Source organism: Paenibacillus sp. FSL L8-0436 (assembly GCF_038593025.1).
GTDB lineage: Bacteria > Bacillota > Bacilli > Paenibacillales > Paenibacillaceae > Paenibacillus_AQ.
Genome location: NZ_CP151955.1, coordinates 6,160,937 through 6,218,607 on the forward strand (window position 1 = coordinate 6,160,937; position 57,671 = coordinate 6,218,607).

General features: G+C 50.7%; 51 protein-coding genes (2 of these 51 running past the window's edge). 16 read left to right on the forward strand and 35 right to left on the reverse strand.

What is annotated here, in order from left to right; translation table 11 throughout:
* Positions 1 to 104: the 5' end (the start) of an AraC family transcriptional regulator gene (locus NSS79_RS28450; RefSeq protein ID WP_038596047.1), read on the reverse strand. The gene continues 682 nt to the left of window position 1, outside the view; the window shows 104 of its 786 coding nt (coding positions 1–104); it begins with the start codon at positions 102 to 104; its stop codon lies off the left edge, out of view.
* A gap of 123 nt (positions 105 to 227) precedes the next feature.
* Positions 228 to 1,787 carry a PLP-dependent aminotransferase family protein gene (locus NSS79_RS28455; protein ID WP_342437084.1) on the reverse strand — a complete coding sequence of 520 codons (1,560 nt, stop codon included), beginning with the start codon at positions 1,785 to 1,787 and terminating at the stop codon, positions 228 to 230.
* A gap of 139 nt (positions 1,788 to 1,926) precedes the next feature.
* On the opposite strand from NSS79_RS28455, the gene NSS79_RS28460 reads away from it, so the two are divergent.
* The 3 genes from NSS79_RS28460 (at position 1,927) to NSS79_RS28470 (ending at position 4,275) form a co-directional block, all read left to right on the forward strand.
* Entirely contained in the window at positions 1,927 to 2,541 is a 615-nt protein-coding gene (locus NSS79_RS28460; protein ID WP_342437085.1) for a pyridoxamine 5'-phosphate oxidase family protein, read from the forward strand.
* A gap of 169 nt (positions 2,542 to 2,710) precedes the next feature.
* Entirely contained in the window at positions 2,711 to 4,012 is a 1,302-nt protein-coding gene (locus NSS79_RS28465) for an aminotransferase class I/II-fold pyridoxal phosphate-dependent enzyme (RefSeq protein ID WP_342437086.1), read from the forward strand.
* 152 nt (positions 4,013 to 4,164) lie between these two features.
* On the forward strand, positions 4,165 to 4,275 hold the full coding sequence (locus tag NSS79_RS28470; protein ID WP_020429695.1) for a hypothetical protein: 111 nt from the start codon (positions 4,165 to 4,167) through the stop codon (positions 4,273 to 4,275).
* 181 nt (positions 4,276 to 4,456) lie between these two features.
* On the opposite strand, the gene NSS79_RS28475 is transcribed toward NSS79_RS28470, so the two are convergent.
* From NSS79_RS28475 to NSS79_RS28495, 5 genes are all read right to left on the reverse strand, one after another.
* Positions 4,457 to 5,674, reverse strand: coding sequence for an ABC transporter permease (locus NSS79_RS28475; protein ID WP_342437087.1), 1,218 nt, complete (start codon positions 5,672 to 5,674; stop codon positions 4,457 to 4,459).
* A gap of 1 nt (position 5,675) precedes the next feature.
* Positions 5,676 to 6,422: an ABC transporter ATP-binding protein gene (locus tag NSS79_RS28480; protein ID WP_342437088.1), complete on the reverse strand. Its 747-nt coding sequence runs from the start codon at positions 6,420 to 6,422 to the stop codon at positions 5,676 to 5,678.
* Positions 6,419 to 7,927, reverse strand: coding sequence for a DEAD/DEAH box helicase (locus tag NSS79_RS28485; RefSeq protein WP_342437089.1), 1,509 nt, complete (start codon positions 7,925 to 7,927; stop codon positions 6,419 to 6,421). The genes NSS79_RS28480 and NSS79_RS28485 overlap by 4 nt, the downstream gene beginning before the upstream one ends.
* A gap of 172 nt (positions 7,928 to 8,099) precedes the next feature.
* Positions 8,100 to 8,876 carry an SDR family oxidoreductase gene (locus tag NSS79_RS28490; protein ID WP_342437090.1) on the reverse strand — a complete coding sequence of 259 codons (777 nt, stop codon included), beginning with the start codon at positions 8,874 to 8,876 and terminating at the stop codon, positions 8,100 to 8,102.
* Between the two features lie 27 nt (positions 8,877 to 8,903).
* Positions 8,904 to 9,359: a chemotaxis protein CheX gene (locus tag NSS79_RS28495; RefSeq protein ID WP_340896739.1), complete on the reverse strand. Its 456-nt coding sequence runs from the start codon at positions 9,357 to 9,359 to the stop codon at positions 8,904 to 8,906.
* Positions 9,360 to 9,757: 398 nt separating this feature from the next.
* Between NSS79_RS28495 and NSS79_RS28500 the strand changes: the two genes are divergently transcribed.
* Both NSS79_RS28500 and NSS79_RS28505 read left to right on the forward strand, forming a co-directional pair.
* Positions 9,758 to 10,660, forward strand: a complete 903-nt coding sequence (locus NSS79_RS28500; protein ID WP_340896738.1) for a LysR family transcriptional regulator — start codon at positions 9,758 to 9,760, stop codon at positions 10,658 to 10,660.
* 98 nt (positions 10,661 to 10,758) lie between these two features.
* Complete coding sequence (locus NSS79_RS28505; protein ID WP_342437091.1) at positions 10,759 to 11,571, forward strand: histidinol-phosphatase; 813 nt, start codon at positions 10,759 to 10,761, stop codon at positions 11,569 to 11,571.
* Positions 11,572 to 11,662: 91 nt separating this feature from the next.
* Here NSS79_RS28505 and NSS79_RS28510 read toward each other — a convergent pair whose 3' ends face one another.
* The 8 genes from NSS79_RS28510 to NSS79_RS28545 all read right to left on the reverse strand — a co-directional run bounded on the left by NSS79_RS28510 (position 11,663) and on the right by NSS79_RS28545 (position 19,775).
* Positions 11,663 to 12,409, reverse strand: coding sequence for an NADPH-dependent oxidoreductase (locus NSS79_RS28510; protein ID WP_342440459.1), 747 nt, complete (start codon positions 12,407 to 12,409; stop codon positions 11,663 to 11,665).
* Between the two features lie 231 nt (positions 12,410 to 12,640).
* Positions 12,641 to 13,183, reverse strand: coding sequence for a GNAT family N-acetyltransferase (locus NSS79_RS28515; protein WP_342437092.1), 543 nt, complete (start codon positions 13,181 to 13,183; stop codon positions 12,641 to 12,643).
* Between the two features lie 53 nt (positions 13,184 to 13,236).
* The gene (locus tag NSS79_RS28520; protein ID WP_038596068.1) at positions 13,237 to 14,172 is read right to left on the reverse strand and encodes a metallophosphoesterase; all 936 of its coding nucleotides are present in this window, start codon (positions 14,170 to 14,172) and stop codon (positions 13,237 to 13,239) included.
* 60 nt (positions 14,173 to 14,232) lie between these two features.
* On the reverse strand, positions 14,233 to 14,928 hold the full coding sequence (locus NSS79_RS28525) for an ion channel (protein WP_342437093.1): 696 nt from the start codon (positions 14,926 to 14,928) through the stop codon (positions 14,233 to 14,235).
* A gap of 99 nt (positions 14,929 to 15,027) precedes the next feature.
* On the reverse strand, positions 15,028 to 15,822 hold the full coding sequence (locus tag NSS79_RS28530) for a DUF3891 family protein (protein ID WP_342437094.1): 795 nt from the start codon (positions 15,820 to 15,822) through the stop codon (positions 15,028 to 15,030).
* Between the two features lie 363 nt (positions 15,823 to 16,185).
* On the reverse strand, positions 16,186 to 16,950 hold the full coding sequence (gene sdhB, locus NSS79_RS28535; RefSeq protein WP_342437095.1) for a succinate dehydrogenase iron-sulfur subunit: 765 nt from the start codon (positions 16,948 to 16,950) through the stop codon (positions 16,186 to 16,188).
* A gap of 174 nt (positions 16,951 to 17,124) precedes the next feature.
* Entirely contained in the window at positions 17,125 to 18,867 is a 1,743-nt protein-coding gene (sdhA, locus tag NSS79_RS28540) for a succinate dehydrogenase flavoprotein subunit (RefSeq protein WP_342437096.1), read from the reverse strand.
* Positions 18,868 to 19,109: 242 nt separating this feature from the next.
* A complete protein-coding gene (locus NSS79_RS28545) occupies positions 19,110 to 19,775 on the reverse strand; it encodes a succinate dehydrogenase cytochrome b558 subunit (protein WP_038596077.1) in 666 nt (221 codons plus the stop codon).
* 438 nt (positions 19,776 to 20,213) lie between these two features.
* Between NSS79_RS28545 and NSS79_RS28550 the strand changes: the two genes are divergently transcribed.
* A complete protein-coding gene (locus NSS79_RS28550; RefSeq protein WP_038596078.1) occupies positions 20,214 to 21,113 on the forward strand; it encodes a LysR family transcriptional regulator in 900 nt (299 codons plus the stop codon).
* A 135-nt stretch (positions 21,114 to 21,248) separates the two neighbouring features.
* Here NSS79_RS28550 and NSS79_RS28555 read toward each other — a convergent pair whose 3' ends face one another.
* The 4 genes from NSS79_RS28555 to NSS79_RS28570 all read right to left on the reverse strand — a co-directional run bounded on the left by NSS79_RS28555 (position 21,249) and on the right by NSS79_RS28570 (position 27,331).
* On the reverse strand, positions 21,249 to 22,895 hold the full coding sequence (locus tag NSS79_RS28555) for an ABC transporter substrate-binding protein (RefSeq protein ID WP_342437097.1): 1,647 nt from the start codon (positions 22,893 to 22,895) through the stop codon (positions 21,249 to 21,251).
* A gap of 57 nt (positions 22,896 to 22,952) precedes the next feature.
* Positions 22,953 to 23,852 (reverse strand): carbohydrate ABC transporter permease, encoded by a 900-nt coding sequence (locus tag NSS79_RS28560; RefSeq protein WP_076112504.1) that lies wholly within the window; start codon positions 23,850 to 23,852, stop codon positions 22,953 to 22,955.
* A 14-nt stretch (positions 23,853 to 23,866) separates the two neighbouring features.
* Positions 23,867 to 24,823, reverse strand: coding sequence for an ABC transporter permease subunit (locus NSS79_RS28565; protein WP_342437098.1), 957 nt, complete (start codon positions 24,821 to 24,823; stop codon positions 23,867 to 23,869).
* Positions 24,824 to 25,063: 240 nt separating this feature from the next.
* Entirely contained in the window at positions 25,064 to 27,331 is a 2,268-nt protein-coding gene (locus NSS79_RS28570) for an AraC family transcriptional regulator (protein ID WP_342437099.1), read from the reverse strand.
* Positions 27,332 to 27,651: 320 nt separating this feature from the next.
* On the opposite strand from NSS79_RS28570, the gene NSS79_RS28575 reads away from it, so the two are divergent.
* The 3 genes from NSS79_RS28575 to NSS79_RS28585 are packed head-to-tail and all read left to right on the forward strand — an operon-like array spanning position 27,652 to position 29,650.
* Positions 27,652 to 28,023 (forward strand): GntR family transcriptional regulator, encoded by a 372-nt coding sequence (locus NSS79_RS28575; RefSeq protein ID WP_342437100.1) that lies wholly within the window; start codon positions 27,652 to 27,654, stop codon positions 28,021 to 28,023.
* Positions 28,020 to 28,961, forward strand: coding sequence for an ABC transporter ATP-binding protein (locus NSS79_RS28580; RefSeq protein WP_342437101.1), 942 nt, complete (start codon positions 28,020 to 28,022; stop codon positions 28,959 to 28,961). Before NSS79_RS28575 ends, NSS79_RS28580 begins: the two co-directional genes overlap by 4 nt.
* Positions 28,958 to 29,650, forward strand: coding sequence for a hypothetical protein (locus tag NSS79_RS28585; RefSeq protein ID WP_342437102.1), 693 nt, complete (start codon positions 28,958 to 28,960; stop codon positions 29,648 to 29,650). Before NSS79_RS28580 ends, NSS79_RS28585 begins: the two co-directional genes overlap by 4 nt.
* A 134-nt stretch (positions 29,651 to 29,784) precedes the next feature.
* Here the strand turns inward: NSS79_RS28585 and NSS79_RS28590 are convergent, their stop codons facing one another.
* Both NSS79_RS28590 and NSS79_RS28595 read right to left on the reverse strand, forming a co-directional pair.
* Entirely contained in the window at positions 29,785 to 30,453 is a 669-nt protein-coding gene (locus NSS79_RS28590) for a TrkA family potassium uptake protein (protein ID WP_341096059.1), read from the reverse strand.
* A gap of 15 nt (positions 30,454 to 30,468) precedes the next feature.
* The gene (locus NSS79_RS28595) at positions 30,469 to 31,827 is read right to left on the reverse strand and encodes a TrkH family potassium uptake protein (protein ID WP_342437103.1); all 1,359 of its coding nucleotides are present in this window, start codon (positions 31,825 to 31,827) and stop codon (positions 30,469 to 30,471) included.
* 210 nt (positions 31,828 to 32,037) lie between these two features.
* Here NSS79_RS28595 and NSS79_RS28600 point away from each other — a divergent pair, with 210 nt between their 5' ends.
* The 3 genes from NSS79_RS28600 to NSS79_RS28610 are packed head-to-tail and all read left to right on the forward strand — an operon-like array spanning position 32,038 to position 34,707.
* Positions 32,038 to 32,436 carry a GntR family transcriptional regulator gene (locus tag NSS79_RS28600; protein ID WP_038596091.1) on the forward strand — a complete coding sequence of 133 codons (399 nt, stop codon included), beginning with the start codon at positions 32,038 to 32,040 and terminating at the stop codon, positions 32,434 to 32,436.
* Complete coding sequence (locus NSS79_RS28605) at positions 32,420 to 33,154, forward strand: ABC transporter ATP-binding protein (RefSeq protein WP_342437104.1); 735 nt, start codon at positions 32,420 to 32,422, stop codon at positions 33,152 to 33,154. The genes NSS79_RS28600 and NSS79_RS28605 overlap by 17 nt, the downstream gene beginning before the upstream one ends.
* Entirely contained in the window at positions 33,151 to 34,707 is a 1,557-nt protein-coding gene (locus NSS79_RS28610; RefSeq protein ID WP_342437105.1) for a hypothetical protein, read from the forward strand. The genes NSS79_RS28605 and NSS79_RS28610 overlap by 4 nt, the downstream gene beginning before the upstream one ends.
* Before the next feature lie 663 nt (positions 34,708 to 35,370).
* Here NSS79_RS28610 and NSS79_RS28615 read toward each other — a convergent pair.
* The 6 genes from NSS79_RS28615 to NSS79_RS28640 form a co-directional block, all read right to left on the reverse strand.
* Positions 35,371 to 35,562: a PspC domain-containing protein gene (locus tag NSS79_RS28615; protein WP_342437106.1), complete on the reverse strand. Its 192-nt coding sequence runs from the start codon at positions 35,560 to 35,562 to the stop codon at positions 35,371 to 35,373.
* A gap of 42 nt (positions 35,563 to 35,604) precedes the next feature.
* Positions 35,605 to 36,339, reverse strand: a complete 735-nt coding sequence (locus NSS79_RS28620) for an ABC transporter permease (RefSeq protein ID WP_342437107.1) — start codon at positions 36,337 to 36,339, stop codon at positions 35,605 to 35,607.
* Positions 36,340 to 36,348: 9 nt separating this feature from the next.
* Complete coding sequence (locus tag NSS79_RS28625; protein ID WP_342437108.1) at positions 36,349 to 37,086, reverse strand: ABC transporter permease; 738 nt, start codon at positions 37,084 to 37,086, stop codon at positions 36,349 to 36,351.
* Positions 37,079 to 38,002, reverse strand: a complete 924-nt coding sequence (locus tag NSS79_RS28630) for an ABC transporter ATP-binding protein (protein ID WP_342437109.1) — start codon at positions 38,000 to 38,002, stop codon at positions 37,079 to 37,081. Before NSS79_RS28630 ends, NSS79_RS28625 begins: the two co-directional genes overlap by 8 nt.
* 614 nt (positions 38,003 to 38,616) lie before the next feature.
* Positions 38,617 to 39,582: a HAMP domain-containing sensor histidine kinase gene (locus NSS79_RS28635; protein WP_342437110.1), complete on the reverse strand. Its 966-nt coding sequence runs from the start codon at positions 39,580 to 39,582 to the stop codon at positions 38,617 to 38,619.
* Between the two features lie 7 nt (positions 39,583 to 39,589).
* Positions 39,590 to 40,300 carry a response regulator transcription factor gene (locus NSS79_RS28640; RefSeq protein ID WP_342440460.1) on the reverse strand — a complete coding sequence of 237 codons (711 nt, stop codon included), beginning with the start codon at positions 40,298 to 40,300 and terminating at the stop codon, positions 39,590 to 39,592.
* A 595-nt stretch (positions 40,301 to 40,895) separates the two neighbouring features.
* Here NSS79_RS28640 and NSS79_RS28645 point away from each other — a divergent pair.
* Both NSS79_RS28645 and NSS79_RS28650 read left to right on the forward strand, forming a co-directional pair.
* On the forward strand, positions 40,896 to 41,060 hold the full coding sequence (locus tag NSS79_RS28645) for a hypothetical protein (RefSeq protein ID WP_342437111.1): 165 nt from the start codon (positions 40,896 to 40,898) through the stop codon (positions 41,058 to 41,060).
* A gap of 352 nt (positions 41,061 to 41,412) precedes the next feature.
* A complete protein-coding gene (locus NSS79_RS28650) occupies positions 41,413 to 43,113 on the forward strand; it encodes a CPBP family intramembrane glutamic endopeptidase (RefSeq protein WP_342437112.1) in 1,701 nt (566 codons plus the stop codon).
* 87 nt (positions 43,114 to 43,200) lie between these two features.
* On the opposite strand, the gene uvrC is transcribed toward NSS79_RS28650, so the two are convergent.
* Together uvrC and trxA are read right to left on the reverse strand one after the other, a co-directional pair.
* Positions 43,201 to 45,213, reverse strand: coding sequence for an excinuclease ABC subunit UvrC (uvrC, locus tag NSS79_RS28655; RefSeq protein ID WP_342437113.1), 2,013 nt, complete (start codon positions 45,211 to 45,213; stop codon positions 43,201 to 43,203).
* Positions 45,214 to 45,343: 130 nt separating this feature from the next.
* A complete protein-coding gene (gene trxA / locus NSS79_RS28660) occupies positions 45,344 to 45,661 on the reverse strand; it encodes a thioredoxin (protein WP_038596102.1) in 318 nt (105 codons plus the stop codon).
* A gap of 350 nt (positions 45,662 to 46,011) precedes the next feature.
* Between trxA and NSS79_RS28665 the strand changes: the two genes are divergently transcribed.
* Positions 46,012 to 46,170, forward strand: a complete 159-nt coding sequence (locus tag NSS79_RS28665; protein WP_144024388.1) for a YqzM family protein — start codon at positions 46,012 to 46,014, stop codon at positions 46,168 to 46,170.
* A gap of 203 nt (positions 46,171 to 46,373) precedes the next feature.
* Here NSS79_RS28665 and dnaI read toward each other — a convergent pair whose 3' ends face one another.
* From dnaI to NSS79_RS28680, 3 genes are all read right to left on the reverse strand, one after another.
* Entirely contained in the window at positions 46,374 to 47,330 is a 957-nt protein-coding gene (dnaI, locus tag NSS79_RS28670) for a primosomal protein DnaI (protein ID WP_038600668.1), read from the reverse strand.
* A 24-nt stretch (positions 47,331 to 47,354) separates the two neighbouring features.
* On the reverse strand, positions 47,355 to 48,896 hold the full coding sequence (locus NSS79_RS28675) for a helicase DnaB (protein ID WP_342437114.1): 1,542 nt from the start codon (positions 48,894 to 48,896) through the stop codon (positions 47,355 to 47,357).
* Between the two features lie 203 nt (positions 48,897 to 49,099).
* On the reverse strand, positions 49,100 to 49,396 hold the full coding sequence (locus NSS79_RS28680; RefSeq protein WP_038596106.1) for a YuiB family protein: 297 nt from the start codon (positions 49,394 to 49,396) through the stop codon (positions 49,100 to 49,102).
* Between the two features lie 257 nt (positions 49,397 to 49,653).
* On the opposite strand from NSS79_RS28680, the gene hemQ reads away from it, so the two are divergent.
* Complete coding sequence (hemQ, locus tag NSS79_RS28685; protein WP_038596109.1) at positions 49,654 to 50,412, forward strand: hydrogen peroxide-dependent heme synthase; 759 nt, start codon at positions 49,654 to 49,656, stop codon at positions 50,410 to 50,412.
* Positions 50,413 to 50,533: 121 nt separating this feature from the next.
* Here the strand turns inward: hemQ and NSS79_RS28690 are convergent, their stop codons facing one another.
* The 3 genes from NSS79_RS28690 to NSS79_RS28700 all read right to left on the reverse strand — a co-directional run.
* The gene (locus tag NSS79_RS28690) at positions 50,534 to 56,965 is read right to left on the reverse strand and encodes a phosphodiester glycosidase family protein (RefSeq protein ID WP_342437115.1); all 6,432 of its coding nucleotides are present in this window, start codon (positions 56,963 to 56,965) and stop codon (positions 50,534 to 50,536) included.
* Positions 56,966 to 57,168: 203 nt separating this feature from the next.
* Positions 57,169 to 57,417, reverse strand: coding sequence for a hypothetical protein (locus NSS79_RS28695; RefSeq protein ID WP_342437116.1), 249 nt, complete (start codon positions 57,415 to 57,417; stop codon positions 57,169 to 57,171).
* Between the two features lies 1 nt (position 57,418).
* A protein-coding gene (locus tag NSS79_RS28700; protein ID WP_038596116.1) for an NAD(P)/FAD-dependent oxidoreductase crosses the window boundary here: on the reverse strand, positions 57,419 to 57,671 show its 3' portion. The gene runs 941 nt beyond the window's last position; the window shows 253 of its 1,194 coding nt (coding positions 942–1,194); the start codon falls outside the window, past its right edge — the gene reads right to left on this strand; it ends in the stop codon at positions 57,419 to 57,421.

The window sequence follows — 57,671 nt, forward strand, 5'->3', positions numbered from 1 at the left end:
TTTTGCAGCGGCTTCTCTCTTTTTTGCCACTTCCAGCCCGGTTCGCAGACAATTTTCGCCAGGGCAGGCAGGATCACAAAAGAGGACGGCGATGCATGCAGCATAATATTTCCTCCTAAATTTTTTGTGAGCGTTACCTCACTGAATTAGCTTCGACAAATAATCGCTTTGAAAGCATATGCTTAAGTTTTGTAAGCATACATTCTCCCTACTCTTATAATACCTTGTCACGTGTATTTTTGCACATCCTTCCAGGCCAGAAGCAGGCGGTTCACCCCTTCTTCCAGTGCCTCAGCATCGAGAAGGGAAAAAGAAAAGCAAGCGGCCGGACTACCCGGGCCTATCCGGTACAGTGCTGCGTCGCGGAAGTCTGTGCCTCGCTGCAAAGCCGCTTCCCGGAAGGCGGAATACTCCTGTTCCGAGCGCAGCCACCGGGCATAAATATGCAGGCCGGAATCGCCGGGCAACGGCTGAAAGAGCATGCCGAGCCGCTCATTCAGAAGCGCACGGAAAATGCGGGCACGCTCCCCGTATATGCGCGTCATCCGCCGCAGATGGCGGCTGTATCCGCCAGTGCTCATGAACCGGGCCAACGCCCGCTGCTCAAGCTGTGCGCCTGGAAGCGGCTCATAAAGCGCCTTGGCCGCTGTCACAGGACCCACCAGCGAAGGCGGCAGCACGGCGAACCCGAGCCGCAGCCCGGAGAACATGCTGTTGGAGAAGGAGCCGATATACACCACCCGGTCCTCCCGGTCGAGCGCTTTCAGCGGTTCAATCGGCCGGCCGCCCCAGCGGAACTCGCTGTCATAATCATCCTCGACAATGACTGCCTCCTGCCGCCGGGCCCATTCCAGTAAGCTGCGCCGCCGGTCGAGCGGCAGTACCGCTCCCGTGGGGAATTGGCGGCTTGGCGTCACAAACAGCAGCCGGGCTGCCCAATCCTCGGGCACAAGCCCGCTCTCGTCAACCCGTCCCGGCAGCAGCTTACCGCCGCCAATCTCCACTGCCCGGCGGATGCCATGAAATCCGGGATCTTCCACAACGGCAGGTTCCCCCGGTTCCAGCAGCAGCTGCACCAGAAGGACAATGCCCTGCATCGAGCCGCTGAACAGCACGATCTGCTCCGCATCGGCTCTGATTCCCCGGGTAATCCGCAAATGGGCGGCTATTGCCCGCCGCAGGCTCTCCTCCCCTTGCGGCGGACAATAGCCCTCCAGCATCCCGCCTCCCTTGCCTCCGGCATAATTCAGTGCGCTCCGCCACTCGCCGTAAGGAAAATGTTCAATCCGCATGCCACTGCTGCGAAAGCTGATGGCATCTTCACCAGCCTGCCCGTAGATGGAAACCTGGCGCTCCATCAGGCGCTCTCCCCAAGAGGTAAGCGGGATCGCTCCAGGTTCAAGGAATTCCCGATCAGGTGTGCGAATTTCCTCACCTGCCGGATTGAGTCCAGCGCCGACCCTTGGTAAGTCAACCACCTGATGATCGGTTGAATCCTCCCTGTATACCGGCTCTCCCCCGGCAGCAGAAAAAAAGCTGTCATCTGAAACAAAGGTGCCCCGGCCCTTCTCAGTCTTGATGTAACCGTCAGCCAGCAGCATGTCATATACCTGTGATGCTGAACCGCGCGACACAAGATACAGCCCGGCAAGCCGTCTTGTTGACGGCAGCCTTGTCCCCCCGGGAAGTGTCCCCTCCAGGATCGCTGCCCGGAGCGCATGATATAACGCCAGATATTTATAACGGTGGATGGCCAGATACTGGTCATATGGCAGTGTGAAATTCATCTCCCCACCCTTTCCTCAAAAGTGGACTATTAAAATAACTCTAAACCGGTCCTTTTTCATTGTCAATTTATCAACTATTCTAAGTAAAACAATTACTCAAGGTGAGTACTCCGCCACTATGATGAAAAGGACGTGTATTATGCGCAGAAAAGAATTTAAGATAGAGCAGGAAGAAGAAGTGGCCCAATTTTTGCAAGGAATGAGCTTTGGTTTTCTCGGTACAAGCGATGAACAGGGACAGCCGCGGGTCACTCCGCTGAATTTCGTCTATATGGAGGGCTGCTTCTATTTCCACGGCAGTCATGCCGGAGGCAAAATGAAGAGCATCCGCCAGCAGGCGCGGGTCTGCTTTACCGTTGCCGACGAATACGCGCTAATCCCCTCTTATTTCAGCGATCCCCATCTGGCTTGCCCTGCCACGGCCTATTTTAAAAGCGTAACTGCTTATGGAGTGGCCGAACTTGTGGAGGCGTCCGCAGAGAAGGCTGCTGTATTGTCCCGGTTTATGAACAAGCTGCAGCCCGAAGGCGGCTTTGATCCTATTGATGCCGAAGATCCAAAATACCGCTCGCGGCTAAAGGGTGTTGCGGTCGTACGAATTGTTCCGGATGAGCTGACAGCCAAATTTAAGTTCGGCCAGAATCTGAAAGATGAGGAGCGGGCCGGTATCACCCGGGGTCTGGAGGAGAGAAACGGAGAACGCGATGCCGAAACGATAGAAATGATGAAAAAATACTGCCCCCACCATAGCTGACTTAAGTAGAGCACCGAAACGAATTACAGATTGGCTAACGCCGCTGAAAATATTCTAAAAGTATTTATAAAATGGCTGCTTTCATCAGTGACGGCTGGGAATCACGGTGATATAATGTTAGGCAATGTTAACGTATATATCCCAGAAGAATACCGGAAGGATGAAACTGATGAATCCACTGGCTGGACAATTAAACGAAAGCATCAAGGCAGGCAATGAACATGTGTACGATATGCTCTCCGATCTTGGCAAGGCGCTCTATTTTCCTAAAGAGGGCATCCTGAGCCAATCCGCAGAAGCAACAGCTCACGCCAAGAAATACAATGCAACCATCGGTATTGCTACCGAGAATGGCATGCCTATGCACCTTGGAGTCATTCAGGATAAGCTCTCGGCTTACAGTCCCAAAGACTTGTACGGCTATGCTCCTCCTGCAGGCAAACCAGAGCTGCGCACTGTATGGCGGGAAAAAATGCTCCGTGAAAATCCATCGCTCGAAGGCAAATCCTTCGGCAACCCTATCGTTACCAATGCCCTGACGCACGGGCTCAGCATAGTTGCCGATCTGTTCGCAGAACAAGGCGATGCCATCATCTATCCGGACAAGAACTGGGAGAATTACGAGCTGACCTTCGGCATCCGCCGGCTCAGCGAAATCGTCAACTATCCGCTTTTCACTGAAGATATGAAATTTAATAGTGAAGGACTGCTGGAAGCGCTGCTCGCCCAGAAGGGACGCGGCAAAGCCATTGTCCTGCTCAACTTCCCTAATAACCCTACAGGCTATACTCCCGGCCTAAAAGAAGGAGAAGCCATCGTTGCCGCGATTCTGCGCGCTGCCGAGGAAGGCATCAATGTCGTAGTCGTCAGCGATGACGCGTATTTCGGACTTTTCTTCGAGGATTCTCTCAAGGAATCGTTGTTCGGCCGTCTGGCCAATCTCCATCCGCGCGTGCTGGCCGTCAAGATTGACGGGGCCACCAAAGAGGAATTCGTCTGGGGCTTCCGCGTCGGCTTCATCACCTACGCTTCGGAGAACAAGGAGCTGCTTGCGGCACTGGAACAGAAAACGCTCGGCATTATCCGCGCCACTATTTCCAGCGGTGCACACCCGTCTCAGACGTTTGTGCTGGACGCACTGAAGGCCCCTCAGTTTGCTGAACAGAAGGAAGAAAAGTTCCAGATCATGAAAGGCCGTGCCAACAAAGTGAAGGCACTGCTCGACAGCGGGAAATACGGCGATGACGTATGGACCTATTATCCTTTCAACTCCGGCTACTTTATGTGCCTGAAGCTGCACACTGTATCCGCTGAAGACCTGCGGCTGCATCTGATCCACAATTATGGCCTGGGCACAATCGCCCTGGGCGAAACCGATCTGCGCATCGCCTTCTCCTGTATTGAAGAGGAGCAGCTTGAAGATTTGTTCGACCTGGTTTATGCGGGAATCCGCGATTTGGAAAAAGCCTGATCCCAAAACCATTGATCTCGAAATCAGCTCCGGGTACCCGGAGCTGATTTTTTTTGACTTTCCCTGCGACATTGGCCTATACACGTTAATCTATCCGCACATACAATACGATGTACTCAAGTACAGCAAACACATTCGAAAGGGGAATGAACATGAGCGAAGAAGTAAGAGGCGGATACGGATACCCTGGATTTACAAGCACAGGTGCAATTTTGGTTCTCTTTATCCTGCTGGTTATCATCAGCCGTTCCCTCTTTGTCTAACCGGGAATGACTCTCCTTGGGAGGGAGCCTCGGGCTCTCTCCCGTTCCCGCGTGACAGCATTCCCTGTTCTGCTAATCAGCACAAAGACGCCTTGACGGGAGCATCCGCTCTTATCAAGGCGTCTTTGTGCTTGGAGCGGAATACAGGCCTGCCGGCATTCCACTCCGGTCTCACCAAAAGTTAGAAATCCTCATCCACCGCGGCTTCTTTGCGCTTCAAGTATTCCTTGAACACGTAGGCCAGTAGCGCTCCGGCAAGGAAGGTGCCGAGAACAGGCAGCGGACGTTCACCCGCTGTGGCCAGAAATGGCAGGCCGGTCAGCAAGGCCAGCAGCAAAAGGGCGCGGAAGATGAACTGGTTCGTGCTTTCACCCTTGCTGCCCTCTGGCAGAGGATACACCGACAGCCAGAACGACTCGCTATGCAGCTTGCGCAAAGCCGACAGCTGAATGCCCATGATGAACAGGAAGAACAAGTAAATGCCGCTTCCCACATAGCTGCCGCGATTCCACCAGACCAGCAGCAACGCCAGGACAGCGATCCGCATCACAATAGCGAAGACATCTCCCCGGGCAAAGCTTTTGGTCAGCAGGAAGCGGTAAGCAGCGTTACTCCGCCATGCGATACCGCTCCCCCAGCGTGACAGGTAACGCCGGGCGTATACCCGCTGCTCACGTCCCGGCACATCCACGAACCAGCCAAGAATCATCAAGGCCCTCGACCCCTGGTTTTTCTCCATGGCAATCAGACGCTCCCAGGGAACGGAATGCCGTCCGGGAACAGAACATGCAGCCAAATATGCCGCCGCCAGGATCAATATGAAGATCAGGGCCCGGAGAGACGGCTGCCATAGCCATGCCGCAATCATTAATCCGCCTACTGCCCAGCGCAGCAGATTGTAGGCCACTGCGGCCGGGCGGGATATCATTGCGGTTTCCCGCCATAGCCCGTAGCTGGACAGCAATTTCACCAGAATCAGAATGAGAACGGTAGCGAACAGACTCCTAGGGGATTCATCCGTACGTATGTACAAGGGCCAGACAGTGATCAGTACAAACAGCAGCCGCACAATTTTCCACACATTTCCGCTTACCCAGCTACGGGCAAAATATTCCTTCATCCGGTGTCCCTGCGGAAGCAGAAATATAGTATCCGGACTCTGCAGATACGTCCGGAAGCTGCTGTGCACTGCCGCAGGCAGCAGCAGGACCAGCATAACCCAGCGGATCGGAATACCTGACGGAGTGTCCCGAAGCAGCGAAGTATACCAGGCCGAGAAGACAATCAGCAGCAGAAGCAAGAGCATCGCTACACCGCTCTTAATGACATACCCCACATAAGGCAGCATGCTTCCCATGAACCGGCTGCGCCGCTGCCGGCGCAGCTCCTTTAAATCCATATCATTTCCCTCCCTGAACCAATTCGTAGAACAGCTGCTCCAAGTTCAAGCCCTGCAGCCCTGCAGCTGCGGTCATCTCTGCAAGCGTGCCTTGGGCAATAACCTTGCCGCGGTGCAGCACGATAAAGCGGTCGCAGTAGTTCTCGATTGTGGAAAGGATATGGGAGCTCAACAGGATCGACGCCCCCGTTTTTTTCAAATCCAGCATGAAGTCGAGCAGAGAGCGGATGCCCAGCGGATCCAGGCCAAGAAAGGGCTCATCAATGACATACAGTGCCGGACGCGCCACGAAAGCGCACATAATCATCACTTTCTGCTTCATCCCTTTGGATAAATGGGAGGACAATGTATCCATCTTGTCCTCCATATTAAAGAGTGCGGCCAGCTGCCCGCTGCGGGATTCATAGTCGCTGCGCTCCACGCTGTAAGCTCTGGCAGTGAATTCGACATGCTCGCGGACCGTCATTTCCTCGTAGAGCAGAGGAGATTCCGGCACAAATGACAATGCGCTGTGATACCCCTCCGGGTCAGCACTGCGGGTTTTGCCCTTTACGGTAATTTCACCTTTATGGGGCGACATCAGGCCAAGGATATGTTTCATTGTCGTGCTTTTTCCGGCTCCGTTCAAACCGATCAGTCCAACCATTTCACCGGGCTGCACCTGAAGGCCGATATCATGAAGCACCGGCTTGTTCAGGCTATACCCACCACTTAAGCCCGTAATCTCGAGTACGGGGGCTGTATTCATTGACCGTCACCTCTCGGGGTTTTGTTCTTGAGCCATTTTGGGGCTCCCTTGTTCTTGCGGTTCTTCTCACGTTCCGCACTGCTGCCGCGCGGTTTACCCGCAGGAGCGGCACCGCCGCGCCCGCCTGCAGCCGGGCCCGTACCGTGGTGCCCTTCGCGCCGCACTTCTCCGCCTGCGGCAGTTCCCGCCTGGCCTTGCCGCGGCAAGGCCGGTTTGATGGCCGCATCGGCCTGCACAGCCGATGTCCTTACAGGCGGCTTGCCGCTGCGCGGTGCGGCGCCTTCCTTGCGCTGGGTGGCACTTTCCTTGCGCGGGGTGGCACTTTCCCCGCGCCCGCGTTCGCCGCCGCCCAGCGGGCTGCGGGCTTCATCAGCCGCCATAACCTTGCCGGCGACCATTTCCTTCTCCTCAAGCGTGATATTCAGCTCCCGGGCGAATTTGCGCATAATGAACGTCTGCTGCTCCGTTATAATGGAGACCGAAAGTCCGCGGCGTCCCATACGTCCCGTACGCCCTGCCCGGTGCACATAATGCTCCGAGTCAAACGCCGGATCAAAGCTCACTACCAGCGTCAGATTCTCGATATCCAGGCCCCGGGCCGCTACATCGCTCGCCACCAGTACGCGGAACTTGCCGTCACGGAACCGGGTAAGCACATTGCTGCGTGTCACCTTGTCCGCATCCCCATAGATCGCCGCTGCCGTAAGCCCAAGATGGTTCAGCTTTGCTTCCACCTCGGCAATGTCCTCGGTAGCATTCACGAACACTATCGCCCGCTGCGGGTTGTAATGGCGGATGACCCGGCGCAGCATATCAATCTTGTTCCGTTCCTCTGCCACCACATAGTGATGCTCAAGAGTCTGTGCCGTCATCACTCCGGGATCAATGCCGACCTCAGCCGGGTTCTTCATCTCCCGTGCGGCCAGCGCCTGGGTCTCCGGTCCGATGGTCGCAGACAGCATGACCAATTGGCGCGTGCGCAGCGCGCTGCTGACGATCTTCGCCACTTCACCGGCTCCGCTGAGCTGGAACATCTGGTCCGCCTCATCGATGATGATCGTGCTGACCTCATGCATTTTCAGCTTGCGGAGGCCGATCAGCTCCCGCACGCGTCCAGGGGTGCCCACTACGAGCTGGGGATGCTCGCGCAGCTTGTCAATCTGGCGTTTGATCGCCGCTCCGCCGATCAGGCCCATCGCCTTGATCCCCCGGTGGGCCCCATAGCGCTCGGCCTCACGGAGGATTTGCATCGCCAGCTCCTGGGTTGGTGCCAGCACCACCTTTTGGACCACCCGGTGCTCCGGGTTAATCCCTTGAATCAGCGGCAGCAGGTATGCCAAGGTTTTGCCGGTACCTGTCTGGGAAGCGGCCAGCACATCTCTCCCCTCCAGCAGAAGCGGGATCGTCTGCTCCTGTACCGGAGATGGATCAGTAATGCCGAATTCCGACAATCGGGCAACAAGGTCGTCCTGGATGCCGATGGCCGCAAAAGAAGCTTTATTCATAAGTGTAATTCATCCTTTTCGCTTAAGTTAATACCTTCATTATATGCCAAAAAGGCCTCTCCACCAAATGGAAGGCCGTTTATGCAAGGATAAGCTGTCATTAGCACAGGCTAGACCTGCAAAAATGACTGCCGCCCTGCAGAATGACGACAGACACCCGCTGATGAAACCATTATTTTCTGTTCATAACGTTATAGGTCAGCTTATCCGCCAGCCGTGGAAACAAAGCATACAACCGGATGCCGAAACCCGCCAGACCGGGCAGGTCTACTTCCTCTTTGCCTTTCTCCATCAGCTTGACGATCTTGGAGGACACATGCTGCGGAGTCATCATCATCCGGGCTACACTTTTCTCGTATTTGCCTGATGGATCAGCCGTTTTGAAAAAGTCGGTGGCAATCGGCCCCGGGTTCACCGCCGAAACGGTAATCCCGCTCTTCCGGAGTTCCTGGCGAAGCGCATTCGTGAAACCGAGAACCGCATGTTTGGTTGCTGTGTAAGCTACAGCACGGGCTGTACCAATCTTGCCGGCCATGGAAGCCACATTGACAATCTGCCCGCTTCCCCGCTGCAGCATATGCGGAACTACAGCCTTCGTACAACGTACAATGCCCATATAGTTTACATCCATCATATCATCGAATTCATGGGATTCCATCTCGGTAAAACCGGCGAATTTGCCGTATCCGGCGTTGTTGAGCAGAATATCGATCCTGCCGTACACCGCCAGAATTTCGCCAAAGGTCCGCTCCACTTCCGCCTCATCTCTGACATCGCAGGTGTACAGTCCAAAAACGCCCGGAATACCGGCCGCTGTTTCTTTCAGTTTATCTTCCGAACGGGCCAGAAGAATTGGGACAGCCCCGCGCTTGCTGAGCATTCGCGCTGTCAGCGCCCCGATCCCGCTTGAAGCCCCTGTTATGACAACAATCTTGTCTTTAAGTTGCATGAAAATCTTCAGCTCCCAATTGTCCGCCTAAGAGATCATCACTTGAATATCAAGTTCGCCGATGCCTTCCATCAAGAGCGGGATGCTCAGTGCTCTGCGCGGCAGTACGGACATGCTCTCACTCTTCATAAGCTTCGGCGGAGTAATATCCACAGTTACACCTTGGTTGGAAAGAATCGTACTGGCATTGCCGCTGATCATGTTGCCCAGTTCCGAAATCGCGCTCTGCCCCATCTCGTCCATCTCTGTAATCACGTAACCGCCCATCATGGCCGATACCATTTTCAGGGCAACCTGCTCTGCAATCCCAAAGATAATATTTCCGCTTAATTGACCCGTCATCCCCACTTGAATCCATATATGATTATCGATCAGTTCAATATCCTTAATGCCCAGATTACCGGTGGATGGCGAGACTTGTATAACCTGCTCAATTACAATGCGTGCAGACTCTAAAAACGGATTAATTACTTCTGCTTTCATTAAGATGTGTCCCCCCTCTACCAGTCTTTAGTCATATACCGAAAGTCCTATTCAATGATTTTTAATTATACTTCATATATCGGCATTATTCATCAAAAATTAATGGGGGTGTCGAAGGAAATCACAAGATAGTTTGCCTGGCAACATTGCTCTGCCGGAAGGAATCTCCTATAATTTAATCAAATGCCAACAACCGGTGTAAGATATAACTGCATATCCACATTCAATCCGGCTATGGACCGAAATGAATTCCTGCATTATTGCGGAGACCCGAGCAACTATAAAAGTCTTATTGATCAGGCAACAACCAGCTATGCCGTCCCGGGAAAATCGTCCGTTGTTCCCATTACAGGGCGAAGCGGCAGCATTATTCGGTAGTCAAAAAGGGGGGCAAGTCTATGAACATCAGCCAGCTCGAAACGCTGATTACGATCTCCAAAACGATGAGCTTCCGCAAGGCAGGTGAGTTGCTTAACCTGACCCAGCCGGCAGTTTCGGCACAAATCAAAAGTCTGGAAGAAGAGTTCAAAACTCAGCTCGTTGACCGTAACCAGCCCGTTACCTTGACGGACAGAGGCAAAGTGTTCCTTACGCATGCAGAACAGATCGTGAGTATTGTCGAAGAGCTTAAGCAGCGCCTTGCGGATCTTGATGAGAATCCCCAAGGGCATATTATTCTCGGAACGACCACCTCCATTGCCATTCAAATCCTGCCGCGTATCCTGTCCTATTTTCAAGACCAGTTTCCGCATATCAAAACTTCGATTTCCTCGATGTCTTCATCACAAATCTATCAGCATGTCGAAAACGGCCTGGTTGATGTCGGCATCGGTTATCTGATTGGACGGAGTCCTGCGATGACTACTTCTGTGCTGTATTATGATACTTTTGAACTGGTTGTTTCTCCAAGGCATCCTTTAGCCCAGGTCAAATCGGCCGGGATTGAAGCCCTGGGTAAAACACCGCTCATCCTCCTGTCGCCTGACACGGTCGGCCGCAAATTCGCCGATGAGGTGTTCGCAAAACACGGCATCCAGCCGCAGGTCATCATGGAGCTGACCAGCAGCGAGGAGGTTAAGCGGATGGTCGAGCTTGATCTCGGCGCAGCCATTATCTCCAAACAGTCAGTTACGGCAGAGGTCCGCAGCGGCACCCTCAAAATCGTGCCGATTATCGAACTAGAGGTCACGCATCCCGTAGGTGTCATTACCAAGTCCGGCAAATATGTCAATTCGGCCATGAGGCAATTCTTAAGCGATCTAAAGGGCATGCCCGAAACCCAATTTATCGGCTCGGAGTAGAGCCGCGCAGAGCTTTGAATCCATCTGTCGAAGCTGATCCCAAAGTCTGAAACTTCATGAACTGTTTTCGTAAAATTTGGCCTAAAGGAGATATATCCATGAAATTCGACCTACACACCCACCATTTCCGCTGTGGCCATGCCGACGGAAGCATCAGGGACTATATTGAAGCCGGCATCAACGCCGGTCTGGACGTCATCGGCATATCTGATCACACTCCTTATTTCGGCAGTCCATCCGAACAGGCCTTTCCCAAAATCGCCATGGCCAAATCGGAGCTTGTCCATTACGTAGAAGAAGTGCTCTCCCTGCAGAAAGAATACGAAGGCAAAATTGATGTGCTGCTCGGTATTGAATCCGATTATTTCCCGGAACATGCCGAACTCTACCGCCAAACCCTTTCTGCTTATCCCTTTGATTACATCATTGGCTCGGTACATAGTGTCAAGGGTGTCAGCATCTTTAATAAGGGACGCTGGAAAGGGCTTGACCGCCGGGAGAAAGCCGCGGCAAAAGCCGAATACTACCGGCTGATCTCCGAATCCGCGCGCACCGGCATGTTTCAGATTCTTGGGCATATCGATGCCATGAAAGGAAACTATCCGCAATTTTCGGAAATCTCTACACCTGCAGAAATCGACGAATGCCTGCGCGTAATCGGCGAATGCGGCGTCGCCATTGAGATCAATACCTCCGGATGCACCAAGCTGTGCGGCGGCTGGTATCCCTCGGATGATATTCTGGCACGTGCACTGCATTACGGCGTGGAAGTCACCTTTGGCTCTGATGCGCATCTGCCGTCCCGGGTTGCAGACCAGCGGGAGGCTGTGGTTGCACGCCTTAAAGAAATCGGGTTCACTCACTGGGTATACTACAAACGGCGCGGGAAAATTACAGTTCCGCTGCAGTGACACCCTGTGACTTTACAAAAAAATGCACCGCAGTGCTCAACGGTCGATGGACAGTATGACATCCATTACGTTAACGCTGCGGTGCATTTTGTTATTCTCCCGGTTTCTGCAGATTATCACAGGTAAACCCCTGCTTCTTCAGCGTATACTGCGCATCTCCATACTGCGGATTAAGAGCGTAGAAATGTGCGATCGTAGCGCTCCAATCCCGCTCCGTCATTTCGAGCGCTTTTAGATACCCGCGGTACGCCTGATTGTACTCCTGTATAAATCCCTTCTGATCAGGGTTATAACGCTCCTCGTGAAAAACCGCCCCCAGCGGAAGACGCGGCTTCTTTGGCAGCTCCTCGGCAGGATACCCCACGCATAAGCCGACCACCGGGAATACATACTCCGGCAAGTCCAGCAATTCAATTACGCCTGCAGTATTGCGGCGGACTCCACCGATAGGAATGATACCCAGCCCCAGAGATTCCGCAGCGGCAACCGCACTCTCCAAAGCGATTCCCACATCCACCGCACCGACCAGCAGCGCATCCACATCGTGCACAGCCTCAAATGGCTGCCCTTCCAGCTCGGCGGCCAGCTTGGCCCGGTAAAAATCCATGCAGAAGATCAAAAATAACGGTGCGTCGGCCACATGCTTCTGATTCCCGCTCAAGACCGATAGCTGAGCCTTCCGCTGTTGATTCTGCACAGCAATAATGCTGACCTGCTGCCCGTTCACCCAGGATGGGGCTGATTGAGCGGCCTCAATAATCATCTGCAGCTTATCCGGCTCAACAGGCTGCGGCCCGTATTTCCGGAAAGACCGGTGATTGTTTAATGTCTTCAGCACTTCATTCAAGATTACATCCTCCTAAAATCCAGATATATAATTGTACAACCATCATATACTAACAGCTGCGGGAGCTTCCAGTCCCTGACCGCTTCCGGTTCCCCAATGGATTGGCAACAGAACAAAAAAAATGGACCCGAATCATCGGGTCCCAACAGCAGTTATATTTTCAAAAGGGGGTCATGTATTTAGTTTAACCGGACACTGTTAGAGTTTGATAACGGCATTATTTCATTTGTGTGACAATGTGAATACTTTCATTACATCGCCCGAGCCATCGGCCATCGGCATGATCCGATCCAGCGTCAGACCGTTTTTGAGCATGACCCGTTCGGACCTGAGGTTATCGCCGCGGCAGCGCCCCTCCACATGGGTCAATCGAAGCTCCCGCATGCCGTAGCCGAGCAACAATCCAATGGCCTCTGTAGCAAGGCCCTGCCCCCACCATACAGGATCGAGCATGTAGCCTAGTACGGCTTTGCCTTCATGACGGTTCCAGTTCTGCAGGGAGGCAGTGCCGATCAGCTCCGGTGCATCTTTGCGATAGATCCCCACATGCAGCGCGCAAGGATCGTAGGGATACAGCATACGGTTCACCAGTTGATCCAGATGGGCTGGCTGTGAACCCGCTGTACTGCGATGCAAAATGTGGCGCTGCACATCCGGGTGAGAGAGCAGCATCTTGAGCCTGTCACCTTCGGCAGGCAACATCGTCCGGAGTCCCACTGCGGCTCCTTGCTGAGCCATGAATCCTGCAGTCTCGTAAGTGATCATACGCGCTCCTCTTCCCTTGCAGCTTAATTTGGGAATTTCAGTTCTATTGCTCCTTACGCCCGGCGCAGCGTAATCACAGTAAGCTCCGGCCGGCATAACAGGCGGAACGGCATATAAGTCTCGCCGAAGCCTCTGTTAACATAAACCGGCATGGCTTTATTCTCTGTATGATACAGTCCGCTTATGTATTTAACTGCCCCGTATGGGGTGTAGGCTGCGCCCACAAAAGGAAGACGGATCTGTCCTCCATGGCTGTGCCCCGACAACTGAAGGTCGAAGGGATAATTTTCCGCCGTGTCAGCATAATCCGGCTCATGCATCATCAGTACCGTACATGTCCCCTCTGGGATACCTTTGAGTGCAGCTTCCGGATCGGGACGGCCATGCAGCATGTCTTCCAGGCCAGCAACAGCCATTACTGCACCGCCTTGCTTAATAAGATATGACTGATTCCTCAGCAATGTGAATCCGGCAGACTGCAGCAGCTGCGCAAGCAATTCCGTGTTCTTATAATCATGGTTGCCGAATATCGCATATTTCCCCAGGGGGGCATGAAGTTCCGCGAGCAGCGCTACGGATTCTTTCAGGTCCTCTGCGTAGCTGTCTACAATATCCCCGGTAAAGCAAATGATATCCGGCTCTGCGGCCTCAATGTGCTTAACCAGCCGGGCCAAATCATGGGCATCCTTGTTGAAGCCCAAATGCACATCACTGAAATGAACCAGCCGGGTGCCGGCAAACGCGGAAGGGAGATTCTTCAGCGGAATGTCCAGCCGGGTGATATCAAGCCAGTTGGGTTCTCCCTGCCACACATATCCGCCGCCGAGCAGCGCGGCACCAAACATAGTAGCCGCTCCGCGGGTCAGGAACTGGCGGCGGGTAATTTTGCGGCCGCTGCCCTTCCCGGGTGGTAGCGGAGTATTGTAACCTCCGCCGGCAACAAGAGGTGGACCTTCATTGGGAGAACCCCCGGACGCTTTTTTATTCATAGGGAGACCCTCCTTCCTTGCAGGAGCTTGAAATACATTCCACTCCGCTAACTGTTAAAATCACTTGATCTCATCTTTTACATCTTCTACCGCTTCGTCCACTTCCTCATCAATATCTACCTCGATGGACGCCTCAATCTCTGCTTCCGTACCAGGGCCGAGAATCTTGCGGAACAAGCCCAGCATGGACAGGGCATAGGCTACAGTAATGAAGCTGAAGCTGATCTGCATGATGACCACGAGCCGCGAAGTATTGTCCACCGGAGCCACATCTCCATAGCCGACAGTCGTAAAGGTAGCCACACTGAAATATAGAAAGGTAATCAGCTGGCTGAGCAGATCATCCCCTATTCCTTTGCCCTGAAAAGAGGACTGTCCAAATAGCTTATATATGGATGTATATACGACTGTAAAAAAAATAATGCAGGTAAAAGCAGCAATACTGATACGGACCAGTGTCTGCTGCATCCTGACCTCCTTGCTGTTCGATTCCTTGATTTCATGAAAAATGAACAGAATGTAGAAAAGCACCGAGGCCAGGGCAAAGAGTAAAATCAGTCCCCTTAATCCCCGGTTGCCCGGTACGATGGAGCCCAGGTCAATCCAGTTCAGCAAATCCTCAACCGAAATGAGCGCATAAATTAGAATGGGGGCCAGCAGCACCCCTTTTCCCATCCAGCTCAGCTTCATCCGGAAAAACCAAAACGACAGCAGTATAATCACTGTTATATTGAGGGTCCATACCCACCAAGCCATTGCCATTACACTCCTGTTCTAAGGTACGGGCAATGGGTAGCGGTAAGATAAGCAGCCGCTAATTCATTCCTGAGTGTGCCCGCTTTCCGTGCCTTTTCATTAATCCGCCTTCGGCCTGCTGGTGACGGTAATCTTGCATTCTTCTTCCGGTGCGGAGCTGTATGCAGAAGCAATTCCCTTACTGGCGATTTCTTTCTTGCGGACCTTACGCAGTACCATTGCTACCTCGACATCCCTTGTGAACGGGAAAGGGTCGAGCATTAGCGTGGACGCATCCTGCCATTCCGCCGAGATCAGACGTCCTGACGTAAAGCTGAAATCCTCACTTCCGGAGAAGCCGTCCTTCCACCACGGATGTTCTTCCGATTTGGGGCTTCCCGGCTCATTCAGAGCCAGATACAAGGAGAGATCGTCAGAAAACTGCAGCAGCCTGGCATCGTAATACAGCTCGCCTTCTCCGATAGGCTGGTTTTTCTCGAGGTCGCGGTGAATGCGGGCCCTACGCTCCTCCTCATCCTTAAGATAGGCGGTCAGCTCCGGACAATCCTCCCCGGACACCTCAATCAGCCGTTCAAAATGCAGACTGCACAGCAGCGCACCGTACGGTGTGTCCGCTTCAATCTCATTAAGTCCACGTTTGTAGAACGTAAGCTTCGGCACTACGGGAAAATCTATGAAGCTGTAAGGCGCTCCTGCCGCATCATTCCAGAAAGGCGTTTCATCGAGATCAATCCAGCCCCTGTCATGGTTGCTGACCGCACGCAGCACCTCTGCCCGCCGGTTTCCCTCAGGTACATGTTCTTCCTTGAACCATTGCGCAAATTCTCCGGCCAGCCGCCCGTGCTCATGCTGTTTAACCATTACAAATGCTCCGTCCTGTTCCCTACAAATCAACGTAATTCCTCCCCGATTCTCCACTGCCTGATGTTGGCTCAACTAAGGAGATTATAACATATCCATCTATATTTGTTTGAGTTTGGCTATTCATACACCTTCTGCTCGTTAAGAAGGGACTGTCTAAAAATGTACCCATTTATGCCGCCAAAAGAAACAGGCAAACCTTAAGCGCTTGTGCCCCTGAATGCGGGAGCAGTAACACTCACCAGTTCTCCCAATTCCTTCTGGAGCTTCAGCAGGATATGTAGCCACTGAATGTGAAAAGCCACTCCCTGTGGCAAAATAGCACCGTGAGAGTGGCTCAGGAAAGATAGATAGCAGTAAATCAAAAATGGAGGGTGAAAAGAGTGACTTTACAATTTACACACCCAGCCAACGCTTGAACATATGCTTCGTAGTCTGCTTGTTGATCTCCGCGATGGAGGTTGTAAGCGGGATGCCTTTCGGGCAGGCCCGCACACAGTTCTGCGAGTTGCCGCAGCCGTCAATGCCGCCGTCTTCCATCAACGCATCCAGACGGTCATCTGCGTTCATCTCGCCCGTAGGATGGGCGTTGAACAGACGTACCTGGGAAATAGCTGCCGGCCCGATGAAATTGGTCTTCTCATTGACATTGGGGCAAGCCTCCAGGCAGACGCCGCAGGTCATGCATTTGGACAATTCGTAGGCCCACTGGCGTTTCTTCTCCGCCATCCGCGGCCCCGGACCCAAGTCATAGGTTCCGTCAATCGGAATCCAAGCCTTGACGCGTTTGAGTGCATTAAACATCCGGCTGCGGTCGATCACGAGATCACGTACCACAGGGAACGTCTTCATCGGCTCGATGCGCACCGGCTGCTCCAGATTGTCGATCAGCGCCGCACAGGCCTGGCGCGGTTTGCCGTTTATCACCATGGAGCATGCACCGCACACTTCCTCCAGACAGTTGGAATCCCAGCATACCGGAACCGTACCGTCACCCTTGGCGTTAACCGGATTACGCTGGATTTCCATCAAAGCGCTGATCACGTTCATCCCCGGACGGTAGGCCAGCTCAAATTCCTCGACATACGGTGAGCTCTCCGGCTCGTCCTGGCGGGTAATTATAAACTTTACGTTTTTGGGAGCTGTAGCAGTTTCCGCCATATCAGTTACCTCCTAAAAGTTTGATGAGCATTACTTCAACGTATTTCTTCGTGCATAACTGCTATATTTCCGATTACCTCTTGAAGCCTGCTTGGGAGTATTCTGATGTACATTATGCATTCATCCCATATTCCCCAAAGGTTCAGGGCTCAATCAAGTGACACCATTAAGCGGTTAGTCCTTCGAATAATCCCGTACCCGCGGAGGAATCAGCGAGACATCTACCTCTTCATAAGAGATTTGCGGGCCATCCGCGCTCCATGTCGCCTTAGTCGTCTTCAAGAACTCCTCGTCGTTGCGTGTCGGGAATTCCGGCTTGTAGTGCGCGCCGCGGCTTTCGTTCCGCAGCAGCGCCCCGAGGGTCATCGCCTCAGACAGTTCCAGCATGTTCCAAAGCTGGCGGGTGAAGGCCACACCCTGGTTGTTCCAGCGGGAAGTATCATTCATGTTGATGTTGCGGTAACGCTCCTTAAGCTCTTTAATTTTGCCGATGGTCGCTTCCAGCTTGACGTTGTCACGCACAACGGTCATATTTGCGGTCATCCATTCGCCCAGTTCCTTATGAATCACATAGGCGTTCTCCGTGCCGGACATCGCCAGCAGGGACTCGTATTTGTCCGTCTGCTTCTTGTGGAAGCTGTCGAACACGGTGGAGGAAATGTCCTGCACCGATTTCTTCAGGCCTTTAATATATTCAACGGCCTTCGGTCCCGAGACCATGCCGCCATAAATCGCCGAGACCAGCGAGTTCGCGCCGAGCCGGTTCGCACCGTGGTATTGGTATTCGCATTCCCCTGCCGCGAACAGGCCGGGAATATTGGTCATCTGATTGTAATCGACCCACATGCCGCCCATGGAGTAATGCACGGCTGGGAAGATTTTCATCGGTATTTTACGGGGATCATCGCCCATGAATTTCTCATAAATCTCAATAATGCCGCCCAGCTTGACGTCAAGCTCCTTAGGATCCTTATGGGAGAGATCCAGATACACCATGTTCTCGCCGTTGATCCCGAGCCCCTGGTCCACACAGACATTAAAGATTTCGCGGGTTGCGATATCGCGCGGCACCAGATTTCCGTAAGACGGGTATTTCTCTTCCAGGAAGTACCACGGCTTGCCATCCTTATAGGTCCAGATACGTCCGCCTTCGCCGCGTGCCGATTCCGACATCAGCCGCAGCTTGTCGTCACCGGGGATTGCGGTCGGGTGAATCTGGATGAATTCTCCGTTGGCATAATGCACACCCTGTTGATATACAGCACTGGCAGCCGTCCCTGTGTTGATCACGGAGTTGGTCGTTTTGCCGAAAATAATTCCCGGGCCGCCGCTGGCCAGAATGACCGCGTCCGCAGGGAAGGTCTGGATCTCCATCGTCTTCAGGTTCTGGGCGCTGATGCCGCGGCAGACGCGCTCATCATCAAGGACGACGGAAAGGAATTCCCAGTTCTCGCTCTTGGTCACCAGGCCTTCCGCTTCCCAGCGGCGAACCTGTTCATCCAGCGCATACAGCAATTGCTGGCCGGTTGTAGCACCGGCAAAAGCGGTACGGTGCCGTTTCGTTCCGCCAAACCGGCGGAAATCGAGCAGCCCCTCCGGGGTACGGTTGAACATTACGCCCATCCGGTCCATCAGATGGATGATGCCCGGTGCGGCTTCACACATCGCCTTAACCGGCGGCTGGTTCGCCAGGAAGTCACCGCCGTAGACGGTGTCATCAAAATGCTCCCAGGGCGAGTCCCCCTCGCCCTTCGTATTAACAGCACCGTTGATGCCGCCCTGCGCACAGACCGAGTGCGATCTTTTGACTGGAACCAGTGAGAACAAATGCACATGTGCGCCGGATTCTGCCGCCTTGATGGTAGCCATCAGGCCGGCCAGCCCGCCGCCCACGATAATGATATCGGCTGATGCCATGATTGTTCACTCCTAAAGTTTTGTGAGCATAGACTTCCGAGTATCCGCCTCGTACAAAACTGGCTTCGGAAGCATATGCTTTAGTTTTGTGAGCATACACTTCCTAGAATCCGCTTCGTACAAACCGGCCTCGGAAGCATAGGCTGTCAAACATGTAATTATGTCAGCTGTAATTCAGCCTTGTGGATATTTGCATAAATGGCAGCTGCTCCACACTGGAGTATATGCCAACTATTCCTTTTTTAAATAAAAGTCCGCAGGGATTGCAGCGCGGAGGCTGTAGCTTGGAATTCACTGTCACGGAAAGTGACCAGCGACAGCAGGAACATGAAGCTGACAAGGACGAAAAGTCCGAGACAAAGAATAGAGGACACTCTTTGTGAACGCGGCCCCACGGTAATCCCCCAGCTGATCAGGAATGACCATAGCCCATTGGAAAAGTGGAAGCAGGCCGCCAGGATCCCAATTACATATACGGCTAGAAGAAGCGGCTGGGTAACGATGTCATGCATTACACTGCCAAGTTCCTCATGCTCCACATTCCCGAGCGCCACCTGGAACCGGGTTTCGAACACATGCCAGACGATGAACACGAAAGTGATTACTCCGCTTACACGCTGCAGCGTATACCGCCAGTTTCTTTCCAGATTGTACCGGTTCAGGTTCGGCTTGGACTGATAGGCGATGTAGAGCCCATAAACCCCGTGGTACAGCAGCGGCAGCCATATGCCGAATAATTCCAGGAAGAAGACTAGCGGCAGGCTGTTGAGCCATAGCACACTGTCTGTGAAACCGGAAGCGCCACCCTCCACTGCCGCGAAATTCGTCAGCATGTGCTCAAGGAAAAAGCCCCCAAGCGGGATAATGCCGAGCAAGGAATGAATCTTTCTGGAATAAAATCCTCTCATGCAAAGTGTCCCCTTTCCGAATAAAAACAGCGTTTTCATTAATGAGCATACACCGCCGGGAGTACAGTTGAAACAGGGGAACTAAGGTTTAAAACCATCACCTGAATCTCTATTTTCACCACTATCCATTGCTTTCCCGGACTTTGCTTTATTATTCACAATATGTGAATATCTTGTGTCACTTTTCATGTTACTCTTTTTTCTCTTATAAGGGAATTGCAATCTAATTATTAAACGTTATACAATAATTGCATAAGAATATTTTTAATATGATAATAATTCTCATTTAGAGCAGTGATTCCAAAGATTTCGCCGGTCCTTCAACCTTTTTCAAGAAGAGACATCCGTCGCGGCTATGCCTTTTATCACTTTCACTACAGGGACACTGATATAAAGTTATCAGCATTACTACAAGTTGGATGAAAGGAGACCTCTGTTATGTTCGACGATTTGGATATTTTCGCAGCGGTTGTGGAGCACTCCAGCCTTAACCGGGCTTCACGCCAGCTAAATCTGTCCCAGCCCGCTCTCTCCCGCAAAATCTCCAAACTGGAGGAACGGCTGGGCGTCGCCCTGTTCAACCGGTTCGGCAAACGGCTGGAGCTGACCGAGGTGGGCCGTCTCACCTATACTTATGCGCTGGAGCAGCGCCAGCAACGGTCCAAATTTCTGGAGGCATTGTCTAAATTCAGGGAGGGTGAGCCGCAGTTCGTGACACTTGGCGCCAGTCTGACGACACTGCAGACCACACTGCCGCCGCTTGTCAACGCCTACACGGAGAAATACCCGGCAGCCGAGCTGAAGCTGATTACCGGAAAAACACATGAAATCGTCTCTTCGGTCAGCGAGGGTAAATGTGATGTCGGCATTATCGCCTCCTCCATACAGGAGCCGGGGCTGCGCTGCATCCCGCTGTTCGAGGATCAGCTGCGGCTGGTCGTCTCCAGTCATCATCCGCTGACTCTGCCGGCGAAGCTGACAATGGACCATCTCGCGCGGCTGCCGATGATTCTCTTCTCCAAGGGCACCTGGTACCGCCGCATGACCGATGAGCTGTTCCAGCGCTGCGCCGTTGAGCCGGATGTGCGCATGGAGATCGACTCCTTCGAAGCCATCGTCCGGCTGCTGCCGACGATTAAGGCAGCAGCGCTGCTGCCGAAGTCGTACCTTCGTCCGGAGCTGCTGAACGGAGGCGGGCTGGTCTCTCTCCATATTAAGGAACTGGAGCAGACCCAGCGGACTACCTGTCTGATCTATCAGGGAAGCGGCAGCCTGAGCACTGCGGCACGCTGCCTCGTGCAAGTTACGGAGGAAGTATTCCTGCCTGGACACGAATAACGAGCAAATACCCGGCAAGCCCCCATATTGCTATGGATCGGCCTGCCGGGTATTTGTGCGTACACGGGCAGTTATTCTGCTATATTGAGCGCCAGCTTGTAATTCAGTTTGAATACATGCCCGCAGATGCTGGAATTAACGGAACTTGCCTGCGTCGATCGCCTCTTGCTTCTCGTCGAGAATTTCCTGGTAGCCTGCCTTCAGGTAAGTCTCCTTGGCTGCTTCATAGGTCGCATCGAATTCAGCTTCCGGAGCAAGCGCACACTTCACATACAGATCCTGAAAGAGTGAGTTCAGATCGGCTTTATATTCATTTACCTTCTCAAGCACAACGGTGAACATGGCATCCGGTGTGCGGAATTCCGCAACCTCGTTGTAGTATTTCACCATATCATCGGCGAGATTCTCGTAGCCGGCCGGTGCCCAGTTGCGGAGATTCGCTTTGAGGGTCTTGTCAGCTTCCGGATATTGCGCGATTTCTGTAACGAGGCCCCAGTAATCCTTGTTATTGTTCTGTGCCAGGACGGATTCGCCCTTATAATCTGCTTTTTTTACAGCGATACCGTCTGCATCAAGCGTATAGTTTTCGCCTTCAACACCGTTCTGGAACTTGAACAGATTTTCCGGCTGGCTGAGCCATTCCAGATACATCCAGACTGCAGCGCGCTCCTCAGGCGAGGTTTCATAGTTGATACCCATGATGAAGCCAAACGGCCAGTAAGCCCGTCCTTGAGGCTTAAGCCCCTCAGGAACACCTGCAAAAGGCGGCACTACAGCAAATTCGGCATCCGGGTTGTTCGCCAGGGTAGCAGCAAAGACGTCTGTATTGTTCGTGAGATAGAATCCGTAGTTTCCTGTTTTTCCGGCAACGAATTCGGATTTAATCTTATTATCATCGTTACGCAGATAGAATTCCTTATCGATAAGGCCGTTATTGTACTGATAGTTCATATTACGCAAGAAACGCTCAGTGTCGGCGCTGGTCAAATCAGCAACGCTCAGATCTGAATAAAGCGCGCGGTATTTCGGATCGACGGGCCAATCGCGGAAGGCGTAATTGTAGTTGAAATTGTTTTGAAGCAAGCTGCCGCCAGTCACTCCCAGTCCGGCTTCTTTCCATTTCACCAGCATCTCATTGTACTTCTCAAGAGAAGTCAAATCTTCCACCTTCATGCCAACCTTCTCCACCCAGTCTTTGCGGATGATGGATGTGAAATTGTCAGCTTCGGGACGTGCGGCGAAGAAGAAGGTATTTTTATCGTCTACAACACCATATTGCTTGATCGTTTCGCCCATACTTTTCCAATATGTCGGTGCATAATTCTCGATTTCAGCATAGTCCAGCGTCTGCATAACATCCTCGCCGTAATAGGTAAGTGCCTGTGGCATATCATAGTGGAAAATAATATCAGGGGCCTTATGTGACGCCAGAAGCTGTTCGTAATCGGTCACTTCGCTGTTACGGGTAATCGGCACGTAATTGACTTCGATATTGTATTTGTCGCCGAATTCCGCTTGAACCCAGCGGGTATAATAGTTGTCGGTTACATTCCAGCCCTCGAACGCCCGCTCATAAACCGGGATATCCAGACTAACCTTCTTCTCAAAACCCTTCGTATAATCAGGATAACTTCCTTCGCTCTGATTATTGGCTGCCGCCGTCTCAGCAGGACTGTTAGGCTTAGCACTCTGATTATTGTTATTCCCCCCGGAGCACCCGGCCAGCATACCGGCCGTCATGACAGATGCCATCATTAACGAAACAACTCTTTTTTTGTTCATCGCAATTCCCCCAATTTAAATTTTCGGACTGTAGAATCACTATTCTGGAACACAAGATTACTCTTTGACTGCTCCGAGCATAACGCCCTGAACGAAGTATTTCTGAACAAAGGGATAGACGCAAAGAATGGGCAGGGTTGCAAATACAACGACTGATGCTTTTAATACTTCCGGATTACTTAGAGATACCTGAGTGGCTTCCAATTGGAAGCTTTCACTGGCCTGAATGACCAGATAATACAGCTTGAGCTGCAGAGGCCGGAGTGAGATCTCATGCTTGATATAGAACAATGCATCCTGGTAAACATTCCAGCGTCCAACCGCGTAGAAGAGAGAGAGTGTCGCGATAATCGGTTTGGACAACGGGATAACAATGCTGAGCAGGATCCGAAAATGCCCGGCGCCGTCGATCCGTGCAGATTCTTCCAGACTTACGGGAATACCGCTCGTTAGAGAAGTCTTCATAATCAGCAGATTGAAGGCGCTGAACGACAACGGTAAAATCAGTGACCATATCGTATCCATCAGTCCCAGATTGTTAATGTTCATATAGTCCGGGATGATACCTCCACTAAAGTACATCGTGAACAAAAAGATGAAGGTGATTACTCTACGGCCCTTCAGCTGAGATCTGGACAGCGGGTACGCGGCGCAGATGGTCAGAACCATCCCCAGAATGGTGAACAGCACTGTCACTATAACTGAGATGTACAGTGAACGGAGTATACTGGCATCCGCAAAGATTTTCTTATACGCTTCTATGGTGAAGCCCTGCGGCCACAGAAAAACCTTATTTGCAATAACAAAGGAGTCAGAGCTCAGGGATTTCGACACAACATGAAGAAACGGCAACAAGCACGCTAGCGAAGCAATGATCAGAACGAGGCGGATCAGCAATTCCCAGATGTCCAAACGCCCTTTACGTGGTGCGGCAGGGTTGCCGGTTAATGCTCTCATGGTTTCTCTCCTTTCTATAATATTCCATCCTCGCCGAGCTTCTTAGCTACGCGGTCAGCCGTTATTACAAGAAGAATGCCGATGACGGACTGGAAGAGTCCTATCGCTGTCGCCCGGCTGAAATTGCCGCTTTCGATCCCCCAACGGTACACCAGAACCGGTATGGTCGTTGTGTACTCTGTGGTGGCCTTGTTCTGCAGAACGAATATACGCTCGAACGAGCCCTCCATTATCTTCCCCAGGTTCATGATCAGCAAGGTTACAATGGTTGCACGGATGGAAGGAACTGTGATATTCCATACCTTTCTCCAGCGTCCTGCTCCATCAACAGTAGCTGCTTCATACATCTCCGGGTTAATACCGCTAATGGCCGCCAAATAGATGATGGTCCCCCACCCCATGCTCGACCACACACCGATTGCCAGATAGCTGATCAGCCAATGCGTATCTTCCTGGAGGAACGGAACCCGATTACCGCCCATAAGCTCAATCAAATTATTGACGACACCGTTTCCTTGACTAAGCAGCTGGTAAGCGATCGCCCCGATAATGACCCAGGACAGGAAATGCGGCAAGTACAGCATGGTTTGGTTTACGCGTTTGAACCTTACGCTTTTGACTTCATTCAGCAGCAGAGCCAGTAGGATCGGCATCGTGAAGCTGAATATGAGATCAAGAATATTGAGCATCAGCGTATTGCGGACAGCACGGGTGAAGTCTGGTTTGGAGAAAATATCCCGGAATACTTCAAAACCAACCCATTCACTGCCCCAAACCCCTCTTGCAATCTTGTAGTCTTTAAAAGCGAGCACAAGTCCTGTCATCGGCAGGTATTTGAATACGATTACAAAAGATAATGGAATTAATAATAGTAAATAGAGCTGCCAGTCACGCTGTAAGAAATACCCGAGTCCCTGTTTGTTTCTTAATAAGGCGGGTTCATTTGTTTTTGAAGCGCTTGCAACTTTCAAACTTTCACCTCCTCCACCAAATTATCTCCTTGCCGGTTGTGTTCACCAGCCCGAGTTCAATGCTATCCCCTTTGTCTAGTTTTGAAAATCATGAGTATTGATGATCCCCATCAAATTTGATCGGGCCGCGGTTTTAGCGGCATCTGCAGCATCGAGATGATCAATTATGATAGGTATTCCCAAAAATAAAACGCTTTCATTAACAAAAAAAAGCCGCTGGCTACTGCCAGGAGCAGGCTCCTAGGAGCTCTTGCTCTTGGCCGACTTGTAGCTGCTCGGCGGCATGCCTTCGTACTTGCGGAAAAACCGGTTGAAGCTCTGGACATTATGATAGCCAACCTCTGCTGCAATCTGCTTGATCGTCAGGTCGGTATCCAGCAGCAGTTCCTTGGCTTTCTCGATACGCAGCTGATTAAGATAATCAATCATGCTGTTTCCGGTTAGCTCATACACGATCTTGCGCATATAAGAGTAGCTGATGCCGATTTCTTTAGCCATATCCTCAAATACAATTTCTTCACGGTAATGTTCCTTCAAATAATGAATGATCCGCTCTCCATGATTGATTTCACCCGTGCTGCGGTCCAGACTCTGTACGATTTCACGGAAAATTTCATGCAAATACGCCTCAAGCTCATCAAGCGTATCCATCGCAGCCAGAAGGGTGTATATGTTGCCTTTGCCCATAATCATTCTTCCGGTACCGATATGATTTTCACGAAGATGCTTGATGGTCGCACCTATCAGCTGGTGATAAATGAACATGATATTATCATAGGAAATATTCTCTTCCGAGCTGATCTGACAGCGGATGCTCTGAAGCTCTTTGAAGATCCCGTCCAGGTTGCCGGCGTCCAGGAAATTGAGAATCCGTCGCTCACTGCAGTCGAAGTCGATATATTTACGGCTGTTCTCCCCCTCATCCTCCCAGTACATGATGCTGCCGGCACCATTAATCATCCGCTGCTTAATCAATTCCATCGCTTCAAACAACCGCTGGGCAACCATTTCGGGTGCATCAGCCAAATTACTTAATCCGATCGTGACCGAATGCTCCAGCAGCGCAAGCGACTGATCCCCGACCCTTTCCAGCGCCTGATGAATCAGGCCGCTGCTCCGCTCATCCTCACCCGGAGCAAAGTTCAGCACAATCACAATACAGCCGTCGTTATGATAGACAGAACGGGCCAGAATTCCCTCTGGAAAGAAGCTTTCGTACTTCGTATTAAGCAGATACCGGTGATAGCTGCGTGTCTCCACATTGGTATTGCCCACATATACTCTATACTGGTCGATGGAGACAACGGCGATTCTGTAACAGGCTTCCGGAAAAACCTCCGTGATCCGGGGCGGAATCTCTCCGCGCAAAAGACGGTGAACAGCGAGACTGCGGATATCCTGCTCACGCTCCTGCAGCAGCTGGAACAGACTATCCTCTTCCTCCTGCATTCGTTTGAACGCCATATCCAGGAAGGCAAGCTCATTTTTATTCACCACACCCAAATCGCTTTTGGAGCGTATCGTCCGCACCAGCTGCCTCACCGGTCTGGACAGCCAAGTCGCGAGAACGACAGCCATAACTGTGCCCAGCAATATAATAGCACCCGTAAGCAAAATGATATTCCCCTGCATATCACGTGATTTGGTCATCAGCTCATCCATAGAACTCCAGCTTACATTCCACCATCCGGACAATGAAGAGCGGCTCCAAGCGTAAACCATCCGTCTGCCATCAAGCTCACGGAATGTATAACCTTCACTGGGTTCCTGAGTCAGCATATCCCGAATAAAGGGCAGCTCATAACCGTCAGTGAGCAGCTTCGACTTGTCCTTGTATGATATTATTGTGCCGTCCGATGCCAGAAGCAGGTGGTTGCTGTCTCCGACTTCTGTTTCATGCAAATATTTACCGATCTGGCTCTCGCTTATGTTAACGATGATTAATCCGTGCGTGGTGGAAGACAGACGATTGAGCGGATACACGTACGATACAACATTGACGCCCGAGTCCAGCTTGCGGGGGACCCATACGCCGCTGATTCCTCTCCGCCCCTTAAGGGCTTCTGTTGTCCAGCTGATCGACTCATACCGCTCCAGCTTCGTGATCCCGTTGTCAGTAGAAATAACATAATCTGAATCATTCAAGTAGAAGTAGGAGGATTCCGTCCCATCTACCCGGCGGTTCAAATTCATCAACTCCTTCATCACTGTCAGCGCGCTGCTCACGTTATTGTAATTGGAGTTGAGTTCTTCGAACGTCTCGAAATTGCGAATGCGGTCAAAAACGTTAGTTGCAGCCGAACGTGCCGTATCCTGCGCCAGGTTAGCGAGCGCGCTCTCGTTCAGCTTGCGGTTGGCATTCAGCCCGGCAAGTGTGGATTCTCCGATGGCTTCCTCTGAGTTCTGTAAAAGCTGTGCCCCGCTGTACCACGTCAGGATGGCTGTCGGAATGGCCATGACGCAGAATAGAATCAATGCCAGCTGCAGCAGCATCGGTGTTTTTTTCATTTTCGCTCCCCTTATGATTTCTGTAGATATGTAGATTGAACAATACTTCCCGTGGACGTACTCCATGACAAATCCTGTATTCACACCAGCACCAGTAGCAGCAGCAGCATTCACTGTTACCGCTTACATTTTAATTCAAAACAGATAACCCGGCTATTGTTATTTTATCATTATAAAAAACATTTTAAATATATGCATAGGAAAAATTTTCAAACAAATTAGCAAAATTGACAATGCTATAGCCGGACACCCCTTGACACTGGACCTATTTCCCCCTAAGGTTAGTTGCATGAGTAATTAACCAGTTAGGTGGTGAAGCATTGGGATTTCAAATGGATGACACCCGGCCGATATTCGTACAGATCGCAGAGCGAATAGAAAATGACATCATAGATGGAACCATACCGGAAGAATCTCAGGTGCCTTCCACGAATCAGTTCGCTTCGTTTTATGGCATCAATCCGGCGACAGCGGCCAAAGGCGTGAATCTGCTCGTGGAGCAAGGAATATTGTACAAGAAGAGGGGAATTGGGATGTTTGTGGCAGCAGGTGCTCGTGCGGACTTGACGGATAAGCGCAGGCAGCAGTTTTATGAGCAGTACGTGGTGGCCATGATCCGTGAAGCCGGCAAGCTCGGCATTACGGCCGAGCAACTGTCCGAAATGATCCGCAAGGGGGATGAGAGCCGATGATGATCACCAGGAAGATGAGTGCGGCGAAGGCAGCACTACCCGAGGCAGAGCTTGAGCTGAATCATGTCAGCAAGGTATTCCGCGGAGGCCAAGGCGTGCATGATGTCTCTCTTACGCTTGAACCGCAGGTGATTCATGGACTGATCGGAGCCAATGGCAGCGGCAAAAGCACCCTGCTGTCTCTTATAGCCGGCCAAAGGTTCCCGGACAGCGGACAAATTACCTACGGCGGTGCTCCCGTGCATGAGAATGCCGCTGCCCTCAGCAGTATTTGCCTGGTCAAGACCTATGAACGTTCCTGGGATAGCTACACCCTGAAGGACATCTTCAACTATGCCTCATTTTTTTATCCGAATTGGGATGGCGAACTGGCCGAGAAACTGATGCGCAAGTTTCAGCTGGACAACAAAAAGAAGTACCAGCAGCTGTCGCGCGGCGGACAATCAATGGCGGGAATCATCAAGGGCCTGGCCAGCCGGGCTCCGCTGACGCTGCTGGATGAGCCGGTAATCGGCCTTGACGCCTCGATGCGTGAAATCTTTTACCGGACACTGCTTGAGGATTACGGCAAATTCCCCCGTACTTTTGTAGTAACTACACACCTGATCGAGGAAGCAGAGAACCTGTTTGAACGAATGACTTACATCAAAAAAGGCCGCATCGCCTTCCAAGGCCCTGTGGAGGATTTTGCCGCCAATGCTGCCTATGCTTCTGGGCCTGCCACGGTACTGGAGGCGTTGTTGAAGGACGTGCGGGTGCTGTACAGCGAACGCCTGGGCGGCAAACTCCTGCTCACCTTGGAAGATCTGTCAGACCCTTCCGAACGCAAAATGCTGCAGGATCAGGGCGTAGAGCTGTCTCCGGTTCCGCTGCAAAAGCTGTTCGTATATCTGACACTGCGCGATGTAGAGAACAATCAAGGAGGCGGAAATTTATGAGCACCCGGAGTTTAATTAAATTCCAACTGAAAGATTACCGCAGAGGATCCTTGATTCTGCTGGGCGTACTTGTTCTTGTCGACATCGCCATGGTGCTGCTGCTTAAGTTCCTGCCTTCCATGGATGCTGGATCAGCGGATAACATTTTCAGCGTCAACCGGAATATCATTACCATCTTCTCCATCGTTAGCATGATTGTTACGGTAGCAATCACCTTCCCGCTAATGAGCAGCTTCAGTGTGACGCGCCGCAATTTCTATGTCAGCACGCTGCTGGCCCTCCTGGGTTTCTGCATTTCGGCTGCGCTGGCGGAGAGCATCCTGTATCTGATTGGCCGGGCAGTTCTGCCTTCCATAGGACTCCCGGTTGAAGTGGACCGGCCTTTATTGCTCTCTTGGTACATGTTCACACTAACCTTACTCGAAATCTCAATGGCCACCTTCCTGATTGCCTCCTGTTTTTACAGATTCAAATTAGTCATCGGGATCTTCTCGGCCATTATATATTTTGGATTGATTGAGTTGATCTCCCTCCCGCTGCCTTCTCTGCAATTCATGGATGTATCAGCACTGTTACCGCTTCCTTCGGAGACGTTCCAGCCTGGAACCTCCGTTCTTATGTGGGTTATCACTGCGCTGTTCGCGGTGACCGGCTGGCTGGTTTACCGCCGTACTGACATCCGAATGTAGAGTAAATGCAGATTCCTGCCTCCTTCACGGATATTCACTACCATTGCCTCGCTTCCACAATAGCAAAAACGCCCGGATACGCATCCGGGCGTTTTGCATTCCTTTTATAATTCTACACAGACGGGCATATAGCACTAATCCACATTTACAGCTCCGTCCTCGAACTCTTCAATACTCTGATTGGAGCCAATGACCACCATAATATCACCCTCATTCACATGATCATGCGCGGTAGGAGCGACGATGATCCCGTCCTCACGGTTCAGGGCAATGATGCTGCAGCCGTATCTGGCCCGGGTGTTCAGCTCCGAGAGGCTTTTGCCATTCATGCAGGAAGGCACGGTCAGCTCGACAATTTTATAATCCTTGGAGATTTCGATATAGTCCAGAAGATTGGGCGTCACCAGCTGATGCGCCACACGGACACCCATATCCCGCTCGGGGAAAATAACCCGGTCGACCCCCAGCTTGGACAACGCCCGCCCGTGAAGAATCGTTATCGCCTTGCCAACCACCTGCTTTACGCCAAGCTCCTTGAGCAGGATCGCCGCCAGTATGCTGCGCTCCATGTTATCTCCAATTGCCACAATACCGCAGTCAAAATTACGCACCCCCAGCGAACGCATAATTCCTTCATCTGTAGCATCCGCCATTACAGCATGAGTCAGCCGGCCGCTCATCTCTTCAACCCGGTCCTCCTGATGGTCAATCCCAAGCACCTCATAGCCCATGGCCATCAGTTCAAGCGCAAGGCTTGAGCCAAAACGGCCGAGGCCTATTACGACAAACTGCTGTGGTTTCATAATTCGTTTAACCCCTTATCCAATTATCATTTTGCCTTCCGGATACTTATACAATGCTTTACCCTGTTTCGGGCCGAGCGCATACGCCAGGGTCAGCAGACCCAGCCTTCCGGCGAACATGGTCAGGCAGATCAGAATCTTGCCGACTTCCGTTAATTCCGGTGTCAATCCCATGCTGAGGCCCACAGTGGCGAAGGCCGAGGTCGTTTCGAACAGAATCATCAGGAAGGGGCGTCCTTCCGTGGTGGACAACACCATCGATACGGAAACAATCAGCAGTAAAGCAAGCAGCGTAATTGTCAGCGCCTTGAACACACGCTCCTGCGCCACCCGGTAGCGGAACAGCACGATATCCTCACGTCCGCGCAGCATCGAAACTACCGCCCCGATCATCAGGGTGAACGTTGTTGTCTTAATCCCGCCGCCAGTCGAGCCCGGGGAAGCCCCGATAAACATCAGAATTACGATGAAAAACTGCGAGGCCTGGCGCAGCCCGGCGATATCCACCGTATTGGCACCGGCGGTACGCGGCGTTACCGACTGAAAGAAGGAGGCCCAAAGTTTGCCGCCAAGGTTCAGCGGACCCAGCGTCCGTGAGTTGGTGAACTCGAAAACAAAAATGACTACTGTTCCAATCAGAATCAGCGCCGCCGTCATCGACAGGACAACCTTGGTGTGCAGCAGCAGCCTGCGGCTCTTACGGTAATCCATCAGATCCGACATGACGATAAACCCGATACCGCCGGAAACAATAAGGAACATGACGACGATATTCACAGTGGGATCATTGACGTATCCGGTCAGGCTGCGGTAGCCGCCGAAGATATCAAACCCGGCATTGTTGAACATCGAGACAGCATGAAAGATGCCATAATACAACGCGCGGCCAAAAGGCATATCCACCGCCCAACGCAGCGCTAGCAGGGCCGCACAACTTGCCTCAATAGCCAGTGAATAGAGCAGCACCTTGCGGATCAGCCGGACAATGCCCTCCATCGAGCTCTGATTCATGGCTTCCTGAAGGATAAGCCGGTCGCGCAGCGAAATTTTGCGTTTCAGCAAGAGTGCGAATAAGGTCGCCATCGTCATGAATCCGAGGCCGCCAATTTGAATCAGCACCAGTATGGTAATTTGACCAAAAACGCTGAAATAGGTCCCCGTGTCTACCACCACAAGTCCGGTCACGCAGGTAGCCGACGTTGCGGTGAACAGTGCATCAAGGAAGCTGAGCGAGTGACCCGATGCACTTGAAATGGGCAGCATCAGAAGCAGGGTGCCGATCAGAATGACCGCTGCAAAGCCTAACACCAGTATCTGAGGCGGGGAAAGCTTCAAGAATCTGAATTTGGAAATTTTGGGAAACGGTGAAGCCAAATTCCTCATCCTCTCATATTCGCTTCTGCAAATGAAATAAACACTAAATAAACATACAAATTATATACGTTATTGTCCAACTTCACAAAGGCGATTTACGGATGTGAGATTTTCTACTTGATATTGTATGGTGTGTAGTGGTACACTTCATTCATCAAGTGTATGGCATGTATCCATACACCAATAACACCACTATGAGGGGAGGACCCCATGGACCCATCTATTGAGCTTTTGCCGGAGCAATTCCAAATCAACCCCTCGCTTCCGATTTACGAGCAATTTGTCGAAGCCATACAGGGACGGATTGTCAGCGGCCTTATTCCCCCCGGCTCGCGCCTGCCCTCGGTCAGAGAGCTGGCCGCCGGACGGGGAGTTAATCCGACTACCGCCGCCAGAACCTATCAGGAGCTGGAGAGGATGGGGCTGATTGTCACCTACCGCGGCCAAGGCACTTTTGTTACCCGCGAGGAAGACGTCATCGGTGAGGCGCGCAAAACCATTATGCGCAAGGCAATCCGGGAGTTCAAGGCTGTTGCCGGGACGCTCGGCATCTCTGCTGAACAAATGTTGAATTTCGATAAGGAGGATTCAAATGCCAGTGAATCATAATAAGGATGCCGGGTTGTCAGCAAAAGCTCCGGCAGTAGAATGCAATAATATAAAACTTAAGGTAAAGAAGAAAATAATTCTGGACGGAATCAGCTTTCAAATTCCCCAAGGCAGCTTAACGGGCCTTCTGGGGCCTAACGGAGCAGGCAAATCCTCTCTGCTTCGCATCATATCCGGACTTACGGCAGCAGATTCCGGCTCGGCTCACATCTTCGGAAAACCCGCAGGCGTTCAGTGCCTTGGCGAACTTTCCATGCTCCCGGACCGCAGCAATCTGCCCGGCTGGCTAACCGTCCGGGAGTGGCTCGGCTTTGCCGGAGGCATCTACCCGGACTGGGATGAGGCGAAAGCACAGGAACTGCTCCGTGAGCTTTCGGTCTCACCGGAATCGCAGATATCCGCAATGTCCCGGGGCGAGGAAGCCAGGCTGCAGCTGCTGACCTGTCTGTCGCGCCAGGCACCGCTGGTTATACTCGACGAGCCGTTCACCGGAGTGGATCTAATCTCCAGAGAACGGATCGCTTCGGCGGTCGTGGGTGAGCTGGCGGACGGCGCCCGTACCTTCTTGATCGCAACCCATGATATCCGCGAGATGGAGCTGCTGTTTGACCGGTTGATCCTGATCGGGGAAGGCAGAGTCCAGAGCATCGAAGACGTCGAACTGCTCCGCCAGTCCGGCAAATCGGTAGAATCTCGTTACAGGGAAGTGTTCGCATGACAGCGCTGAAGACACTTGTTCAGTTGGAGTACAGCCGTTTCAGCCCTTCCAGACAAGGGAAATCTAAAAGCATTCTGATTGGCTTATCGCTGTTCTGTGTGATGGTGCTTGTCGGCATGTATCTTCCCGCCACCAGAGCAACGCAGCGTTCGCCATTTATCTTTGCAGCACTGCTGCTATGGATCGTTACGCTGGGCCTGTCCACGCTTCACATCCTGGCATTCCAAGGTCAACAGCACAGAGAATGGTTTTTATCCTTTCCACATTCCCGGCTTACACTGCTCTATGCCAAAGTGGCCAGCCTGCTGAAGCACAGCCTGAACATCGCCTTTTTGGTGATGGCATCTGCAGTTGCCGTATATGCCCTTTCCGCTCTTGCCGGCCGGTATGCCCCGCTTCCGGCTGGGGATCTAATCTACATGCTTGCCGCCTATACGTTGTTCATCATAGCCACGTTGCCTTTAGCAGTAGTCTGGGGGCTAGCAATCACCCTGCTTATGCGTGCACGAAAAGCTGCTGTGCTGCTGGTTATTCCATATAATTTACTGTGGCTGCTGCCGCTTATTTATGCCAGCCTTCTAAGCTCATCCACTCTTGGTCTGAAAGGGGTGGAATATGCCTCTCCGAATGCAGTGTTGATGTATGCAATTGCTCTGATTCTAATCGGATGGCCCTTCTGTTACTTCCTGATGCCGCTTATCGCCCGCAAAGGACTGGGAACAATGGGGGAACTCCGATCAGCCGCTCTTCCCTCATCTGCAAATTCAAGATGGGGAAAGAACGCCAAAACAAACACATTCACCATCCGCAAAGCGCCATTCACCACTCTGTTCCGGCTCCATACCAGCGGGGTGCACCGAATAGAAAAACATCCGAACATAGTCATCCTGAAGCTGGTAGTGCCGCCGCTCCTCATCGCAGCTGGTTATTACGGATCAACAGACGGATTAGCTATCCAGTCCGTCTCAAGAGCGTTGTTTATGATGCCCGTTCTGTTCGGTTTCCTGTGGATGATGAGCCGCAGCAGCCTCGAACGCAAACAGCTGCCCTGGCTGCTCGGCTTCCCGCAGAGCCGGTTGGCTGTACTGCTGTCCGGAGTTGCTGCTGTATGGGTTACTGTTATGCGGATCATCATTGTTCTGGCGCTTTCCGCTTTTGCAGGGAGTATTATAAGCTTCATTACAGGCAAGATCGATCTGCACAATCTGTCTTACGCCTTGACATGGCTGCTCTTTTCATTTCTTCTTTATACACTTGCACTGACAATAACCTTTGGCCTGATGCAGGCCGAATACTATCTGATGAAATCATCGGCACTATCTTTACTTCTGCTTCCGATCGTGCTTCTGGGCACCCTGCATAGCGTCCTGATCAATAGATTTATGATCCCTAAGGAAATGCACAGCGGTGTAATGCCGGACTGGAGCCTGCTGGGCTGGATTGCGCTCATTGGCCTGCCTCTTGCGGTATGCTGTATTTTTGCGGGAGCCAAATATTATCACCTCATCTTAACTCCGCAGAAGAAGGCTGCAGCCCAAACAAAACAAGCATAAGCTTGGCAATCTTCACGTAAACGTAAAGGGGTAAGAGGAAATTTCTTTGATGTCACTTTCGGGAACAACAAAAAATAGCGTGTTAGAGTGGTTTGGCACTCAAAAAATTATAGACAGAAAAGAAAGCAAAATATGCCACATCAAGTAGAAGAAGCCGCAGACTTGACTATCTGTTGATATGCTCTTATATGTTATTTCGTATTCTACCTGCTCTAAGAGTTCTTATTGATAGGCATACTTATCCAATGAAAGTAATTACTTTTTTTGACAAGTTACCAATAAAGCTATTAACTATGTATCCGACATAAGAAATCCCTCCAAACTTCACGGGGTTTGGAGGGATGCTTTAGATATTCAGGCATGAAGAATGACCCGCCAAAGCGCCGTTTTTTTATTCGGCGGGTAATATCCATATAAATGTTATTATATTAAAATAACCTATTTCTTTTCACTCTTTCCCCATGACAAACGGATAGATAAAAAAGCAAAAATAGTAATCACCATATATGCCATGTACAACAGATAAGTTGTTTCTAATCCCCAAGGAAATGAACCCTCTGGATGTCCCAATGCATAACATATAAACCCGACAGCTCCAAGGTCTGTTGAACGACGAATTTTTTCTTTTGCCGTCGTCCGGCAGATTTCAAAAGTTATTTCATTCTAATTTTTTGGCTCTTTCGGTACAAAAATCGAAAACAGAATATAGGCCACGAGTCCGCTTCCGTATACTGCAAAAAATACCGCCCAGAGTAACCGTACCACTTTGGGGTTTACATCAAAGTATTTGGCAATACCGCCACAAACGCCAGCAATCCATTTTCCTTGCCTGACCCTATATAATTTTTTTTTCATAAGTGCAACCACCTCCCGGATTATGATAAATAGTTTGTAACTTCAATTATTTTTACTATGTTTTAGCCCTTTCAGTATAAAGGCAGAAAGCCCCCCGCAAAGCAGTAAGCTGATGCAACTAAGTATTACTTGACTTGTTGATGCGTCATAGTAGCCAGAAATAGTAAATACAGCCGTAATGGGATAAAAGGCTTTTAGGAAATTTGACATACTCATAAATAGTCCGGCAAAAGAATAAATTTCAGCAAATAATAACGCAAGCCAATATCCCTTTTTCATACGCGATACAAAAGCAATGATGGGTGAGATAGCAAGAAATATACCTAAGCCATCCAGAAAATATGCTTTCAGAAAACCTAAAACTATTTCTACTGACAAATCGGAAAAATGTAAAATCGCCTCAACCAAAAATGTTATAGCAAAGAGCAGCAAGTAAATGAGTATGCTGAATGCGAAAGTAATAATCATTTTTGCAACGATCAATTTCGCTTCATTTATGGGAATAAGCCGCAGAGATTTCATAGTGTCATCCTCTTCTTCACGACAAATCATATAACTGCCCAAAAGGGCAATGACCGCAGGAAGAACAAAAAAGGTTGCCCATGGTTGAGCCACAGTCATATACCAGCCTGCATTGTCTATATTCCGAGAGCCATCATACACATCCTGCCCTCCTAAAAAGACAATAACCGCTACCATAACTGTTGCAAAAACTGCAATCCAAACAATATTTGAACGGCGAAGCTTTTGACGTTCCGCCCAAAGTAATTTTAGCATTCTTTCACCTCACTTTCTTCTTCCCAATGCGATATTCGCAAGCAATACCGCAGCAATATCCCAAACGCAAATACAAAGAAATGCCAATGGAACATTAATTGCTTGTGTAAATACAATACCCGGGATATCTCTATTTCGCGCAATTATAACTGCCATACTGGATAACGGGTGAAGATACATATTTACCGTTATTAGAAAGAAGCTGAGAAAGGTATAAACCAATGTCATACAAATAGGAATGATGTATCCTTTTTGCGACGCAGCTATTGCCAAAATCGGCAGCATAGCAAAAGCAGTAATAACACCAATCTCTAAACATTTTTCCAGCAAATATAAAACGCTTCCCCATTCAAATGCGACATATCCGGGAAGTACACTGAACATAACAGACGCAACGGCTGTAATCAGCATGAAACAAATGGAGTAAATCAAAACTACAAAAAATTTGCTGAAAAAGTATCCCATTTTGCTGATGGGCACAATCCAAAGTTGTTTGAGCATATCGTGCTGGTTTTCATCGTACATAAGCATGGTGCAAAGTATTCCCAAAACGAAAGGCAAGATAATCAAAAACGTATAACCAAACGCTGACCATTTATAAAACTGTACCGGGTCACCACCTGCTTCCCCCACATATTGGAAGTATATTAGTGCGAAAAACGGCATAAAGAGGGCGGCCAACAACATTAGCCAGAGAAGTTTCCTGCGGCGCAGTTTAAGGAATTCTATTTGAATAAGTCTAAGCAATGCCTTCTCCTCCTGTGATTTTTTTGAAATAGTCCTCTAAGGTGTCATTACAAAGCCCCGAACTGATAACGGTCACATTCTGCGTCACAAGGGCTTTATTGATTTCACCCATATCCAGAGCGGTGTCATAAAGCCGTAAAGTATGGTCGTCTTGAACAGAATAATCTTTCAAGTGAAATTGACGTTCTAAAATCAGTGATGCTTTCGGAATGTCTGAAACTTGCAGCAGGATATATTTGCGGTTTTTCTTTTCCAGTTCGCTCATGCTGCTTTCTTCCAAAAGAACGCCGTGGTCGATGATTCCAATATCATCAGCCAATAATGAAATTTCCGAAAGAATATGACTGGAAATAAGAATTGTCTTTCCTCGCTCAACGCTCAAATTCTCAATAAAATCTCTTACTTCTGCAATGCCGATAGGGTCAAGACCGTTTGTAGGTTCGTCCAAAATCAGCACTTCCGGGTCATGCAAAATAGCGTTCGCAATACCAAGACGCTGCTTCATTCCAAGGGAATACTTACTAAACAACTTTTTGTCTTTATAAGGTAATCCTACTACTTTCAATGCGTCTTCAACTGCGTGTGGGGCGGCTGTACCACGCAGCTTCGCAAAAATCTCCAAGTTTTCCGTTCCTGTCAAATTTGGATAAAATCCCGGTGTTTCGATAATAGCACCGATACGGGGATATACCCGTTTTTCTTGACCTTTGATATTTCGTCCTAATACATCTACCTCGCCAGATGTGATTGGAGTCAACCCTAAAATCATTTTCATAATAGTGGTTTTCCCGGCTCCGTTGCGCCCTAACAGACCGTAAATCCGACCTTTTTTTACATGGAGATTGACTGAGCTAACTGCTGTCTGCTCTCCGTAAATTTTTGTCAGTTGTTTCGTTTCAATCACAAAATCATTCATATAAAATTCCCTCACTTTCGATAACTGTGCTTTCGCAATGTGATAACCGAACTAAAGGCAGAAACAATCACAATTAAAAGTATAAAACATTAACCTTGCCAAAACCTTGCCGTAACCTTGTTTTTATCTTGTTTTGGCAGTAATAAAGGGGCTGTCCCATAGGTGGAGTTTCCGGCGAATGAGACAGTTTTATGATTAAAATTGACCGTAAAAAGCAACAGAGCAGCGATTCTCCTGTTATTGGAGGATCGCTGCTCTGTGTTTTTGGTCATTCGTTGAACGAATAGGGCATAATCCTCTTCACTTCGCAGGATTTGTCGAGCCTGTTCCATATGCGGCTGGAAGCAGCGGGTGTCCACCCTGCTTTGGTGGTGCACGCTGTACGCCAAGATGAACTGTTTTCGGTTCCGATCTGTACATTGTAACCTGGTTTGAGTTGACCATTTCGCATGTGGTCTTTTTTCATCCGCATGAAGGTCGCAGCCGGATCCATTCGCTGGGAACGGAAGTCCCCGGATTTTCACCGCTAAGGAGAATCAAAAAAATCTGAGGGCAACAACGATTGGAACAACAGTCCGTTCGCGGAGCGTCCACATCAAGTGCTCAAGTTGATCTTATTCAAAAACAAGGGCTGCCCCAAGCAACCATTTCATGGCTTTTGGGACAGCCCCTTTTGGCAATAAAATCGTGAATGTAGTTCCAGAGCCAGGAATGCTGGCCGCTGTAATCGTTCCTTTGTGGGCGCTGACAAGCTCTTTAGAAATAGAAAGCCCAAGCCCGTTTCCTTTGGCAGACCGTGAATGGTCGCATTGGTACATTCTTTCAAAAATATGTGGGAGATTATCAGAAGATATCCCTTTCCCGTTGTCTGTTATTATAATTTCGGCTTGCTGTTCATTCTCAAAAATACGCAGCGCCATATTATCCCCCTCACTGTGGGTAATAATATTTTGGAATAGATTATTGAGAATACGGGTATATGCGTTTGTGTCTATGTGCATGAAATACTCTGTTTCAGGTATATCAAATTCATATTCAAAATGGCTGTTTTCTAAACTAGGAATCCAATCAGCTATAATATTACGGGATAACTCATTCAAATCAAAAATCTCAAAATGAAAAATTTGTTCCCCGGAATCTAATTTAACCCATTCAAACAGATTTTCTACAAAACCTTTTAAGTGCTGGGCTTTATCAGACGCAACATGGATATATTCGTCCTTTTCTTCTCCTACAACAATTTTACTTTCGATCGCTTCCAAATAACCAACCAAAGAAGCAAGTGGAGTTTTCACATCATGGGAAAGACTTGCCATTAGCCGTTTGTATGCCTGCTCTGATTGCTTTTGCTGAATAAGCTGTGATTGGCTGTTGATTGCAATTTCGTTAATACCATAACAAATTTGCCTTGTCATATCGCTCTCCGTTGCTAAAACACGTCGATTTAGGTTTCCATTTTTTATATCTTCTAAAGCGTCTTTTATAAGTGCAAGCTGTGTTTGGACACGCCGTAAGACAGAAACAAGGTACGCTATAATAAGCAGGGCAAGAACCAACGCAAAAAGCAGATAAATACTCATATTTATGTCAAGCCTCCTTATTAAAACGATAGCCTACACCTCGGACAGTTAAAATATAAAATGGACGGTTGGGGTCTGGTTCAATCTTTTTCCGCAATTTACTGATGAAAGACATAATGTTACTATCGTCAAAAGCATATTCTTCTTCCCACACTTGTGTATAAATCTGTTTTTTTGTAAACACCCGTCCTTTATTAGAAGATAGAAACGAAAGCAAATCAAACTCTTTGCTTGTAAGCTCAACTTGAATATCATTGACAGAAATACTGCGGTTTGCTTTATCAATGACCATTCCTCTCAGCACCATGCACTCCGTATCTATTCCGGTCGTAGGGTTTAAGGTGGTATAGCGGCGGATAAGAGAATTGACACGAGCCATCAGTTCGTTAATACTGAATGGCTTTGTCAAATAATCATCTGCACCAAGCCGCAGCCCGGAAACTTTATCTTCCTCGTCATTTTTGGCAGTTAGCATGAGCACCGGGATATTACTTGTTTCCCTAATTTTTTTCAGAACTTGAAAACCCCCTATATCCGGCATCATTACGTCCAAAATCACAAGAGAAAGAGAGCAGTTATTTTTATTTTCGTCGGCCAGTCGCAGCCCCTCCACGCCGCCATGTGCAATAATAGCAGATAAATTCTCTTGCTCTACACATTTTTTCATAAGAGCACAAAGCTCTTTGTCATCGTCTATGATTAAAACTCTATTTTTCATTTTCCCCTCCCATATCCATCCTCTTTTTACTTGCGTCCGCTGGTTTTTCTGCATCCCTTGGGATTGCCCATGCACGACCGAAGCGAACCGCTCCGTCAATTCTTTTTTTCTCATATTTGCTTCTATGACTTTTAGGGTATACACCAAAGCGAATAAAATCAAGACACGTAATCTTAACTTTATCAGTCCGTACAGTCCTCTCACTTTTTCCTTAATAGAAGTGAGGGGCATTTTTCATGCCTTCTCTCTTGTGGAAAGGAGTGTGTTCGTAAATATGAAACGAGGAAACTTTTTTGTTGTACAAAATCAGATTTTTGATTGCAAGCTGTCTCCGATCGCATTTTTTGTTTGGCGAGAGGAATAGATACGCTGACATAACTTTTTGTCCGGTACCGCAAATTGTTATGTCAAATATTTAAGAAATGATGCAGTGTGGGATTTATCTTCTCAATTTTTTCTTTAAAGGAATAAAGATATAATTATTCTCTTCTCTGTGGATGACAACAACAAAATAATCAAAAAGATGGAGTGACCTTTGAAAAACACAAGAATAATGAACTGGATTCGCAATTTATTTTCTAAGATGAGAACGACATTGGCTGACCAGTTAGGCGAGATTGATGTGAGTGTGTATGAACAGGCAGTGAAAATCGGTAAGAGAAACTACACGGTGAATTTTCATTTTCTCCCTGAAGGCAGAAGCATAGAGGACTGTGTGGAAAGCGTAATCGTTTCAAATGCACAGGCTCAGGCAACGTAAATTTAGTGGTTTTTGGTATAGCTTTTACAGGCATGTTAGGGTATCCTTGTGTTGCAAAACGCAAACCCTGACACGCTGTTTCATTTTGAAAAGGAGGATTTGAAGTAAATGAAACAGCAGCAACAATGACTTTGCTCCATTCAAATTTATCGGAACGATCTTTATGCAAAGGACATCAGCAAAAAGATCAGAGCTTCCAAAACGCAAAGTTTTTGAATGGAGAACAGCTTGTTTCATGCTTCCCGAAAGTGCCAACAACATTCCTGTAACCGCACGCCAAGTGATACTATAATAAGAAAAGCACAAAGCTTAAGGAAAAGAGCAGGATCAATTCATCACAAGGAGGCGTTTCATGAATTCCGTCGGCCAGCCCTTACAGCAGCGGCCTCTTTCCATCAGACTTATCGTATCGGGCATTCTGGGTCTTATCGTATTTATTATGTTCCAGGTAGCTCCCCAGCTCCTTTCGGGTACCCATGGAGAAGATACCACCGTCATCAGCAAGAACGAAGCCCGTTCACATGCCGCCGCATTCGCAGCCCAGCAACTTGGCCATACGGAGACAGCAAATGATCATTGGACCGTCGTTTATCAGACTGATTCGGACTTCTACGGATATATGTCCCGGGAGAAGCTCCTGCAGGACTACTCCAAAAACAAGCTGGATCAGCGTTATCCCTTTGACGTCTATCATGCTGTGCTTCAGGCTTCTGGAGAAAAGGACCCCAACCTTGCCGTCGATCTCAATATGTACACTGGAGAGGTTGTGGCCTTTGCCCGCGGTGCCAGCATCAAATCCGAGAACGGATCCAGTTATGGAAGCGCTCCGGCTGCTGCCCGTGCAAACAGTGATTCTTCGCTTTCTCTGGATAAGAAGGAGGAGCTCGCCCGCCCGTGGCTCAAGCAATGGGGAGTAAATCCCGCCAAGCTGCAGATCGAAGCCGGCACAAATGAATACGGGCTTGTCTATACAGACCATTCGGTCAAAGTCGGAGAAACTCTGCTGCGTTATAACTTTAATTTCCAGGATGGTGAGGTTTCTTACTTCAGGGCCGGATTTTCCGCTCCCTCCTGGCATACTTCGTATGTAGAGGACCAGACCTCGCTGGCCCAAACGCTGACGCGCTTTGGCTACGGCCTGCCGACACTGGCTCTTGGCATTCTCGCCTTGATCTACAGCATTCTGAGAAGAGGCCATACTTCCTTTGTGCGCGGCATCTTCTTAAGTTTGGCCCATTTTGTAATCATGATGGTCAGCACTTACAATATGCTGCCGGAATCCGGCGGTGACAGCCCTGAAGCCCGGATAACCTCTGCCATCTTGTTCGTCATTTACGCCTTATACAGCCTGCTGATGTCCTCCCTGCTCTACTTCTCGCTCGTTGGAGGCAACGGCTTATGGCGCAAGGAGGAAGGCCTGAATCCCTGGCCCCGCGCCAAGGAGCCGGGATACGGCAAATATGTGCTCGACAGCATGCGCACCGGCTATATCTGGGCCTTTATCCTGCTTGGTGTGCAGACAATTATGTTCATCATCTTGTCGCTCACGCTGCATAACTGGTCCACCACGGACGCCAGCCAATCTCCCTACAATATGAGATATGCCTGGCTGCTGCCGATCGTCGCTTGGCTTGCCGGCCTGTCCGAGGAAGCCGTCTACCGCCTATTTGGCATCCGGATGCTCAAAAAAGTCGTCCGCAACACCTTCATCGCCTCGCTGATCACGACGCTCATTTGGGCTTTCGGCCATACACTGTATCCGATTTACCCGATTAGCTCGCGTCCGATCGAGCTGACAGTGATCGGGCTGCTGTTCAGCTATATTTTCCTGCGCTACGGCTTTATCGCCGTCATGTTCAGCCATGTCGTGTTCGACAGCATTCTGATGGGAGCCACGCTGATCTTCATGAAGGAGAGCGTAAATATAGGCGCCGGAATCGTGACGCTCATCCTGCCATTCGTGGTCGGTTACATCGTGTACCGGTTTAACCCCCCGAATAAGCCAGGGAATACAAAGCCGCTGGAACCGGTAGGGCCGCTGGCAGAGAATTAAATATTCCCTAGATTACAAAAAAAGCCGAACCCCAAAAGGTTCGGCTTATCATTTGTAAGATTGCGTTGTGGGTAAGACTGCTATACGTTACTCCTTTGCCGGCTCCTCATCTTTAAGTGCCTCAAGAATCTGCCCCGCCAGCTTTTCGCCAATGGAGAGGGGGCGGAAATCCTCAATCGAGGCCTCCTTAATTTTCTTGAGTGAGCCGAAATGCTTCAGCAGCAGCTTCCGCCGCTTATCACCGATGCCCGGAATGGAGTCCAGCTTCGAGGTGACCATCGACTTGCCGCGCTGCTCGCGGTGGAAGGTGATCGCGAAGCGGTGGACTTCATCCTGGATACGCTGCAGCAGATAGAATTCCTGGCTGTCCCGCGCCAGCGGCACCGGCTCGGCAGAGTCGCCGATCAGCAGCTGAGCGGTTTTGTGCTTGTCATCCTTGACCAGACCGCAGACGGGAATGTAAAGACCGAGCTCGTTCTGCAGGATGTCGATGGCCGAGGAGATCTGCCCCTTCCCGCCGTCGACCACAATCAGATCAGGCTGCGGCAAATCTTCCTTCAGCACCCGCTCATAACGCCGCCGGATAACCTCGCGCATCGTTTCATAGTCATCCGGCCCCTGGACCGTGCGGACCTTGTATTTGCGGTATTCCTTCCGGGCAGGTTTGCCGTCAATGAATACCACCATCGCCGATACCGGATTGGTTCCCTGAATATTCGAGTTATCGAAGGCTTCTATCCGGCTGAGCGATTCCAGACCCAGGCTCTGGCCGAGGCTGAGGGCCGCTCCAGAGGTCCGTTCCTCGTCCCGTTCAATGAGACGGAACTTCTCGTCAAGCGCCACACGGCTGTTCTGGCAGGCCATGCCGACCATCTGCTTCTTGAGCCCGCGCTGCGGCACAAGCACCTTGACGTTCAGCCATTCCTGCAAGGCTGCCGCCCCTCCGGCCGCATCCACAGTGCCGGCTGCAGCAGCTTCGGCCGCTGCGGCTTCACGCTCTTCTGCATCCTCTGCCATATCCTGCGCCGTTACCTGACCAGTCTCCGCCGCAGCTTCATCAGCGGAGGCCGCCTCGGCAACAAGCGCTGTGAACGCACCCGCACCGGTCATACCACTGTCACCGGAAGCCGTGGCCTGAGCCGGTTTATCCGTGTTTTCCTCCAGCTTATCCGGCAGCAGGATCTCCTGCGGCAACGCCGGATTGTCGCTGTAATACTGCGTCACATAAGACATAAAGTCACTGTAAGCCTCTCCGTAGAACGGAAAAGCAGACGAATGACGCTGAATCATTTTACCCTGCCGTATGTACAGAATCTGCACACACATCCAGCCTTTATCCACAGCATAGCCGAAGACGTCGCGGTCCTTGGTATCCGCAGTGTTAATCTTCTGCTTCTCCATCAGGGCATCGATGTGGATGATCTGGTCACGCAATTCCTTGGCCCGCTCGAAGTACAGCTCCTCTGCGGCTTCCTGCATCTTTTGCTGCAAATCCTTCTTAACCGCTTCATGGCCGCCCCCGAGAAAAGCGGCAATATTCTGTGTGATTTCCTCGTAGGCGGATTTGGGCACTTCCTTCTCACAAGGTGCCAGGCACTGGCCCATATGATAATAGAGACAGACCTCTTTCGGCATTACTCCGCATTTGCGCAGCGGATACATCCGGTCCAGCAGCTTCTTTGTCTGATGGGCCGCGTATGCATTCGGATAGGGTCCGAAATATTTCGCTTTATCTTTAATCACCCGGCGCGTAACCTCAAGGCGCGGATGAGCTTCATTCGTTATTTTCAAATACGGGAACGTCTTGTCGTCCTTCAAAAGCACATTGTAACGCGGCATATGCTTCTTAATCAGGTTACACTCCAGAATGAGCGCTTCCATATTGCTGGAGGTCACGATGTATTCAAAATCAACAATATTGGCGACAAGCCGCTGGGTTTTACCATTATGGCTGCCTGTAAAATAAGAGCGGACGCGGTTCTTCAGCACTTTGGCCTTGCCCACATAAATGATGGTGCCTTCTTCATTCTTCATCAGATAGCACCCGGGCAGGTCGGGCAGCAGTGCCAGCTTATTGCGGATATTATCGTTATAGTCCATGATTTCTCCCCCACCTAGACTTGGCTGCAGCTTATAAGGTAAGTTTAGCACACAAAGCGCCTCCGGATAAACCGGAGGCGCTTTGGCGATTGGGCCGAAAACGGCCCAAGTACAGCAGCATCAAATGAAATTATTGATGTTTAGCTACGATATTCTTAAGGGAATCCTTGGAGTTCAGTCCTACAACTTTATCCACGGGTTGGCCGTCTTTGAAGAAAATCAGCGTAGGAATGCTCATTACTCCAAAACGGGAAGCCGTTTCCGGATTCTCATCTACATTCAATTTAGCAATTTTAACGCTGTCTCCCAGCTCGGTGGACAATTCCTCCAGAATAGGGGCAAGCATTTTGCAAGGGCCGCACCAAGGTGCCCAGAAATCTACTACAACAGTACCTTGACCTTCCACTTCGCCGACGAAGGATTGGTCAGACACGTTCACGATAGCCATGATATTGTTCCTCCTTTAAGTTTTGCGAAGCAATATCCGCTTCTATAGCGTACGCTAGTTCGAGCGAATTCACTCCGAAATGTTAGCGGGATAAAATGTTTCATGTAATATGATAACCAAATTACCATTTACCGACACATCAACAGTATAACATATATACAGTGCTTTTGGGAAATGTTTTAGACAATTACATTGTATAAAATCTATTTTTTGTAAGATAAACTCATCTTTACATCTCACTGCTGAGTTCGTATACTTGAGGAAAGCGCATTAATTGTCAATGACTTCTCTCACATGTATAACTGTAACCTATTTAAGTGCAGGCATGCAACCGCAAGGAGGAGCAAGCTATGGATGTCAATGCTAAGGTCCGGGACCCGCGGGAACACTTCAATGAGGAGCCCCGCAACGATTTAGGTGATTTATTGGCCGGTTTTTTTGGAATGACGGGATTTATGACGCTTGTTTTCTTCGGAATGGTAATCGTCAAATTCATTCTCTCCGAATAGACAGGCAGGTTTTATCACACAGCGCAAACCTCCAGCCTTTCCCCACAAGGAAAACACTGGAGGTTTGTTTGCGAGAAATCGAAGGATAAGTTATCGTGTGAAACCTATAAATTCTTATATTTTCAAAAAAAACAGCGGCGCCTTGGACTTAACGTCCCGGGCTGCCGCTGTTTGTATGTTTATTATAAAGCTGGCTCTTCGCCTTATCTGCCTGTTCCGCGCTGATTCTCCCCGTGCAGGGGAATAACCTCCACAAACGGAGCGATACGGTCCATCAGCCGCTGGCCTTTGTAGAGCTCTTCGCCGTCCTTGCTGGTGAAGCTCAGATGCTTCTCCAGGCCGTCCAGCGGATAATTCGAGGTATAGAAGGTAGGTTTACGGTTCATCCGGTAGTTGAGGATTGCTCCGAGCACATGGTCGCGGGCCCACGGATTCAGGTTCTCCGCACCGATGTCATCAAAGATAAGCAAATCGCAATTCTTCAGGGTATCGACGGTTTCCTTCAATTTCTGGCCGTCCAGCATGATCGACTTCAGATCCTCGATAAAATCGGGCATGTACACAATCACACCGCTATACCCTGCAACCGCCAGCTCATGGAGCAGGTAACACATCAGGAACGTTTTGCCTGTTCCGAAAGTGCCGTGCAGGTAAATCCCCTGCGAAGTAAGTCCGTTTTCTTTGATTCTTTCAATATAATCAAATATTTTATTCACGGCTGAGGCCCTGCGCGGGTCCTTGCCCATAATATCCATCTCGTCATAACCGCCGTTCAGCACACGTTCGTCTACATAGAAGCTGCGGATCCGTTTGCGGATGCTGTCCTGATTATCCTGTGCCACCTTAAGATTGCAGGCTGTCTTGCGTTCATATAGATCCGACGAGCCGTTAACGGTCTCAACTGTAAGCTTGCTGTAGTGCCCGGGAAAATCGTTCGGGCATTTCTCCAGGCCGGGACAGTTTGCACAGTGGCGGCTCTCCTCGACATATTGATATAACCGGCTCAAGTGAACCTTGAGCCGCGACTCCTCCAGCTCCGGATGCTCAGCCTGCAGCTGCTTGACCAAAGGATGGTTCAGCAGATTCTGCTCAAGATCACGCGAACGCTGGCGCAGAGCGGAATTGTTCATCGAACGCAGCACTTCGCCCATAGACTCCATTGCCATTTCCGCACCTCGCTTTCTTTACGGCGTCTTCGAAACGCCCTTTTTCTTACTGGCCTTAATCTCGGCCGCTTTCTTCATCATCGCCGCGAATTCCTCTTCCGATACGGTTCCGGCACTGCCGTCATCCAGCACCATCGGAATTTCCGGCTTGGCGGAGCGCCCGTTCTTCGCATAAGAACGCTGGCGTGTTCCGGACGCGCCGGTGGAGCCGGATGCCGCGCCTTTGCCCTTGACCTTCGACTGGTCACGGATGTAGCGCACCGCCTTCTCGTACGTGTTCACCTGTTTCACCAGCATATTGGAGGCGATCGCCTCAACGAAATTGCGGTTCATCCGCTGGTCGCCGCCCGAAGCCACCATCGTCATCAGATAGTGAATCAGCACATTGATGACTTCACCGCTGAGTTTGTAGTTCAGATCTATTTTCTCAAAAATATCCATCAGCTGGCCCGGCACCGCACCCGGAAAAAAGGTTTGCAGCAGCCGTGTATAAGGCTCGTTGCGCAGCATCATATTATATTGGTGAATATCACATTTGGACATGAATTGCGGAGGAACCTCCACATAATATTCCATCTCAACCGACTGCTCCGGCGGAGCAATGGAATCATCACCTTCCTCAGCCGCAGCTGAGCGCAGCGAGACTACCTTGGCCGCAGCGATCTCCCGTTTCTCCTGCCGCTTCATATCCTGGCGGAAATGCTGGCTCGCCTTGTATTGCAGCGTATCAAGAATGACCTCGCCGTCAGGCGTAAAGACCCCGTCCTCATCCAGCAGGCGGCTTAAATCCTGGGGACTCAGCTCATACTTATGGGCCACATAATTAATGACACCCATCTGGGTATGATCAAAACGCAGCTTCTCAACATGAACCCGGTTGACCGATTCCCTGGGGAACCGCAAAATAATATCGCTGTAGCCGATGGCCGGCTCGCCGCTTTCGCGCGTCCCCGGCTGGCGGACTGTAGCCACCTCGGCCAGCGCCTGCTCCAGCTCATAATCTATCACATGGGTATTCAATTGAAAGATATCATAAAAGGGCAGGGAAATATTCTCTTTGCCAATCGACCGGCGGCTCCATTCCTCCGGCTCGCGGTTCCAGAACTGCTCGCGCAGCGACAGCACAGCGAATTTGCCGATCTTGTCCCGCAGGAGCAGCGTCAAATGCTGAGTTGCAAAAAATTCAGCCGGCGACAGCGGCGGCAGCAGCTCGTATTCATACATATAATCCTCGGTTTCCCCGACATAGATCCGGCAGGTCTGAAGCAGCCCCACCGCTTCCAGCCGGGAAGCCTGATCCACTAAATATTTGCGGCCCTTCTCATTCGGTTCAACTCCAAGCGTCATAAACAGCCTGCGCTGCTGCTCCACTGTGGAGTAGCCGATTGCTTCAGCCGGAATATGTTCAAACAGCAGCCTGTAAAGGCTGATTGCAAAGGCTCCGACCATCGGCTGATAGACCGAACCCAGCATACGTCCATCCACACTGCTTAGACCGAATTCGCGGGAAACGCAGTACCGATGATGTTCGGTGAAATGATGCAAGTTGCTCATGCGCATCTGCGGATACCTCCCCCTTTTCTACACGAATTCATATAGATTTCTATTCTATCACAAAACACCCGGCCGGAAATGTAAAAAAAGAACCAAATAAGGCGCATTTCGCCGCATTATCGGCCCCTTATGAACACTTGCTGGCGATAGCGGGCAAAAAAGAAAAAAACGGCCTGAGTGCAGCCGTTTCTGTGTGATGTAAATCTTTATCAGAACATTTTATAGCCGCCAAGCCGCAGTTTCTGGATCGTCCAGCCGCTGAGCACCGCACCCGCAAGTCCGGCAATCCCTGTAAGATAATCCACAATATGAAAGGTGGACAAATGCTCCCAGAGCGTCATGGCGCTTCTATCCCAGATGGAATAAATTACGATCGGCAGAATGACAATCACGAACAGATATGCGGGAAACCAGGTGGTCTTCATTAACATATTGAGGATAAAACCAATGCCGAACATCATGACAAAGAATAAAACGGCCAGAACCAACACAGGAATAAATCCCATCGTACCGCCATCCCCTCTCTCTATAAAGAACCGCACACTAAGCCTTAATTAATAGTAAGTTTACTAGAAAAAATGTAACGAAGCAATGAACATTATTGCAGCTCACGCTCCATTCATCTCAAATGCCGGTGTCAGGGTTTGCTCTGGGCCTCCCGCATGCGATACAATGCAAATAGATCAATCGGATCATACATAGAAGCGTATGCTTTCGAAGCTGGTTTTAAGCAAAGTTATTTCTACTTTTAAGGAGTGAGAACATGAACGAAGCCGCTTTGACACTGGAAGGCTGGTATGCACTACATGACTTCCGCTCGCTGAACTGGACGGCCTGGACGGCTGCCGATGATGAAGAGCGTGCCGTTGCCCTGGAGGAGCTGCATGCTTTTATGCAGGAATGGGGCCCGGTTGAAGAAGCCAAGGAAGGAAGCTCCGCTGTATACGCCATTGTCGGCCAGAAGGCTGATTTCGTGATGATGTTTCTGCGCGAAAGCCTGGAAGCTTTGAATAGCCTTGAGACCGCCTTCAACAAAATCGCCTTTGCCCAATATACCACCAAGTCCTACTCTTACGTCAGTATTGTAGAACTTAGCAACTATGCTGCCGGCGGAAGCGCCGGGGATGGCAGCGATCCCATGCTGAATCCGCATGTGGCAGCCCGCCTGAAGCCGATTCTGCCGCAAGCCAAACATATCTGCTTCTATCCGATGAACAAGAAACGCGAGCTTGCTGACAACTGGTACATGCTCGATATGGAGAAACGCCGTGAGCTGATGTATTCCCACGGCCTAATCGGACGCGGTTACGCCGGCAAGGTAAAACAGATTATTACCGGCTCCGTCGGTTTTGATGATTGGGAATGGGGCGTTACACTATTCGCCGAGGATGCGCTCCAGTTCAAGAAGCTGGTCTACGAAATGCGTTTCGACGAGGTCAGCGCCCGCTACGGCGAATTTGGACCTTTCTATGTCGGCAATCTGCTGACTCCGGAGAGCTTCGAAGAGATGCTGAAGCTGTAATCCCCGGACAGCCGCATACTGTATTTCACATCATGGCTTTTATGCCGGGTTCATAGATACACACAAACAGACCGCAGCCTAACCGCTGCGGTCTGTTTGTGCGTTTGCTTTCCGTTACTGCCTATTTCATATACTGGAGCAGATTCACAATCATTTGTGCACTTTCGGCACGTGTACCGTTCTGCTTCGGCTCAAAGCGTCCTGCGGCACGACCCTGCAAGAGATCTAGGCGCACGGCCTCTTCAATAGCCGTCTTGGCCCATTGCGGAGCGTCTGCTGTATCGGCAAAAGCTGCCGCAGCTGAAGCTGTGGTCACCTGTGTCTCCGCTGCATACCCGTAAGCGCGAATGAGCATAACTGCCATTTCCTGACGGGTAATTTCAGCTTCCGGCCCAAAGGCGGAACCCGACAAACCGTTCACAATTCCGGCCTGCTGCGCCGCAGAAATTGCCTCCGCATACCACTTGTCCGGCTGGACATCGGCAAACCCTGTAGGCGTATGCCCGCTGAGTCCCAGTGAACGCACCAGCATTGCTGTGAACTCTGCGCGGGTAACCGCCCGGCCCGGATCGAACCTTTCTCTAGACACTCCCTGCACAAGCTGTTTGGCAGACAGCTGCTTCACTGCGCCGGTTGCCCAGTGCTCTGCAGGCAAATCACTAAAGCTTTTGTCGTATTGCAGAACGGCATATTTACTGAAATGGCTCACAGCTGTGCTCAGCCTGCCTTCGGTCCATCTACCGCCGGCATACTCAAGCGCCCCGTCTTCTCCAATATAGTAAATACCCAGCAGCTCTTTATTCCCCTGTGGAATTGCCTCATAAGCAATAGTAACCGGTTGTGCAAATTGCGATAAGACGAATTCCTGGCCCTGCTTTGTTGTAAGACTAAGCTTCCATTCCCTCACTTCACTTGCCGCTTCCAGCCATGCTCCCGACATTTGCGCTGCACGGGTGATCAAGGCCTGCGCGGTATCGCTGCCAACCGCCTCAGCAGCCAATGAGATGGTGCTGCCAGGGATTGCGCCTTCCGGTACCTTGCTGCTTAATTCGGCGAGCACTCCGGCAGGAATCACCACGGACAAGCCGGTCGATCGGATTCTAAGCGGAGCCTTGCCGAGCAATTCGCCGGCATTCCCTGGCAGGATCAATTCCGTCCAGGCTGGATCGGCTGTAATTACAACCTCCCCTTGCGCATTCCGCTCTCCGGATAACCGGGCAGCTGCAATCTCCACGACTCCGGGTTCCGGCGTTGCCGCAGCTGTCGGAGAAGAAGTAGGGGAGATCACCACGCCAGGTGCCGGGGGTGAGCTCGGTGTTGGTGTTGGTGTTGGTGTTGGTGTTGGTATTGGCGTTGGTGTTGGTACTGGCGTCGGCTCTTGTCCGGCAGCGGTCACCACCAGCCCGTACTCTGCACTCATCCCGTTATACTCCCCACGGACTTTTACTGTTCCTGCACTTAGCGCGTGTATTTCCCCAGACTTGCTAATCTCTGCCACTTTAGAATCGGAGGTTTCGAACAGAACCCCCTTGGCCAGCTTCACAAGGCTGCCGTCACTGTACACGGCTTGAACTACCGCAACGCCCTTGCTTCCCTGTTCCAGGGTTTCCGGGCCTTCGATCTCCAGACCGGTCATAACTGGCGCACCGTCCGTTGACACCGTAAGCTTATACTGGGCGGCCAGTTCTCTGTACGTTACCGAGATCACAGTTGAACCAACAGCATGTGCCTCAACCTGTCCTTGATCGTCAACCGTGGCCACATCAGTATTCTGGCTGGAATAACTCAGCCCTTCAACTACGGCTATCCGCTTTCCGGAGGCATACACAGCTTCAGTTACCGTCTGATCGGTATCTCCCGCCCGTAATACTTGCTTGCCTTGCAGAGAGAGCGACTCCAGAGCATCCACGTCTATCTTGCTCTCCGCATATATAGCAGGGTAGCCTTCAACGGCTGCCCTTACGACTGCCGTCCCCGGCTTAAGGGCGGTCACTAATCCGTAAGTATTAACCGTTACTGTGTTCTCCGGCTGCTCGGAAACAACAGACCAATGGATTTTTACCTTGGAGGCATTGGCAGGAAGTACCTGCACATGCAGCTGCATACTTTGTCCAGGCTCAAGCAATGCTTCCGTACGGTCCAGTGTAACGGATTCCGGGGCCACTTTGGCAATGACCAGTTGATCAAGCTCCTGTCCGTCAACCGTTCGGGCAGTGACGGTAATCCCGTCATTTTTTATTTCAACCGCAGTAAAGATTTGCTCGTCCTCGTCATAAATTTTCTCCTGCCAGAACCTTTCGGTCAGCGCATAGAATTTGGGACCGGATGATCCGCCGATGACATACCGGGTGCCCTCGCCTTCGGCAACCTGCTGCCCTCCGTTCATCGGATAGGAGCGCATATAGATGTGATCATGTCCGTTCATCACCAGATCTACTTTATGCTTGTCAAATACCGGCACCCAGACCTGCTGCACCCGTTCATTGGCATAGATGCTGCCGTAAGGTCCCTGATGGAAGAAAATAATCTTCCACTTCTTGTCCGTGGCTGACAGATCCTGATCGAGCCACTGGGCCTGCTCCTTATACTCCGCCTCGCCATGCTCCGTGTTCATCACCACAAAATGGGTGTCTTTGATATCAAATGAAAAGTTTGTTCCCTTAACACCCGCTGCCCCGTTCTGCGGGTTATTGAACTGGGCCAGATAATCCCCGTCACCGTTCGTGCCCATCACTTCATGGTTCCCGATAATCGGCACAAGCGAAGTGTGCATCAGCTGTTCCTGTGCAGCTCCGAACCACCAGTTCCATTGCTCCTGCTCGAAGCCCTTGTCGACCATATCTCCTGCATGTACAAGCATTTCCGCATCCGGCATGTACTGGAAAGCCTGCTGCGCAGTATTCTTCCATAGCTCGAAGCCTGCCTGCGAATCCGCCTGCGAATCTCCAATAAAGAGGAACTTGGTGGCTTCACGCTCTCCACCGCTCGTTACAAATGTACCCTGGGCACTTACATTCGCCGCTCCGTCCCCCACCCGGTATACATAGGCCGTCCCCGGTTCAAGATTAGCCGCTTCCGCTTTATGCACGCGCATCGTTCCATCGTTATTGCTGTTGTAGATGGTGCTCGCGCCTTCAATTCTGAGCACGTTGCTGCCTTCGAAGCCGGTGAACTCAGCTTGCTTGACCAATTCAACTACACTGCCCTCTGTCTGCGGCTGAGTCTGCCAGGCAAAACGCCGGCTGGTATCGGCATCCTCACCCATGGTCACATTGATGTTGCGCGGGGCTGCCGTGCCGTCATAAGGCGCTACCTTAAACGTCATCACCGGACTATAGGCGTTGCCTTTTACCGCCTGCAGCTTGAACGTCCCTTCCCCTACAGTAGCGGACTTCGTGGTCAGCAGCCCATCCGCACCGGATGCTTCCTCTGCTTCCACACCGTCGATCAGCAGTTTGGCTCCCTGGAAGGCCGCTCCCCCCTCCATTTCACTTACCGAGAAGGAAGCCGCCAGGCCTTTGGCGATCTCATAATGATTCCAGGCCAGCTTAAGCTGCGTCATCACTGTACTTTCAAGTGAAGCACCAATGAAGCTGATCGGCGTTCCGCTGCCCTCTGTCGAGGTGACAGAGCCGGAGGTATTCTCAATAGTCAGCGGTTTGCTTAGCTGTCCTCCAAGCTGTTCCAATGTATAAGGCCCGATATAATCATTGCGGACCGTATATTGAATCTGGCCCAGAAGGTCGCTGTCTTCAAGCTCTGCTTCATGGATCCGGTTCAATTTCAGCAGCACTGTACCCTTGGCCGCGTCGATAACCGGTTCGAGCTGGCCTTCTGTCAGCTTGCTGCCTGCAATCACTTTCAGATCACGGACAGCCGCAGGGTCAAAGGCAAAAGCAACTGAACCCTCCTTCAGCTTATCCGCCTTCTCCGCCATTATATCCACAGTGTAGGTATTCCCGGCGTATACAACCTCAGGCGTGACATATTTATAGAAGGGAGATCCCAGATTCACTGTGAAATACCATTCCTTAATCGTCTGATTGCCGCTGAGGTCGCGGATCGCAAGCTTCACCTTATGCCGGCCTTCCGCAAGCGGAAGCTTGGGCTTGTACGTAATTTGTCCCTTAGGAGGATAGAAGCCGTGCTCTACGAGCTGGTCGTCAATAAATAACCGCACTTTCGAGGCATCGATTAAAGTAGTTCCCGGATGTGCAACCGGATCGTAGCCGGCATCCTCTCCGTTCACCGAAAGGGCCGGCGTTGCCGTCTTGATCATCTCATTAGCGCCAGGATACTCATTTTTAATGACCGGCGGTGTTTGGTCTTCTTCCAAGGGGCCATAGAGGGCGCGGATATCATCCACATAAATGGCACCCTTTGTTTTTTTCAGATTGCTAGTCTCCATATAACGGACAGGCATATCCATCGACAACGGGGTTGTTTTACCTTTAGGCACCGCCACTTCGACATATTTCCAGCCTGTCCAATTCACACCGTTCACCTGATCAGTGTAATCTACCGGAACCGCCGCATTGTTGCCGTCGCGGATCTGGCCGCGCAGCCAGTGCTTCTGCCCGTCTCCATAGATCCACATACTGATTTTCTCCGGATAACCCGGTATCTGAATCCGGTTCTCTGTCGACGTTGCCGCGACATAAGCTCCTGAGGTGCCTGTTTTTCCAATAAAATCATATTCCAGCTTCAGCGCCCTGTCTCCGCTGCGGATAAAGTCCTGATCTGTCACTTCCTCCAGCGTTACGCTGTTGGCTGCCGCACTGGCTGCCTTATATTTGTCGATCCCCGCTTCAAAATTCTCCAGCATAACAGGCGGCAAACCGACATTCACTTCAAAGGAGGTTTCCACACTGCCATATTTCACGTAAATCCTACCGTTTTTTCCGTTCTCATTGCTTGCCTGAAACCACCCGTTCTCATCCACCGTGCCAATTTCACCTTCCACACGCCACTCAAAGCTATGGTTGTCAGCCTGGATAGTCTGTCCGCCCCGCAACGCCTTTACCGACAACTGGGCGGACTGGCCGGATGTGTATGTCTTGATTTCATCGGGGAATTCCAGCTCCGTCAGCGTTTCGACGACTTCAATCTCGCCTTCTCCCTCCGCATTCCCGGCAGCCGCCCTAATTTTGCCTACTCCGGCAGTAGAGCCGGCAGTAAAGACACCCTGTTCATTTATAGTCCCCAGAACCGGATCAACTTGCCAATTCAGCGCCCCAGTGTACGCAGCAGGGTGGCCATTTTCATCCATGCCTGCAGCAGTGAAGGTAAAGCTGGAACCTTTCAAAATCCTCTCAGCATTCGGCTGGATCGCAAGCTTCGAGGCCACAGTCAATTCAGGAGCGGTGTTGACGAGCAGCAATCCGTTGCCGGTCTGCCGTTCAAAACCGTCCGACCCCTGATTCAGCATCTTGACTCCATTCGTCCCCGGCATTTTCGCCACAAAGGTCGAAGATCCTCCCCCATCCAGATTCATGGCGTATACGACGCCAAGATCCTTGAGGATTTTTGCCAGTTCCTCTGTTTCCACCCCTTCGCTGAACCCGGGAGAACGGCCGTCAATTTCAAAAAGCACCACGCTGCCGTCTGCTTTCGTACCAATGGCTGTCCGCGGATGCACTCCTGCCGGCCCGACACCCGTTTGTACAACCCCGTCTTTGATTAGCGGTCCCTGCCCACCGATTGCCAGTGCGACATCCTTCCATTCGCCCTTCAGTGCAAATGCGGCAGTGACCTCATCTCCGGGTGCCAATCCTTGCAATACGGCCCTGGAGGCGCCATGCGCAGACAACACCACCTTGCCTTGGGCAAGCGGAGTATCGCCTTGGCTTGTCCGGACCTCCGATACCTTCAGCTTCAGGGTTTGTCCGCTTTTGACTTCGCCCTCTGCGATATCCAGTACGATTTCATCGCCATCAGCAGTTGATTTCGTTGAGCTGTTGTAATCCTTCGTATAGAGTACGAGCTGATCCGTATTCCGGTAACGGTTGATACTGTTCAGCGGCGTTGTTTTCCCGTTCACCGTCACGCTCATAGACAGCTCCGGCTGTCCATAAATAGAGGTGCCATCCGCTTTTAACCCAAAAGCATATGAGCCGCCGCTGTTCAGGATAACCCCCTCATCCATAAACAAGCCATTCGGAACACCGGTGGCATAGCCGGATATTTCATAGAAATCACCGTTAATGCCTGCAATTACACGGTTTCCCGATGCATCCGCATATGTTGCCATACCTGTTACACCCTGCATTCCGTATACCTTGCCGTTTTTCGTTCCGGCCCGCAGCTGCAGGCCTGTATTCTGCGGATTGAACTCCACAGTATGTACTTTTTGCCGTCCTCTTTCATCTTTAATATCCATCCAGGTATAGATCGCACCCGGTGCCAACTCCGTCTTGCGCATATCCATAACCGTTCCGTATTCGCTGGCTGGCAGTTCAGCAATAGCGGCATTCGCCATTGCACCTGGCTGAAACATAGATAAGAGCAACAGAAAAATGATTGCCGGATTGAACTTTCGCAGATGTCTTTGCACTTCGTTATACCCTCCCAGTGGTTGTCGCATTTTGTCTAAATTTGGACAATCTCATAGGGTACATCTTATGTGCTGAACATCAGGAGAGAATAAAATAGGGTAGGGTGTATTGTTAACACTGGCATGAATCCGTTAGTGCGCGCAGAAAAAAAACGGAAAACTCCCCGTCACCGGAAGCTTTCCGTTTCATATTAGGCTTGTTGCTATTCGTCCGCATCATCATCCCGCAAGCTCTCCAGATATTCAGCCGTTGCCCGGTCGCGGGCCCGGCCCTTATCCTTCAAGCGTTCGATTGCCGGGAGAATGAGCACATCAATTTCCTTCTGGACATGATAAGCCAGATCATACCGGCTTTGATCCTCGAGATAGGAACCGGCCTCAATCAGGCCGTTATAGCGGTCCAGCTCTTCACGCGTCAACAGTCCGCGAACTTGCACGCTGCAGTGGCGCATCTTAAAGGAATCTTCCTTTTTTGAGCACCAGAGGGATGCCGCCGATAATGAACAGGTAACGCATATCCACAACCTTCTTCAGCTGCGCCGCGGTCCAGCCTTTGTATGTCTTATCGCCTACAACGGCAATGCCTTGTCCTTTTCCAAGGGAGGCTACGGTGCCTTTGTTGCTGAAGGAGAACTTCTTCGGCTGCTGGCTGCGGATCGCCGCCACCAGATTAAATGCGCAACATTCGCCCTGCTGCATGGCAATT

Excerpts from the sequence above, each read along its gene's own strand:
- NSS79_RS28455 (WP_342437084.1), bottom strand. The coding sequence starts at position 1,787 with ATGAATTTCACACTGCCATATGACCAGTATCTGGCCATCCACCGTTAT.
- NSS79_RS28460 (WP_342437085.1), top strand. The coding sequence starts at position 1,927 with ATGCGCAGAAAAGAATTTAAGATAGAGCAGGAAGAAGAAGTGGCCCAA.
- NSS79_RS28465 (WP_342437086.1), top strand. The coding sequence starts at position 2,711 with ATGAATCCACTGGCTGGACAATTAAACGAAAGCATCAAGGCAGGCAAT.
- NSS79_RS28470 (WP_020429695.1), top strand. The coding sequence starts at position 4,165 with ATGAGCGAAGAAGTAAGAGGCGGATACGGATACCCTGGATTTACAAGC.
- NSS79_RS28475 (WP_342437087.1), bottom strand. The coding sequence starts at position 5,674 with ATGGATTTAAAGGAGCTGCGCCGGCAGCGGCGCAGCCGGTTCATGGGA.
- NSS79_RS28480 (WP_342437088.1), bottom strand. The coding sequence starts at position 6,422 with ATGAATACAGCCCCCGTACTCGAGATTACGGGCTTAAGTGGTGGGTAT.
- NSS79_RS28485 (WP_342437089.1), bottom strand. The coding sequence starts at position 7,927 with ATGAATAAAGCTTCTTTTGCGGCCATCGGCATCCAGGACGACCTTGTT.
- NSS79_RS28490 (WP_342437090.1), bottom strand. The coding sequence starts at position 8,876 with ATGCAACTTAAAGACAAGATTGTTGTCATAACAGGGGCTTCAAGCGGG.
- NSS79_RS28495 (WP_340896739.1), bottom strand. The coding sequence starts at position 9,359 with ATGAAAGCAGAAGTAATTAATCCGTTTTTAGAGTCTGCACGCATTGTA.
- NSS79_RS28500 (WP_340896738.1), top strand. The coding sequence starts at position 9,758 with ATGAACATCAGCCAGCTCGAAACGCTGATTACGATCTCCAAAACGATG.
- NSS79_RS28505 (WP_342437091.1), top strand. The coding sequence starts at position 10,759 with ATGAAATTCGACCTACACACCCACCATTTCCGCTGTGGCCATGCCGAC.
- NSS79_RS28515 (WP_342437092.1), bottom strand. The coding sequence starts at position 13,183 with ATGATCACTTACGAGACTGCAGGATTCATGGCTCAGCAAGGAGCCGCA.
- NSS79_RS28520 (WP_038596068.1), bottom strand. The coding sequence starts at position 14,172 with ATGAATAAAAAAGCGTCCGGGGGTTCTCCCAATGAAGGTCCACCTCTT.
- NSS79_RS28525 (WP_342437093.1), bottom strand. The coding sequence starts at position 14,928 with ATGGCTTGGTGGGTATGGACCCTCAATATAACAGTGATTATACTGCTG.
- sdhB (WP_342437095.1), bottom strand. The coding sequence starts at position 16,950 with ATGGCGGAAACTGCTACAGCTCCCAAAAACGTAAAGTTTATAATTACC.
- sdhA (WP_342437096.1), bottom strand. The coding sequence starts at position 18,867 with ATGGCATCAGCCGATATCATTATCGTGGGCGGCGGGCTGGCCGGCCTG.
- NSS79_RS28545 (WP_038596077.1), bottom strand. The coding sequence starts at position 19,775 with ATGAGAGGATTTTATTCCAGAAAGATTCATTCCTTGCTCGGCATTATC.
- NSS79_RS28550 (WP_038596078.1), top strand. The coding sequence starts at position 20,214 with ATGTTCGACGATTTGGATATTTTCGCAGCGGTTGTGGAGCACTCCAGC.
- NSS79_RS28555 (WP_342437097.1), bottom strand. The coding sequence starts at position 22,895 with ATGAACAAAAAAAGAGTTGTTTCGTTAATGATGGCATCTGTCATGACG.
- NSS79_RS28560 (WP_076112504.1), bottom strand. The coding sequence starts at position 23,852 with ATGAGAGCATTAACCGGCAACCCTGCCGCACCACGTAAAGGGCGTTTG.
- NSS79_RS28570 (WP_342437099.1), bottom strand. The coding sequence starts at position 27,331 with ATGAAAAAAACACCGATGCTGCTGCAGCTGGCATTGATTCTATTCTGC.
- NSS79_RS28580 (WP_342437101.1), top strand. The coding sequence starts at position 28,020 with ATGATGATCACCAGGAAGATGAGTGCGGCGAAGGCAGCACTACCCGAG.
- NSS79_RS28585 (WP_342437102.1), top strand. The coding sequence starts at position 28,958 with ATGAGCACCCGGAGTTTAATTAAATTCCAACTGAAAGATTACCGCAGA.
- NSS79_RS28590 (WP_341096059.1), bottom strand. The coding sequence starts at position 30,453 with ATGAAACCACAGCAGTTTGTCGTAATAGGCCTCGGCCGTTTTGGCTCA.
- NSS79_RS28600 (WP_038596091.1), top strand. The coding sequence starts at position 32,038 with ATGGACCCATCTATTGAGCTTTTGCCGGAGCAATTCCAAATCAACCCC.
- NSS79_RS28605 (WP_342437104.1), top strand. The coding sequence starts at position 32,420 with ATGCCAGTGAATCATAATAAGGATGCCGGGTTGTCAGCAAAAGCTCCG.
- NSS79_RS28610 (WP_342437105.1), top strand. The coding sequence starts at position 33,151 with ATGACAGCGCTGAAGACACTTGTTCAGTTGGAGTACAGCCGTTTCAGC.
- NSS79_RS28615 (WP_342437106.1), bottom strand. The coding sequence starts at position 35,562 with ATGAAAAAAAAATTATATAGGGTCAGGCAAGGAAAATGGATTGCTGGC.
- NSS79_RS28620 (WP_342437107.1), bottom strand. The coding sequence starts at position 36,339 with ATGCTAAAATTACTTTGGGCGGAACGTCAAAAGCTTCGCCGTTCAAAT.
- NSS79_RS28630 (WP_342437109.1), bottom strand. The coding sequence starts at position 38,002 with ATGAATGATTTTGTGATTGAAACGAAACAACTGACAAAAATTTACGGA.
- NSS79_RS28635 (WP_342437110.1), bottom strand. The coding sequence starts at position 39,582 with ATGAGTATTTATCTGCTTTTTGCGTTGGTTCTTGCCCTGCTTATTATA.
- NSS79_RS28640 (WP_342440460.1), bottom strand. The coding sequence starts at position 40,300 with ATGAAAAATAGAGTTTTAATCATAGACGATGACAAAGAGCTTTGTGCT.
- NSS79_RS28650 (WP_342437112.1), top strand. The coding sequence starts at position 41,413 with ATGAATTCCGTCGGCCAGCCCTTACAGCAGCGGCCTCTTTCCATCAGA.
- uvrC (WP_342437113.1), bottom strand. The coding sequence starts at position 45,213 with ATGGACTATAACGATAATATCCGCAATAAGCTGGCACTGCTGCCCGAC.
- trxA (WP_038596102.1), bottom strand. The coding sequence starts at position 45,661 with ATGGCTATCGTGAACGTGTCTGACCAATCCTTCGTCGGCGAAGTGGAA.
- NSS79_RS28665 (WP_144024388.1), top strand. The coding sequence starts at position 46,012 with ATGGATGTCAATGCTAAGGTCCGGGACCCGCGGGAACACTTCAATGAG.
- dnaI (WP_038600668.1), bottom strand. The coding sequence starts at position 47,330 with ATGGAGTCTATGGGCGAAGTGCTGCGTTCGATGAACAATTCCGCTCTG.
- NSS79_RS28675 (WP_342437114.1), bottom strand. The coding sequence starts at position 48,896 with ATGCGCATGAGCAACTTGCATCATTTCACCGAACATCATCGGTACTGC.
- NSS79_RS28680 (WP_038596106.1), bottom strand. The coding sequence starts at position 49,396 with ATGGGATTTATTCCTGTGTTGGTTCTGGCCGTTTTATTCTTTGTCATG.
- hemQ (WP_038596109.1), top strand. The coding sequence starts at position 49,654 with ATGAACGAAGCCGCTTTGACACTGGAAGGCTGGTATGCACTACATGAC.
- NSS79_RS28695 (WP_342437116.1), bottom strand. The coding sequence starts at position 57,417 with ATGCGCCACTGCAGCGTGCAAGTTCGCGGACTGTTGACGCGTGAAGAG.